Annotated in this window: 40 protein-coding genes (2 of these 40 only partly in view); 24 read left to right on the forward strand and 16 right to left on the reverse strand. The window is 70.1% G+C overall.

The annotated features are described in order from the left end of the window. The 3 genes from cysD to O7619_RS02725 form a co-directional block, all read left to right on the forward strand. A protein-coding gene (gene cysD / locus O7619_RS02715) for a sulfate adenylyltransferase subunit CysD (protein ID WP_282285456.1) crosses the window boundary here: on the forward strand, window positions 1-325 show its end. 647 nt of this gene lie to the left of the window's left edge; only the last 325 of its 972 coding nucleotides appear in the window; its start codon lies off the left edge, out of view; it ends in the stop codon at window positions 323-325. Next, window positions 325-1629, forward strand: coding sequence for a GTP-binding protein (locus O7619_RS02720; RefSeq protein WP_282285458.1), 1305 nt, complete (start codon window positions 325-327; stop codon window positions 1627-1629). Before cysD ends, O7619_RS02720 begins: the two co-directional genes overlap by 1 nt. A 410-nt stretch (window positions 1630-2039) precedes the next feature. Then, window positions 2040-2714 carry a response regulator transcription factor gene (locus O7619_RS02725; protein WP_282285460.1) on the forward strand — a complete coding sequence of 225 codons (675 nt, stop codon included), beginning with the start codon at window positions 2040-2042 and terminating at the stop codon, window positions 2712-2714. 1 nt (window position 2715) lies between these two features. On the opposite strand, the gene pabB is transcribed toward O7619_RS02725, so the two are convergent. Then, on the reverse strand, window positions 2716-4890 hold the full coding sequence (gene pabB / locus O7619_RS02730; RefSeq protein ID WP_282285462.1) for an aminodeoxychorismate synthase component I: 2175 nt from the start codon (window positions 4888-4890) through the stop codon (window positions 2716-2718). A gap of 2 nt (window positions 4891-4892) precedes the next feature. After that, window positions 4893-6443, reverse strand: a complete 1551-nt coding sequence (locus tag O7619_RS02735; protein WP_282285463.1) for an AMP-binding protein — start codon at window positions 6441-6443, stop codon at window positions 4893-4895. 440 nt (window positions 6444-6883) lie between these two features. Between O7619_RS02735 and O7619_RS02740 the strand changes: the two genes are divergently transcribed. From O7619_RS02740 to O7619_RS02780, 9 genes are all read left to right on the forward strand, one after another. Beyond that, a complete protein-coding gene (locus O7619_RS02740) occupies window positions 6884-13888 on the forward strand; it encodes a non-ribosomal peptide synthetase (protein ID WP_282285465.1) in 7005 nt (2334 codons plus the stop codon). Further along, entirely contained in the window at window positions 13885-19413 is a 5529-nt protein-coding gene (locus O7619_RS02745) for a non-ribosomal peptide synthetase (RefSeq protein WP_282285466.1), read from the forward strand. Before O7619_RS02740 ends, O7619_RS02745 begins: the two co-directional genes overlap by 4 nt. After that, the gene (locus O7619_RS02750) at window positions 19410-20495 is read left to right on the forward strand and encodes a saccharopine dehydrogenase NADP-binding domain-containing protein (RefSeq protein WP_282285467.1); all 1086 of its coding nucleotides are present in this window, start codon (window positions 19410-19412) and stop codon (window positions 20493-20495) included. Before O7619_RS02745 ends, O7619_RS02750 begins: the two co-directional genes overlap by 4 nt. Further along, on the forward strand, window positions 20492-21553 hold the full coding sequence (locus O7619_RS02755; protein ID WP_282285468.1) for a Gfo/Idh/MocA family oxidoreductase: 1062 nt from the start codon (window positions 20492-20494) through the stop codon (window positions 21551-21553). The genes O7619_RS02750 and O7619_RS02755 overlap by 4 nt, the downstream gene beginning before the upstream one ends. Beyond that, a complete protein-coding gene (locus O7619_RS02760; protein ID WP_282285469.1) occupies window positions 21553-22344 on the forward strand; it encodes an alpha/beta fold hydrolase in 792 nt (263 codons plus the stop codon). Before O7619_RS02755 ends, O7619_RS02760 begins: the two co-directional genes overlap by 1 nt. An 83-nt stretch (window positions 22345-22427) precedes the next feature. Further along, complete coding sequence (locus O7619_RS02765; protein ID WP_282285471.1) at window positions 22428-22814, forward strand: nuclear transport factor 2 family protein; 387 nt, start codon at window positions 22428-22430, stop codon at window positions 22812-22814. Between the two features lie 59 nt (window positions 22815-22873). Next, entirely contained in the window at window positions 22874-23830 is a 957-nt protein-coding gene (locus O7619_RS02770) for an ATP-binding cassette domain-containing protein (RefSeq protein WP_282285472.1), read from the forward strand. Beyond that, window positions 23827-24612 (forward strand): ABC transporter permease, encoded by a 786-nt coding sequence (locus O7619_RS02775; protein ID WP_282285473.1) that lies wholly within the window; start codon window positions 23827-23829, stop codon window positions 24610-24612. Before O7619_RS02770 ends, O7619_RS02775 begins: the two co-directional genes overlap by 4 nt. Then, the gene (locus O7619_RS02780) at window positions 24609-25361 is read left to right on the forward strand and encodes an ABC transporter permease (protein WP_282285474.1); all 753 of its coding nucleotides are present in this window, start codon (window positions 24609-24611) and stop codon (window positions 25359-25361) included. Before O7619_RS02775 ends, O7619_RS02780 begins: the two co-directional genes overlap by 4 nt. A gap of 53 nt (window positions 25362-25414) precedes the next feature. On the opposite strand, the gene O7619_RS02785 is transcribed toward O7619_RS02780, so the two are convergent. Continuing rightward, complete coding sequence (locus tag O7619_RS02785; RefSeq protein ID WP_282285475.1) at window positions 25415-26098, reverse strand: methyltransferase domain-containing protein; 684 nt, start codon at window positions 26096-26098, stop codon at window positions 25415-25417. 51 nt (window positions 26099-26149) lie between these two features. Here O7619_RS02785 and O7619_RS02790 point away from each other — a divergent pair, with 51 nt between their 5' ends. The 7 genes from O7619_RS02790 (at window position 26150) to O7619_RS02820 (ending at window position 34510) form a co-directional block, all read left to right on the forward strand. After that, on the forward strand, window positions 26150-26770 hold the full coding sequence (locus O7619_RS02790) for a pyridoxal 5'-phosphate synthase (RefSeq protein ID WP_282285476.1): 621 nt from the start codon (window positions 26150-26152) through the stop codon (window positions 26768-26770). Beyond that, a complete protein-coding gene (locus O7619_RS02795; protein WP_282285477.1) occupies window positions 26767-27954 on the forward strand; it encodes a 3-deoxy-7-phosphoheptulonate synthase in 1188 nt (395 codons plus the stop codon). The genes O7619_RS02790 and O7619_RS02795 overlap by 4 nt, the downstream gene beginning before the upstream one ends. 7 nt (window positions 27955-27961) lie before the next feature. Beyond that, a complete protein-coding gene (locus tag O7619_RS02800) occupies window positions 27962-28639 on the forward strand; it encodes a DUF2461 domain-containing protein (RefSeq protein ID WP_282285478.1) in 678 nt (225 codons plus the stop codon). A 2-nt stretch (window positions 28640-28641) separates the two neighbouring features. Further along, window positions 28642-30276, forward strand: coding sequence for an AMP-binding protein (locus tag O7619_RS02805; RefSeq protein WP_282285480.1), 1635 nt, complete (start codon window positions 28642-28644; stop codon window positions 30274-30276). After that, the gene (locus tag O7619_RS02810; protein ID WP_282285481.1) at window positions 30273-31442 is read left to right on the forward strand and encodes an FAD-dependent monooxygenase; all 1170 of its coding nucleotides are present in this window, start codon (window positions 30273-30275) and stop codon (window positions 31440-31442) included. The genes O7619_RS02805 and O7619_RS02810 overlap by 4 nt, the downstream gene beginning before the upstream one ends. 20 nt (window positions 31443-31462) lie before the next feature. Continuing rightward, window positions 31463-32284 carry an aminotransferase class IV gene (locus O7619_RS02815; protein WP_282285482.1) on the forward strand — a complete coding sequence of 274 codons (822 nt, stop codon included), beginning with the start codon at window positions 31463-31465 and terminating at the stop codon, window positions 32282-32284. A 267-nt stretch (window positions 32285-32551) separates the two neighbouring features. Continuing rightward, on the forward strand, window positions 32552-34510 hold the full coding sequence (locus O7619_RS02820; RefSeq protein ID WP_282285484.1) for a cellulose binding domain-containing protein: 1959 nt from the start codon (window positions 32552-32554) through the stop codon (window positions 34508-34510). Window positions 34511-34595: 85 nt separating this feature from the next. On the opposite strand, the gene O7619_RS02825 is transcribed toward O7619_RS02820, so the two are convergent. Next, window positions 34596-35660, reverse strand: coding sequence for a polysaccharide deacetylase family protein (locus O7619_RS02825; RefSeq protein ID WP_282285485.1), 1065 nt, complete (start codon window positions 35658-35660; stop codon window positions 34596-34598). 198 nt (window positions 35661-35858) lie between these two features. Between O7619_RS02825 and O7619_RS02830 the strand changes: the two genes are divergently transcribed. Further along, complete coding sequence (locus O7619_RS02830) at window positions 35859-36860, forward strand: hypothetical protein (RefSeq protein WP_282285486.1); 1002 nt, start codon at window positions 35859-35861, stop codon at window positions 36858-36860. A gap of 15 nt (window positions 36861-36875) precedes the next feature. Here O7619_RS02830 and O7619_RS02835 read toward each other — a convergent pair whose 3' ends face one another. The 8 genes from O7619_RS02835 to O7619_RS02870 form a co-directional block, all read right to left on the reverse strand. Continuing rightward, complete coding sequence (locus tag O7619_RS02835) at window positions 36876-38288, reverse strand: condensation domain-containing protein (protein ID WP_282285487.1); 1413 nt, start codon at window positions 38286-38288, stop codon at window positions 36876-36878. Further along, a complete protein-coding gene (locus O7619_RS02840) occupies window positions 38285-39652 on the reverse strand; it encodes an MATE family efflux transporter (RefSeq protein ID WP_282285488.1) in 1368 nt (455 codons plus the stop codon). The genes O7619_RS02835 and O7619_RS02840 overlap by 4 nt, the downstream gene beginning before the upstream one ends. A 23-nt stretch (window positions 39653-39675) precedes the next feature. Next, window positions 39676-43272 (reverse strand): type I polyketide synthase, encoded by a 3597-nt coding sequence (locus tag O7619_RS02845; RefSeq protein WP_282285489.1) that lies wholly within the window; start codon window positions 43270-43272, stop codon window positions 39676-39678. 14 nt (window positions 43273-43286) lie between these two features. Further along, complete coding sequence (locus O7619_RS02850; protein WP_282285490.1) at window positions 43287-44078, reverse strand: acyltransferase domain-containing protein; 792 nt, start codon at window positions 44076-44078, stop codon at window positions 43287-43289. After that, complete coding sequence (locus tag O7619_RS02855; protein WP_282285491.1) at window positions 44068-45237, reverse strand: hypothetical protein; 1170 nt, start codon at window positions 45235-45237, stop codon at window positions 44068-44070. Before O7619_RS02855 ends, O7619_RS02850 begins: the two co-directional genes overlap by 11 nt. Before the next feature lie 707 nt (window positions 45238-45944). Further along, window positions 45945-47120 carry a zinc-dependent alcohol dehydrogenase gene (locus O7619_RS02860; RefSeq protein ID WP_282285492.1) on the reverse strand — a complete coding sequence of 392 codons (1176 nt, stop codon included), beginning with the start codon at window positions 47118-47120 and terminating at the stop codon, window positions 45945-45947. After that, complete coding sequence (locus O7619_RS02865) at window positions 47117-48088, reverse strand: SRPBCC family protein (protein WP_282285494.1); 972 nt, start codon at window positions 48086-48088, stop codon at window positions 47117-47119. The genes O7619_RS02860 and O7619_RS02865 overlap by 4 nt, the downstream gene beginning before the upstream one ends. Window positions 48089-48334: 246 nt before the next feature. After that, entirely contained in the window at window positions 48335-48916 is a 582-nt protein-coding gene (locus O7619_RS02870) for a type 1 glutamine amidotransferase domain-containing protein (RefSeq protein WP_282285496.1), read from the reverse strand. A 212-nt stretch (window positions 48917-49128) separates the two neighbouring features. On the opposite strand from O7619_RS02870, the gene O7619_RS02875 reads away from it, so the two are divergent. After that, window positions 49129-49998, forward strand: a complete 870-nt coding sequence (locus tag O7619_RS02875) for an aldo/keto reductase (RefSeq protein WP_282288653.1) — start codon at window positions 49129-49131, stop codon at window positions 49996-49998. A 103-nt stretch (window positions 49999-50101) separates the two neighbouring features. Here the strand turns inward: O7619_RS02875 and O7619_RS02880 are convergent, their stop codons facing one another. After that, on the reverse strand, window positions 50102-50509 hold the full coding sequence (locus O7619_RS02880; RefSeq protein ID WP_282285498.1) for a DUF2267 domain-containing protein: 408 nt from the start codon (window positions 50507-50509) through the stop codon (window positions 50102-50104). A gap of 131 nt (window positions 50510-50640) precedes the next feature. Continuing rightward, complete coding sequence (locus O7619_RS02885; RefSeq protein ID WP_282285499.1) at window positions 50641-51324, reverse strand: TMEM175 family protein; 684 nt, start codon at window positions 51322-51324, stop codon at window positions 50641-50643. A 982-nt stretch (window positions 51325-52306) separates the two neighbouring features. Between O7619_RS02885 and O7619_RS02890 the strand changes: the two genes are divergently transcribed. The 3 genes from O7619_RS02890 to O7619_RS02900 all read left to right on the forward strand — a co-directional run bounded on the left by O7619_RS02890 (window position 52307) and on the right by O7619_RS02900 (window position 55433). Then, complete coding sequence (locus tag O7619_RS02890) at window positions 52307-53275, forward strand: HNH endonuclease (RefSeq protein WP_282285501.1); 969 nt, start codon at window positions 52307-52309, stop codon at window positions 53273-53275. 233 nt (window positions 53276-53508) lie between these two features. Beyond that, window positions 53509-54138 carry a DUF4365 domain-containing protein gene (locus O7619_RS02895; protein ID WP_282285502.1) on the forward strand — a complete coding sequence of 210 codons (630 nt, stop codon included), beginning with the start codon at window positions 53509-53511 and terminating at the stop codon, window positions 54136-54138. Between the two features lie 53 nt (window positions 54139-54191). Then, complete coding sequence (locus O7619_RS02900) at window positions 54192-55433, forward strand: hypothetical protein (protein ID WP_282285503.1); 1242 nt, start codon at window positions 54192-54194, stop codon at window positions 55431-55433. 1419 nt (window positions 55434-56852) lie between these two features. Here the strand turns inward: O7619_RS02900 and O7619_RS02905 are convergent. Continuing rightward, window positions 56853-57509: a 2'-5' RNA ligase family protein gene (locus O7619_RS02905; RefSeq protein WP_282285504.1), complete on the reverse strand. Its 657-nt coding sequence runs from the start codon at window positions 57507-57509 to the stop codon at window positions 56853-56855. 9 nt (window positions 57510-57518) lie between these two features. Beyond that, a protein-coding gene (locus tag O7619_RS02910) for a GntR family transcriptional regulator (protein WP_282285505.1) crosses the window boundary here: on the reverse strand, window positions 57519-57671 show its 3' end. It continues 633 nt past the right edge of the window; only the last 153 of its 786 coding nucleotides appear in the window; its start codon lies beyond the right edge, outside the window — the gene reads right to left on this strand; it ends in the stop codon at window positions 57519-57521.

Raw genomic sequence — 57671 nt, forward strand, 5'->3', positions numbered from 1 at the left:
GCACTACATCGCGCGGGAGCGGATTCCGTTGCCGTCGATCTACTTCGCGCACGAGCGGGAGGTGATCGAGCGCGATGGCATGTTCTACGCGGTGAACGAGTTTTTCCGGGCCCGCGCGGGTGAGGAGCCGTTCACGGCCCGGGTGCGGTATCGGACGGTGGGTGACGCCTCCTGCACCGCGGCGGTCCGCTCGGACGCGGACACGGTGGAGAAGGTGATCGAGGAGGTGGCCGCGACGCGGATCACCGAGCGGGGCGCGACCCGCGGTGACGATCGGGTCAGTGAGGCCGCGATGGAGGACCGTAAGCGAGAGGGCTACTTCTGATGAGCGTCGACATCCTGGCCCCGGCCGACGGTGAGACCGCCGCGCGGCCGATGGACCTGTTGCGGTTCGCGACCGCCGGTAGCGTCGACGACGGTAAGTCGACGTTGATCGGCCGGTTGTTGTATGACACGAAGTCGTTGTTCAGTGACCAGTTGGCCGCGGTGGAGGCGGTCAGCGCGGCGCGGGGCGACGAGTACACGAATTTGGCGTTGCTGACCGACGGATTGCGGGCGGAGCGGGAGCAGGGCATCACCATCGATGTGGCGTATCGGTACTTCGCCACGCCGCGGCGTAAGTTCATCATCGCCGACACGCCGGGGCACATCCAGTACACGCGGAACATGGTGACCGGGGCGTCGACGGCGGATCTGGCGTTGATCCTGGTGGACGCGCGTAAGGGTCTGGTGGAGCAGTCCCGCCGGCATGCGTTCCTGTGTTCGCTGTTGCGGGTGCCGCACCTGGTGTTGTGTGTCAACAAGATGGACCTGGTCGACTGGTCGCAGGAGGTGTTCGAGCGGATCGCCGACGAGTTCACCGCGTTCGCCGCGAAACTCGACGCCCCGGACCTGACCGTGGTGCCGGTCTCCGCGCTACGCGGAGACAACATCGTCTCCCGGTCGGAGAACATGCCCTGGTACGAAGGCCCGTCACTGCTGCACCACCTGGAACACGTCCACATCGCCTCCGACCGCAACCTCGTCGACGTCCGCTTCCCCGTGCAGTACGTCATCCGCCCACAGTCCACCACCGTCACCGACTACCGGGGCTACGCGGGCCAGGTGGCCTCGGGCGTGCTCAAGCCGGGTGACGAGGTGATGGTGCTGCCGTCGGGCTTCACCAGCCGCATCGCCGCGATCGAAACCGCCGACGGCTCCATCGACGAGGCGTTTCCCCCCATGTCGGTCACCGTCCGCCTCACCGACGACATCGACGTCTCCCGCGGCGACCTGATCTGCCGACCGAACAACGCCCCCACCGTCGCCCAGGACATCGACGCCATGATCTGCTGGATGGACGAGACCCGCCCACTCCACGTCGGCGGCCGATACACCATCAAACACACCACCCGCACCGCCCGGGCGGTCATCCGCGACCTGCACTACCGCCTCGACATCAACACCCTCCACCGCGACGACACCACAGACGAACTCAAACTCAACGAAATCGGCCGCATCCGACTCCGCACCACCATCCCCCTCCTCGCCGACGAATACCGCCGCAACCGCACCACCGGCGGCTTCATCGTCATCGACGAAACCACCCATCGCACCGTCGCCGCGGGCATGATCGTCGAAGGCACCTGACACCCCCCTCGACACACCAGGTCCACGGAAAGAGTGGCTGTCCGAGCTCGGATAGCCACTCTTTCCGTGAAACTGTGCCGCAAACCGGTCAAGCGAGACGGTGGGTGGCGGCGGCCCGCAACCCCGTCGAGCCCAAATAGGGCATAAGAGCTTGACCGGCACGAATACGATTCTCGGCATCCGCCCGGATTCTTTCATGGAGCGTGACGGCCATCAGTCGGAAATGATTTAACAATGCCGATCCGGGGTAGGGGCTTCACGCGTACATTCAGCCCGGCAGAGCTCGACGCGGCGACCGGAGGTGGACCCGAGGTCCGGAGATTGCGACGCGTTGCAAGGATGGGGGCCGATCCCGGTACGGAGGGGCCGGAGTACGGCCGCGCAGGGGGAGCAGCGGAGGAGGCAGCAGCATGGTGCAGGCCAACCGGCAAACCAGCACGTCACCCACCGGGTTACGGGTTCTCGTCACTCTCGGTCCGGAGGTGCTGCGCAAAGGGCTGGAGGCGCTCCTCGGCGAACTGCACGCGATCACCGGTGTCCGGGTCGCGTCGACGGCAAGTGAGGCGATGGTGCTGCTCCGGCGGCAACGGCCGGACCTGCTGATCGTGATTGTCGAGGATGACGTCCCGATCGACCGGTTGGTGACCGCCGCGCGGAGCGCCGGCGTGGCGACCCTGGCGGTCCTGAGCCGAGCCGGTGACGCACTCCGCGGCCGGACGGCACCGCTGGCGGCTGATGGTTTCATCCTGGCCGGGGAGCTCGATCGCCGGTCGCTGAACAACGCTCTGACCGAACTCTGGCGAGGTGAGATGCCGATGCCGCTCGCTCTCGGCCGGGTCGCGCTCTCGGCGCTGCGGGAGGACCAGCGTCCCGCCGACACCCCGACGCTGACCCCCCGCGAGGGCGAGGCGCTGAGACTGTTGGCCCGGGGGCTGAGCAACCGCCAGATCGCGGGCAAGATGGGGATCACCGAGCACGGGGCGAAGCGGCATGTCTGTCGCATCCTCGCGAAGTTGAACTGCACCAACCGAACGGAGGCGGTTACGGCGGCCTACCAGCTGGGCCTGCTGCCCGCCCGGCGCTGACTCACCGGACACCACTCCCCTCCGGGACGCTGTTCTCCTGCGCCGTCCAGTCGGGCAGCGGAGCGGTCAGCTTCAGCCGCATCTCGTCGTACTCGTCGTCCGGGTCGGATCCGAGCACGATGGCGCCGCCGGCGCCGACCTGGAGGATTCCCCGGTGCAGGACCGCGGTCCGGATGACGATGTTGAGATCCACCCCGCCGGTCAGGCCGAAGAAGCCCAACGCTCCGGAATAGACGCCGCGCGCCCGGTCCTCGATCTCACCGATCAGTCGCATCGTTCGCGGCTTCGGTGCTCCGGTCATCGAACCACCGGGGAAACAGGCCTGGACGATCCGGGTCGGTGAGACCGACCGGCGGCTGCGGCCACGCACCGTGGAGACCAGTTGGTGCACGGTCGCATACGACTCCACCTCCATGAACGACGGCACATGGACGCTGCCGATCTCGCAGACCTGCCCGAGGTCGTGCCGGAGCAGGTCGACGATCATCAGATTCTCCGCCCGGGTCTTCGGTGAGTCGCGGAGTTCGGCTTGCAGGGCCCGGTCCTGCTCGGGGTCGGAGGCCCGAGGGGCGGTTCCCTTGATCGGCTTGGCCTCGACCACCCCGCTCCGGTCGATCCGCAGGAAGCGCTCCGGCGAGGAGCAGAGAACCTGCGTCTCCCCCAGGCGCAGATAGGCGGCGTACGGCGCCGGATTGTGCCGGCGCTGCCGCAGGTAGAGCTCGACACCGCACCCGTCGTACGGGGCCCGGAGTTCGTTGGTCAGGCAGATCTCGTAGCTCTCGCCGGCCCGGAGCAGATCCAGGCAGGTGCGAATGTCCGCCAGGTAGCGCTCGCGTCCGCGGGACAGCCAGCGCTCCGGGTCGTACGTCCGTTCCGGCCCGGCCGGGTCCGCCAGCAGGCAGGCGTGCCGGTCACGGTCGTCGACCGGGTGGCCGACGGGTCCGGTGCGCAGCAGGGCGGCCGTGCTGTCCAGCCAGCCGTCCGCAGCCGCGATCTGGGCGTCGGTGGCGCGGCAGAGCGCCAGCAGCCACACCTCACCGGTCTGATGGTCCAGGGCCACCATCCGGGTCGCGGCCATCCAGACCGCGTCCGGGGTCTCGGCGACGTGCCGGTTCGGTGCGCCGCAGTCGGCCTTCACCTCGTAGCCGAAGTAGCCGACGTAGCCGCTCGGCAGGTCGAACGGAAACTCGCCGCGGTCCGCGATCCGGCGCTCGTCGAGGCGGCGCTGCAACACGGTGAAGATGTCCCCCGGCTCGACGCCGATCCGGACGCCGGTCGGGTCGAGCACCTCGACCGTGCCGGTGGCGCTGGCGTACCGGAGCACCTCCCCGTCCGGCCCGCCCGGGTGCCCCAGGAACGAGAACCGCGACAGGCCGGGTACGACCCGACTGCTGTCCAACCAGAAGGCGTACGGCCGGTCGCCGACGATCCGTCGGAAGACCCACTCGGGGTCGACCGTCCCGACCTGCCCCGGCGGCACCGCCTCCGGGGCGGAGATCCGTCGGTGGCGCAGCAGCCAACCGTCGGCCCGTCCGTTGGTGTCGCTCGATGCCGGGACCGGGTCGACGACGTCGCCGGCCGCCCGCGAACCGTTTGTCGCGCCCTCTCCCACCAGCCGGCGGAAGTTCAGCAGCAGCCGGCTGCCGTGCTCGGAGCTGACCGACTCCGGATGGAACTGCACCCCGAACCAGGGACGGAAGCGATGCCGCAGCCCCATCACCACCCCGTCCTCGGCCCAGGCGTCGGCGACCAGCTCATCCGGTAGCGGTTCGGCGACGCAGAGCGAGTGGTAGCGGACCGCCACGAAATTCTGCGGCAGACCGGCGAAGAGCCCGCCGTCGTGCCGTATCCGGCTCAGGTGGCCGTGGCGTGGCCGGGGCGCCGGCCCGACAGCGGCTCCGCAGAGGTAGCCCAGGGCCTGGTGGCCGAGGCACACGCCGAGCACCGGTCGGCCGCTGTCGCGGATGATGTCAAGACAGCGGCCGATGTCTTCCGGGACCTGCGGCCGGCCCGGACCCGGCGAGATGATCACCGCGTCGAACCGCCGCGCGAAGTCCGCGGTCAACCGCGGGCTGTCGTTTCGCAGCACCTGCGGCTCGACGCCGTAGGTCTGGCCGATCAACTGGTAGAGGTTGAACGTGTACGAGTCGTAGTTGTCGATCAGCAGCGTGCGCACCGTCACGCCACCCCCGAACGCCCGGCGGCGCCCACTTCCCGGGCGTCGGCGTCGGCTGCGGCGCCGGCACGCTCCCGCGCGGGTCCTCCCGGGCTGCCCTGCTCGCGCAGCGCGAAGCGGCGGAGCTTCCCCGTCGGCGTGCGGGGCAGGGCGGCGAGGCGGGTGACGCCACGGGGAACCTTGAACGGCGCCACCCGGCCGTCCAACCAGCGAGCGAGGTCGTCCACGGTGGGGGTGTCGGCGCCGGGCACCGGTACGACGAAGGCGTGCAGCCGGGTGGCGCCGGTCTCGTCCGGTCGGGCGGTGACCGCGGCCTCCGCGACCGTCGGGTGCTCCTCGATGAGGTGCTCCACCGGCTGAGGTGCCAGCGTGATCCCGCCGACCATCTCCAGGTCGTCCACCCGGCCGTGCAGGGCGTACGTCCCGTCGCCGTGCCGTACCGCCAGGTCCCGGGTGCGCAGCCAGCCGCCCACCAGGGTGCGGGCGGTCTCCTCCGGCCGGTTCAGGTACCCGGTCATGACCGTCTCCCCGGCGACCCAGAGTTCCCCCTCGACCCCGTCGGGCACCGCCACCCCGTCGCCGTCGAGCAGCCGGAGGCGATGGCCCGGGACCGGGCGTCCGACCGTCCCGTCTCGGTGCTCCGTCACGGTGTTCGCGCAGAAGGCGTGTCCCGCTTCGGTGGAGCCGACCTGATCGAGCAGCGGGACGCCGAGCAGTTCCCGGGCCCGCGCCGCGAGCTCCGGTCGCAGCGCCTCACCGGCGGAAACGGCGGCCCGGAGACTGCCGAAGGCGGCCCGGTCGCCGGCGGCGACGAGTTGTGCGTACGACGTCGGCACCCCGTAGAGCAGGGTGACCCGGTGCTCGGTGACGAGTTCCGCGACCGTCGCGGGCGCCGGTCGTTCGGGCAGCAGCACCGCCGACGATCCGGAGAAGAGGGGGAAGACGAAGGCGTTTCCGAACCCGTAGGCGAAGTGCAGCTTGGAGATCGAGAGGGTCACGTCGTCGGCGCTGCTGTTCAGCACACCGAGCCCGACGTACCGGTAGTACGCCTCCGGGTCGGCGTGCCGGTGGACAGCGCCTTTCGGATCACCTGTGGTGCCGGAGGTGTACTGCACGTACAGGGGATCGGTGCCGGCCACCGGAACCGCCGGGACAGGACTCGCCCGGCCGGCCCGGTCGAGCAGTTGGGTCGGGGAGAGCGTACGGACGTCGAACCGGTCCGTCAGTTCCTCGGGGCAGAGGACGAGACCCGGGGCGCAGTCGGCGACGAGCGCCGCGTGCTCCGGAGCGGCAAGCGCCGGGTTGGCCAGGACCGCGACCGCTCCGGCCCGAGCCACGGCCAGGAACGAGACCACCCAGGCGGCGCTGTCGGGCAGCGCCAGAAACACCCGGTCGCCCGGCCTGATCCCTTCGGCCGCCAGTATCCGGGCGGCCCTGCCGGCCAGATCGTGGATGGCTCCGTGGGACCAGGTCCGGCCCGGCTCGCGGACGGCTGGGCGCTGGCTCCAGCCGCGTTCCGCGCAGCGCCGTTCCAGCGTGGCCGCGAGATTCATGGCGAGAGCCCTTCTGCTGCTGGACGGGTACGGATGTTCCTGGCTGATACGGACTTTCCCGGGGAATTCGGCGGAGGCGGAAGTTCCGGTAAGAATGAGAGCCGATGTCGACCGTAGAGCGCCGCGGAGGCGGGCGGCAAGTATTCGATTCGACATCCGGACCGGCCCGGATAAATCTTTTTCTGCTTCCGGATGTGAGTGTCGGGAGAATGTGCTAGGACCGCCAGCGTTCCTGTTGGGGAACCGTTCCGGTGGGTTTCGGCGAGGCCGGTAAAGCTCATTACTTAGGTGATCCTAGGTACCCGTCCGGGTACCTTCCGCGGTAGCAGACAGGTGCCTTCGCGCACTTCACCGGTTTGAGCGGAGACCGATCCCGTGGCACCGTGAGTCGGGTGTCGTACAGATTCCGCGAGGTCGATTCCAGTGATTACGCAATCGAGATGCACGGTGTGCATTACGACGCGCGGGAGATCGAAGCTTCAGTGCGTGAGTGTGTCACCGCCGGGAACGTCTGCGCCATCCAGCCGGAGTACGGCGGGGAGCTGACGCTGATCCTGGAAACGGCTGACGCCGGCGGACCGGAGCTGGCGCGCCGGGTCATGGGTGCCGTGGTGGACCGGCATGGACTGGCCCCGGGCACCGTCTGCCTGGTCCCCGGTGGGGAGTTGGACGGTTCGGGCCAGCCGGACGGTGCGGGTGGACGCGCCGCCCCGTGGCGGCACGAGGTGCTGCGGCGGCTCCGGGCCGGCGAACTCACCGTGGCCTACCGGCACGAGGCCCGGCCCGGCGGCGGCCGACCCGCCCCGAGCGCCACCGGCGAGTCGCCGACCGCAGCGGCAGCCGACGGCGGACCAGGTCCGGACGCCTCCCCGACGCAGGCCGGTCCCGGACTGACCGCCGAGGCGATGCGCGCCGACGTGGCCCACCTGCTGGGGATCGAACCGACCGACATCGACCCGGACGTCGACCTGGTGGGGCTCGGCCTCGACTCGCTGCGCACGATGCAGTTGGTGAACCAGTGGCGGCGCAACGGCACCGACCTGACCTTCGCGGAGCTGGCCGAGGCGCCGGTACTCCACCGGTGGTGGGAACTGCTCGCGGCGGCCGGGAGCGGACCGGCCGAGCCGGCGGACGTCCACCCGGTCGACGAGACCGCGCCCTTCCCGTTGACCCCGGTGCAGCACGCCTACTGGATCGGCCGCCGGGACGACCAGGTCCTCGGCGGGGTCGGCTGCCACTTCTACGTCGAGTTCGACGGCGGTGGAGCGGGCGGCACCGCACCGGTCGACCCGGACCGGCTGGCGGAAGCGGTCCGTGCCCTGCTGCGCCGGCACGGCCTGCTGCGGGCCCGCTTCCTCGACGACGGCACCCAGCAGATCCAGCCCGAACCGACCTGGCCCGGTCTGAAGGTGCACGACCTGCGGGCCGGCGACGCGGCCGAGGTCGACGCGGAACTGGCCGCCGAGCGGGACAGGCTGGCGCACCGGCGACTGGCGGTCGAGCGGGGCGAGGTGTTCGACCTGCGCCTCAGCCTGCTGCCCGGGGGACGCCAGCGGCTGCACCTGAACTTCGACCTGCTCGTCGCCGACGTCCTGAGCATCCAGCTCATCCTGACCGACCTGACCCGCCTCTATGTCGACGGCCCGTCGGCGGATCTGCCGCCACTGCCGTACGGCTTCCCGACCTACCTGGCGCACCAGGAGAGCCGGCGGCGGCAGGCCCGTGAGCAGGACCGGGAGTACTGGCGGGAGCGCCTGCCCGACCTGCCGGACGGTCCGCAGCTACCGCTCGCCGTCGAGCCGGCGCTCATCGAGACGACCCGGTTCCAGCGGCGCGACCACCTGCTGGACCGGGCCGCGCGGGGGCGGCTGGAGCACCTGGCCCGGCAGCACGGGGTCACCCTGCCGATGGTTCTCGCCACCGCGTACGCCGAGGTGCTCGGCGCCTGGAGCGCCGAGCAACGGTTCCTGCTCAATCTGCCGCTCTTCGACCGGGAAATCGTCGACCCCCACGTGGCGCGGATCGTCGCCGACTTCACCAACCTGCTCCCGATGGATGTCGACCTCCGCGGGCCCGGCTCGTTCGGGCAGCGGGTGCACGGGCTCCAGGAGCAACTCCGAGCCGGCATCGGGCACAGCGCGTACACCGGGGTCGAGGTGCTCCGGGACCTCGCGCGCACCCGGCCGGACGACCGCATCCCGGCGCCTGTGGTCTTCACCAGCGCGATCGGCATGGGCGACCTGGTGGGCGAGGAGGTCCAGCGGACCTTCGGCCGGCTCGGGTGGATGCTGTCGCAGACTCCGCAGGCCTGGCTCGACCACCAGGTGACCGAGCGCGACGGTGGCCTGTATCTGGTGTGGGACGCGGTGGCGGAACTCTTCCCGCCCGGCGTGCTCGACGACATGTTCGCCGGCTACCTGCGGTTGCTGGACTGGCTGGCGCGAGGTGAGTGGGACGAGCCGTCCCCCGCCCTCCTGCCCGCGGCGCAGTCCGCCGTGCGGCGCACGGTGAACGCCACCGAGGGAACGGTGCCGGACCGCCCGATCCACGCCGACTTCTTCGACCGGGCGACGGCCGATCCGGGTCGGACCGCGCTGATCGCGGGAGACCGGGTGGTCAGCTACGGCGACCTGGCCGACCGCGCGTTGCGGATCGCCGCGGCCCTGCGCGAGCGGGGCATCGGGCGAGGCGACGTGGTCGGGGTGACCCTGCCGAAGGGCCCGGAGCAGATCGCGGCGGTGCTCGGGGTGCTGGCCGCCGGGGCGGCGTACCTGCCGGCCGGGCCGGATCAGCCGCCGGCCCGCCGGGCCCGGATGCTGCGGCGGGCGGCGGTACGGGTGGTGCTCGCCGATGGCGACGTCGCCGGCTGGCCGGACGGGGTCGAGCCGGTGCCGGTCGCGACGACGGCGACCCGGGAGCCGCTCGACGGCTGCGTCGCGGTGCCGATGACCGACCCGGCGTACGTGATCTTCACGTCCGGTTCGACCGGCGAGCCCAAGGGGGTGGAGATCGCCCACATCGCGGCCCGGAACACCATCGACGATGTCAACGAGCGGTTCGGCGTGGACGGGAACGACCGGGTGCTCGCCGTCTCGGCGCTCGACTTCGACCTGTCGGTGTACGACATCTTCGGACTGCTCTCGGTCGGCGGGGCGCTGGTGCTGGTGGAGGAGGACGAGCGGCGGGACGCGTACCGCTGGGTCGAGCTCTGCCGCGCCCACCACGTGACCGTCTGGAACACCGTCCCCGCGCTGTTGGACATGCTGCTGCTCGCCGCCGGCGACCCCGACCGGCCGGCCCGGGTGCTGCCGGAGCTGCGCCTGGTGCTGGTCTCGGGCGACTGGGTCGGCCTCGACCTGCCGGGACGCGCGGCCACCGCCACCGGTGGCTGCCGGTTCGTCGCCCTCGGCGGCGCCACCGAGGCGTCGATCTGGTCGAACCACGTCGAGGTGGCCGAGGTTCCCGCCCACTGGCCGAGCGTCCCGTACGGCCGTCCGCTGCGGAACCAGCAGTACCGGGTCGTCGACGACCAGGGTCGGGACCGCCCCGACTGGGTCCCCGGCGAGCTGTGGATCGGCGGTCTCGGCGTCGCCACCGGCTACCGGGGGGACCCGGAGGCGACCGAGGGCTCCTTCCTGACCGTCGCCGACGCCCGCTGGTACCGCACCGGTGACCTGGGCCGGTACTGGCCCGACGGCACCCTGGAGTTCCTCGGCCGCACCGACCACCAGGTGAAGGTCCGCGGCCACCGGATCGAGCTGGGCGAGGTCGAGGCCGCGCTGCTGGCCCACCCGGCGGTCGCCGCCGCCGTGGTGCTGGCGGTCGGCCAGCCCACCCGCCTGGCCGCGACGATCGTGCCGCGGCCGGAGGCCGCAGCGGACGACGCCGAGGGCGATCGGCCGTCCGTGGGCGGGGACGAACTGCTCGCCTTCCTCCGTGAGCGGCTCCCCGCCCACTCGGTCCCGACCAGCGTCACAAGCGTCACCGAGCTGCCACTGACAAGCAACGGCAAGGTGGACCGTCGGGCTCTCGCGGCCCGGGCCGAGGATGCCGCCGCGCCGGCCGCGGTGGAGCCACCGCGGGGCGACATCGAGGAGACGGTCGCCGAGGTCTGGGCGGAACTGCTCGGCACGACTGCCGTGGGCCGGTGGGACAACTTCTTCGCACTCGGCGGGGACAGCCTGCTCGCCACCCGGATGATCTCCCGGCTGAACGCCGCGGGCTTCGCCGGCGCCGACCTCGGCCGGCTCTTCCGCACGGCGGAGTTGGCCGGCTTCGCCGCCGACCTCCGGCACGGCGGCCCGGAACGGCCGACGCCGACGCTGCGGCCCGATCCGGAGCACCGCTACGACCCCTTCCCCCTCACCGACGTGCAGCGGGCCTACTGGATCGGCCGTACGGACACCTTCGCGTTGGGTGGTGTCGGCTGCCACTTCTACACCGAGTACGACGGCGCGGGGATCGACATGGACCGGCTCACCGACGCCTGGAACCGGGTCATCGAGCGGCACGAGATGCTCCGGGCGGTTTTCCTGCCCAGCGGCGAGCAACGGATTCTCCCCAGCGTGCCGCGGTTCGAGATCCCGGTCGTCGAGGTCGGAGCCGGTGCCGGTGCCGCCGAGGAGGCGCTCGCGCAGCAGCGGGACGCGATGTCGCACCAGGTCCTCGACGCCGGCCGTTGGCCGCTGTTCGATGTCCGCGCGGTGCGCTACGGCGACCGGACCCGGCTCGCGGTGAGCATCGACAGCATCCTCATCGACGCGCTCAGCGCGATGATCCTGATGCGCGAGGTGGACACGTTCTACCGCCGGCCCGACGCCGAACTGCCGCCGGTCGGCGTCTCGTTCCGGGACTATCTGCTCGGCGCGGGGCCGGACGAGAGCAGCCGGGCCGAGTCCGAGTCCTACTGGTCGGACCGGGTCGACAGTCTGCCCGAGGGGCCAGCCCTGCCGCTGGCCAAGGACCCCGCCACCGTGCAGCGGCCCCGGTTCCTCCGGCGGGAGCAGCAGCTTCCGGAGTCGCGGTGGCGCCGGCTGCGCGAGCTGGCCCAGCAGCACGGGCTGACCGGCTCGGCCCTTCTCGCCACGGCCTTCGCCGAGGTGCTCGGCGCCTGGAGCGCCCGGGCGGATCTCACCCTCAACGTGACCCTCTTCGACCGTCGGGACGTTCACCCGGACATCGATGCCGTTCTCGGTGACTTCACCTCGCTGCTGCTCGTGGGTTACCAGCCCGAGCCGGGCGAGAGCTGGCTCGACGCCGCCCGCCGGATGCAGCGGAGGATGGGCGAGGACCTGGCGCACAGCGATGTCTCGGCGGTGTGGGTGATGCGGGAGCTGGCCCGGCGCCGGGGCAGCCTCGACGTCAGCATGCCGGTGGTCTTCACAAGTACGCTCGGGGTCACCGACGACGTCGTCATCGAGCCCTCGTTCGCCGAACGGGTCTGGGGGATCTCCCAGACGCCCCAGGTCTGGCTCGACCACCAGGTCATGGAGCGGGCCGGCGGCCTGCTGCTGGTCTGGGACGCCGTCGAGGAACTGTTCCCCGCGGGCGTGCTGGACGCGATGTTCGCGGCGTACATGCGGCTGCTGGAGTGGCTCGCCGAGGGCACCTGGGCGGAACCGGTGCCGGCGCTGCTCCCGGCCGAGCAGCGGATCGTCCGGGCCGACGTGAACGCCACCGCCGGACCGGTACCCGACGGACTGCTGCACACCGGGTTCTTCCGGCGGGCCGCCGAGTCCCCGGAGCGGGTCGCGCTGCTCAGCGACGACGGCCAGCTCACCTACGGCGAGCTGGCCGGACAGGCGCTCCGGGTGGCCGGTGCGCTGCTCGGGCACGGCGTCCGCCCCGGTGACCTGGTCGGGATCACGCTGCCCAAGGGGCCGGAGCAGGTGGCCGCGGTCCTCGGCACGCTGGCCGCCGGGGCGGTGTACGTGCCCTGCGGGGTGGAGCAGCCGCCGCTGCGCCGGAATCGGATCTTCACCGGTGCCGGTGTGCGCCTGGTCCTCACCGACACCGCCTCCCGGGACTGGCCGGACACGGTGCGGGCGGTGCCGTTCACCGATGCGGTCCGGGCCACCGCGACCGCCGAGCCGGTGCCGCTGAGCCCGGACTCACCGGCGTATGTGATCTTCACCTCCGGCTCGACAGGCGAGCCGAAGGGCGTCGAGATCACCCACGCGGCGGCCGGGAACACCGTCGACGATGTCAACGAGCGGTTCGGGGTACGGGAGACGGATCGGGTCCTCGCCGTCTCGGCGCTCGACTTCGACCTGTCGGTGTACGACATCTTCGGGCCGCTCGCCGCCGGTGGGGCCCTGGTGCTCCCCGCCGAACACGAACGGCGGGAGCCCCAGTCCTGGCTGCGCCTGTGCCGCGAACACCAGGTGACCCTGTGGAACAGCGTCCCGGCGCTGCTGGACATGCTGCTGGTGGCGCTGTCCGGCGACGCGCCGGCCCCGGCCCCGGGGCTACGGCTGGTCCTCGTCTCCGGCGACTGGGTGGCAGTGGACCTGCCGGGCCGGGTGGCGGCGGCGTTCGACGGGTGCCGGTTCGTGGCGCTCGGCGGCGCCACCGAGGCCGCCATCTGGTCCAACGCGGTCGAGGTGACCGAGGTGCCGGAGTCATGGACCGCCGTACCGTACGGCCTGCCGCTGCGGAACCAGCGGTACCGGGTGGTGGACGACCGGGGCCGGGACTGCCCTGACTGGGTCGCCGGAGAGCTGTGGATCGGGGGCGCCGGAGTCGCCACCGGGTACCGCAACGACCCGGAACGCACCCGCGAACGTTTCGTCGACTATGCCGGGGAGCGCTGGTACCGCACCGGGGACCTGGGCCGCTACTGGCCCGACGGCACGCTGGAGTTCCTCGGCCGGACCGACCACCAGGTGAAGGTGCGAGGGCACCGGATCGAGCTGGGCGAGGTGACCGCGGCGCTGGCCGCCTACCCCGCGCTGAGCGCTGCCGCCGCCGTCGCGGTCGGCCGGCCGCCCCGGCTGGTCGCCTTCGGTGTGCCCGAAGTCGGCTGCGGCGACGAGGACCTCGCCGGACTGGAGGAGTTCGTCGCCGCTCGGCTGCCGGGCTACGCGGTGCCGGGTGTCTGCCTCGTCCTGGAGGAGCTGCCGCTGACGGCCAACGGCAAGGTCGACCGGTCCGCCCTGGAGAAGCTGGCCGATGAGGACGGTGGCCCGGCCGAGCCCGGCGAGCCGCCCCGGGGCGAGGTCGAGGAGGCGGTCGCCGCGATCTGGGCCCGGCTGCTGGACCTGCCCGGCGTGGGCCGGGAGGAGAACTTCATCGCCCTCGGCGGGGACAGTCAACTCGCCGCCCGGCTCGCCGCGGCGCTGCGGGAGCGGTTCGGGGTGGACATCTCGTTGCGGCAGCTCTTCGCCGCTCCCACCATCGCCGGGACAGCACGGCTGATCGACGGTTTTGAGGAAGGCGCGCTATGACCCGCTCGATGACCACGCCGACGCCCGCCGAGCTGATCGCCGATCTGCGCGATCTCGGCATGCAGCTCTGGGCGGACGACGGCCAGCTCCGGTTCCGGGCGCCCAAGGGGGTACTCACCCCGGAGCGTCGGGAACTGCTCACCGCCAACCGGGAGGCGGTGCTGGCGTGCCTGGACGCGGAGACCACCACCGTGACGCCCGATCCGGAGCACCAGCACGATCCGTTCCCGCTGACCGACGTGCAGTTGGCGTACCTGCTCGGCCGGCGGGACGCCTTCGACTACGGGGACGTGCCCTGCCAGGTCTACGCCGAGATGGAGTATCCGTCGCTCGACGCGGAGCGGCTGGAGGAGGCGTGGAACCTGCTGGTGCGCCGCCACGGCATGCTGCGCGCCAGCTTCGACCTCGACGGGCGCCAGCAGGTACGGCCGGAGGTGCCCCGCTACCGGATCGCGGTGGCCGACCTGCGGGGCGCCGCCGCCGAGGACGTGTGCTCCGCCCTCCGCGCCACCCGGGAGGAGTTGGATCACCGGGCGTACGACCCGCGGGAGTGGCCGCTGTTCGAGCTGCGGCTGACCCACACCGACGAGGGCACCATCCTGCACGTCTCGGTGGACTTCCTGATCGCCGACTACCTGAGCATCCAGGTGCTCCTCGACGAGCTGCACCAGGCGTACGACGGGGTGGAGCTGCCGGAGCTGGAGATCACCTTCCGGGACTACCTGCTCGCCGAGCGCGGCAGCCAGGAGGGGAGCCGGTACGAGCGGGACCGGGCCTACTGGCTGGACCGCCTGCCCGAGCTACCAGGCGCGCCGGAGCTGCCGGTCCGCCAGAACGGCGATGCCGATCAGGCCCGCCACCCGGATCGGGGGACATTGGGGCGCAGCCGGCCGGGCCGGTTCCGCCGGCTGTCCACCACGGTCCCGGCGGAGCGCTGGACGGCGCTCCAGCAGGCGGCCCGGGAGCAGCGGCTCACGCCCTCGACCGCGGTCCTCGCGGCGGTGGCCGAGGTGATCGGCCGGTGGAGCCGCAACCCCCGGTTCTGTCTCAACCTGACCCTGCTCAACCGGGAGCCGGTGCATCCGCAGATCGGGCGGTTGGTCGGTGACTTCACCACGGTCAGCCTGCTGGCCGTGGAGACCGCACCCGAACTCGGCTTCGCCGAGCGGGCCCGTGCGGTGCAGGACCGGCTCTGGGCGGACATGGACCACCGCCAGTTCAGTGGCGTGTCGGTGATGCGGGAACTGGCCCGCGAACGCGGCCGGTCGGCGGCGCTGATGCCGGTCGTCTTCACCAGCACCCTCGGGCTGGGCGAGGAGTCCGAGCCGGAGCCCGCGACCGGGTTGAGCGGCACCGTCGGCTACGGCCGCAGCCAGACTCCCCAGGTCTGGATCGACGCCCAGGCCATGGTCGAGCGGGGTGCGCTGACCGTCCGCTGGGATGTCCGGGAGGGGATCTTCCCCGATGGCATGGTCGACGACATGTTCGGCGAGCTGTCAACGTTGCTGCACCGGCTCGCCGCCGAACCGGCGGCCTGGCAGTCGCCATCCCCGATCGACCTGCCGCCCGCGCAGCATCGGGCCAGGGCCGCCGCCAACGACACCGCCGGGCCACTGCCCGAGGGGCTGCTGACCGACGACGTCATCGCGGCGGCCCTGCGACACCCGGACCGGGTCGCCGTGACCGGACCGGGCGGGAGCATGACCTACCGGGAGCTGCTCGGCCGGGCCTCGGGAGTGGCCGCCGCGCTCCGGTCCGACGGCTGCCAGCCGGGGGAGATCGTGGCCCTGGCGATGGAGAAGGGCTGGGAGCAGGTGGTCGGGGTGCTCGGCGTGCTCCTCGCCGGCGCCGCCTACCTGCCGCTGGACGCGAATCAACCGCCGGCCCGGCGGGACCGGATCCTCGCCGACGCCGGGGTCCGGCGGGTGCTGGGCCAGTCCTGGTCGTCGCTGCCGCCGCCTCCGGGCACGCTCTTCGTCGACACCCTGGACGACGCCGACGCCGACGGCGCCGGCCCGGCCGACGCACCGGATCCCGGCCGGCACCCGGACGACCTGGCCTACGTGATCTACACCTCGGGCTCCACCGGTACGCCGAAGGGCGTGATGATCTCGCACCGGGCGGCGTTGAACACCATCCAGGATGTCAACCGCCGCTTCGGCGTGACCGCCGACGACCGGGTGCTCGCCCTCGCGGGGCTCGGCTTCGACCTCTCGGTGTACGACCTGTTCGGGCTCCTCGGCCTCGGCGGACAGGTGGTGATGCCGGCGGCCGACCGCCGGGGCGACCCGGCGCACTGGGCGGAACTGCTCGCCGAACACCGGGTGACCGTCTGGAACTCGGTGCCCGCACAGATGCAGCTCCTCGCCGACTACCTGGCGGTGGAGCCCCGGGCGGATCTCGACGCGCTGCGGCTCGCCCTGCTCAGCGGAGACTGGATCCCGGTCGGCCTCCCCGACCGGGTCCGGGAACTGCTGCCCGGACTCCGCATGGTCAGCCTCGGTGGTGCGACCGAGGCGTCGATCTGGTCGATCTTCCACCCGATCGACGCCGTGGACCCCGGCTGGCGGAGCATCCCGTACGGCCGGCCCCTGACCAACCAGAGCTTCCATGTCCTGGACCGTTGGCAGCGTCCCAGCCCGGACCATGTCCCCGGTGAGCTGCACATCGGCGGGGCGGGACTGGCCCTGGGCTACCTCGGCGACCCGGAGCGGACCGCCGAGCGGTTCGTCGACCATCCGCAGCACGGCCGGCTCTACCGCACGGGAGATGTCGGGACGTACCACCCCGACGGGGCACTGGAGTTCCTCGGTCGGGAGGACCGCCAGGTCAAGATCCGGGGACACCGGATCGAGCTGGCCGAGGTCGAGGCGGCCCTGGCCACCGCCGAGGGGGTCGCGGCGGCGCATGTGCTGGTGGACGGGGCGGACGCGACGCGCCGGCGGCTCGTCGCGTTCGTACAGACCGCGGCCGGAGTCGCGGACCGCCCGGACGACGAGCGGCACCGGCTGCTCGCCGCCGCGACCACCGCCGGCGAGGCGACCACCGACGCCGTCGACGCGGCCGAGTTGGCCGAGTTCATGCGACGGCTGGACCGGGCCGGTCTGCTCGGGATGCTGCGTGCGCTCGGGGAGCAGGGCCTCTTCTCCTCGCCGGAGGAGACCCACGACACGGCGGAGATCCTCGACCGGTCCGGGACCGCTCCCCGGCACCACCGGCTGGTCCGGCGCTGGCTCAACGCCCTGGTCCGGGCCGGGCTGCTCACCGAACGCGACGGCCGGTACGCCGCGCCCCGCCGGATCGGCGCGGGCGATCTGGCGGACGCCTGGGCGGCCGTGGACGAGTTGCAGCGGGAGGACCAGTACCCGGCGAAGCTGATCGACTACTTCCGGACCAGCACCGAGTCGCTGCCGCGGCTGCTGCGCGACGAGTTGGACCCGCTGCCGCTGCTGTTCCCCGAGGGGCGGCTGGACATCTCCTACGCCGCCTACCGGGACAATGTGATCAGCCGGTACGTCAACCACGGGGTCGTGGGCCTGCTCCGCGAGCTGGCCGACACCCGGCCGGAGACGCTGCGGGTGCTGGAGGTCGGTGCCGGCGTCGGCGGCACCAGCACCGTGCTGATCCCGGCCCTCGCCGACGCCGACGTGGACTACCTCTTCACCGACGTGTCCCAGTTCTTCCTCACCGAGGCGCAGCAGCGCTTCGGCGACCGGGCGTCGTACGGGCTGCTCGACATCAACACCGACCCGAGGTCCCAGGGCTACCTGCCGAACAGCTTCGACGTCGTGCTCTGCGCCAACGTCCTGCACAACTCGCGGGACGCGGCGGTGGTCCTGGGTCGGCTCCGGGAGCTGCTCGCCCCCGGCGGGTGGCTGGTCTTCATCGAGACCACCCGGGAGAACGTCCAGATCATGACGTCGATGGAGTTCATGATGCCGGAGAAGGATCCGGCCAAGTGGGACTACGACGACCTGCGGCGCGGCCGGGACCAGACCTTCCTGGACGTGGCGCAGTGGCGGGGACTGCTCACCGACGCCGGCGCGGACGTGCTGCTCGACCTGCCCGGTGCCGGCGACGTGACCGAGCCGCTCGGCCAGCACGTCTTCGCCGCCCGGTTCAAGGCGGACCGGGCGGACGTCCGCCCGGCCGGCCTGCTGCGCCACTGCGCCCAGCGGGTGCCCGAATACATGCTCCCCGCCCAGGTGCAGGTCGTCGACGCGCTGCCGCTCACCGGCAACGGCAAGGTCGACCCGTCGGCGCTGGCCGGCTGGATCATCCGGGACGGCGCCGCCGCCCAGCCGGCGGACGCCGCTCCTGCCGACGAGTTGGAACAGCGGATCGCCGCGGTCTGGGCGGACCTGCTCCAGGTGCCCCGGGTCGGCCGGGAGCAGGACTTCTATCAGCTTGGCGGGGATTCCCTGCTGACCGCGCGGCTGGCCGGTCGGCTCCGGGAGGAGGTGACCGAGGCGGGCGAGGTGCCCTACGACACCCTGCTGCGGGTGGTCCTCAACCGGCCCACGGTGGCCGCTCTCGCCGAGCACCTGCGGGCCGGGCAGCACCGGGTCGACGATCCGAGCGCCCCGGCGGAGCCGAGTTCTCCCCTGCTGCCGCTCGTCGACGCCCCCGGTGACGCGGTGCGGGTGCTGGTGCACGACGGGGTCGGGACGCTTGCCGCGTACCGGAATCTGGTGCCCATGTTGGGCGACGCCGGCCCGGTGGTCGGTCTGGCGGTGACCGGCGACGACCCCTACCAGGACGAGGACCCGGCCGGGCTGGTCGAGCGCCGGGCCGGCGACTACACCCGCCGGCTGCTGGAGACCGGCGCCACCCGGTTCCACGTCGTCGGCTACTGCATGGGCGGCCTGCTCGCCCTGGAGGTCGCCCGGCAGCTCACCGAGTCCGGCGCGACGGTAGCCAGCCTCACCATCATCAGCAGCTACAGCCTGCCGCACACGATCGAGGACGAGTTGGTGCTGGAGTACGTCTTCGCCCGGCTGCTCCACCTGGACACCGAGGCGTTGGGCTACCCGGACGACGAAACGACCGCCCGGGCCTTCCAGGAGGTCCTGGCGCGTACCCCCGGCCGGGTTCCGGTCGGGGCGCTGGACGGCCTGGCCGACGACCCGGCGTTGGCCGGGGCCGCGGCACAGTTCGCGGCGCTGCGCCGGACCCCTCAGCCGAACCGGCTGGCCGCCGTGGAGAAGCTGTTGGCCGGTCAGTCCGAGGAGGCGGCGGTTCCGCTGGAGTTGGGCGGTCTCTACGACCTCTACCGGCACAGCATGCGCGCGGTGACCCGGCACGAGGCCACCCCGTACGCCGGGGACATCACGTTCCTGCGGGAGTTGGAGGACACCGGGTTCCTGCCCTGGCTGCGGCGGGACATGACCGACTACTGGCGGGACGTCTGTCTGGGCGATCTCTCCGTGGTGGATGTCCCCGGCGACCACTTCTCCTGCCTGCGACCGCCGCACGTCCGTCGGGTCGCCGACGTGCTGGCCGAGGTGCACCGGGGGGCGCGGTGACGGGTCCGGTCGTCGGGGTGCTCGGCTGCTACGGGGCGGTCGGGTCGGCGGTGGTCGAGCTGTTGGCGTCGGCGGATGTCCGGCTGCGGCTCGGCGGCCGACGGCCCGCGCCGCTGGCCGACGTCGCCCGGGGGGCCGGCGTGCCCCGGGAGGCCACCGCACTCGTGGACGCCGCCGACCGGCGCCGCCTCGCCGAGTTCGCCGCCGGCTGCGCGGTCGTCGTCGACTGCACCGGTCCGGCGTACCGGGCGGAGGCCGGCGTGGTGCGGGCGGCGGTCGCCGCCGGGGCCGACTACGTCGGGGCCGCCGGCGAGCACCGGTACGCCGACCTGCCCGCCGGCCGCCGGGTGGTGGTCGGCGCGGGGATGACGCCGGGCTTGACCTTCGTGTTGCCCCGGGCCCTGGCCGCCGAGGGGTTCGACCGGCTCGACCGGCTGACCGCCTACACCGGCGGGCGGGACCGCTTCACTCCCGGCGCCGCGCGGGACTACGTGGCGGGGATGGTCGAGGGGGCCGGTCGGTCGCTGGCCGCGTGGCTCGGCGGTCGCCGGGTGCCGGGCGCGTTGACCCCGCTGGACCGGGTCGAGCTGCCGTACTTCCCGGGCCGGGTCACCGCGCACCCGTTCCTCACCACCGAGGCCGAGCGGTTGGCGGCCACGCTCGGGCTCGCCGAGGTGCGCTGGTACCACGTCTTCGACGGGGAGCAGGCGCTGCGGGCGCTGAGCACGGTGGACCCCGGAGAGATCGACCCGGCGGCGGACCAGTTGGTGCGGGCGGCCGAGTTGGAGACCTTCGGCAGGTCGACGTACCAGCTCATCGTCCTGCAACTCGACGGCGCCGCGCAGGGCCGCCCGGTGACCCGGACCCTGGCGCTGCGGGCGGTGGACAGCTACCGGTTGACCGCTGAGGCGGCGGTGCTCGCCACCCGGGCGGTGCTCGCCGGTCAGGTGCCCCCGGGTTCGCACCACGCGGGCGAGGTGCTCGATCCGGCCCGGGTGACGGAGCGGTTGGTGGCCTCACCGAACGTCCGCCAGATGGAGTTCGTCGATCGGCCGGCAGCGGTTGAGGAGGGTGCGCTGTGACCGGGAACGTGGTGGTCTGCGGGACCGGCTTCGGCCGGGTCTATCTGCGGGCCCTGGAACGTGCCGAGCCGTCGCTGCGGCTGGCCGGGGTGCTGGCCCGTGGCAGCGCCCGCTCGGTGGCCTGCGCGGAGCGGGCCGGGGTGCCGCTCTACACCGATCCGGACGATCTCCCCCCGGAGATCGACCTCGCGGTGGTCGCGGTCTACGCCGGGGTGAACGGTGGTGCCGGCACCGAGCTCGCACAGCGGCTGATGGGGCGCGGCATCCATGTCCTTCAGGAGGGGCCGCTGCACCAGGACGAGCTGAGCGGCGCGCTGCGTGCCGCCCGGCGGGCGGGGGTGATGTACCAGGTCAGCACCCACTACGTGGAGGTGGAGCCGGTCCGGCGGTTCATCGCCGTGACCCGGGCGCTCGCCGCCCAGCAGCCGTTGCTCCATCTCGACGCGACCTGCGGGCTCCAGGTCTTCTATCACCTGTTCGACATCCTCCGGCTGGCGTTGGGCGGACTGCGTCCGTGGTCGTTCGCGGAGACGGTGCCGTCAGCCGGCGGGTTCGCCACCCTGGTCGGGGAGGTACGGGGGTTGCCGGTGACGCTGCGGGTGCAGAACCAACTGCACCTGACGGACCCGGACAACCACGCCCACCTGCTGCACCGGATCACCGTCGGCGCCTCGGGCGGGAACCTGACCCTGGTGAACACCCACGGCCCGCTCATCTGGAGCCCGCGTCCGCACTTTCCCGCGCAGGGGCAGACCGCCAGCCGGCTGGACGAGAGTCCGGGTGAGCACCTGGACTACCCCAGCGCCAGCCCGATCGGTCCGGCCGAGGCACCCAGCTACCGGAACATCGTGGGGGAGCTGTGGCCGGCAGCCGCCGGCCGGGCGTTGGCCGGTCTGCACCGGGCGGCCCGGGAAGGCGCCGACCCGCTCACGACCGGGCAGTCCCACCTCGCCGTCGCCGGAGTGTGGCGGGACGCGAGCCGCCGTCTCGGCCCGCCGGAGTCGCTCGACGGGCCGGCGCCCCGACCGCTGTCCGTGAAGGAGGTAGACGTTCTGTGATGATCACAAATGGTCAGCGCTGGCTGCGCCGACTCACCACGGCCGACGTACCGGGCGGGCGGCCACGGGTACGACTGGTGGCGCTTCCCCATGCCGGCGGGGCCGCGAGCTTCTACCATAAGTGGGCCCGGCTGTTGCCGAGGGATGTGGAGCTCATGGCGGTCCAGTATCCGGGCCGGCAGGACCGCGCGGACGAGCCGTGCGCGGTGACCATGCCGGAACTGGCTGACCCGATCGCGGCTGCCCTTGCTCCGATGGCCGGGCCGACGATGGCCGTCTTCGGACACAGCATGGGGGCGGCGGTCGCCGTCGAGGTCACGCGGCGGCTGGAGGAGCGGATCGGGCGGCCCCTGCTGCGGCTCTTCGTCTCCGGCCGTCCCGCTCCCCACCGGCAGCGTCCCACCGCCGTCCACGAGGGCGGCGACGACGCGCTCCTGGCGGACCTGCGCCGGCTCGGTGGGACCGACGAGTCCCTGCTCACCCAGCCCGGGCTGCGGGAGATGGTGTTGCCGAGCCTGCGCGCCGACTACCGGTTGATCGAGCGGTACCGGCCCGCCCCGGCGGCTCCGCTGCGGACCCCGATCACCGCGCTCTGCGGCGATCGGGATCCGGAGGTGAGCCCCGAGGAGGCGGCTGCCTGGCGGGAGCAGACAAGCGGCGGCTTCCACGCCCAGGTGATCGACGGTGATCATTTCTACGTCACCGACCGGCCGGTCGCGGCGGTCCGGGCGGTCCTGGCGGACGTACGGCCGCAGGTTCCGCTGGCGGCGGCGTGGCCGTCGACGCCGTAACCCGCCAGATCAAAACAGCCTTTAGGGTTTGAGCGATAGCTTTTGGTGAAACAAGACAGGAAAGACTACGGAAGGGATGAATCATGACGACGGTCAACCACGACCTGGAGAAGGAGCTCTTCGAGCTGGAGCAGGAGGGGTGGCGGGCGATCTCGTCGGCGAACGGCGACTTCTATCGCAAGCTGGTCACCCCGCAGACCCTCGTGGTGGAGCACGACGGGATCTCCACCGGTGACGACCTGGTCGCGGAGATCGACGGGAACACCTCCCCGTTCACCGGCTTCACCCTCGACGAGCAGCGGATCGTTCCGATCAGTGACGACACCGCCGTCATCACCTACCGGGCGGTCGCCGAGGTGAGCGGCCGAGGCACGTTCCGGCTCTACATGTCCAGCGTCTGGCAGCGTCAGGCGGACGGCTGGAAGCTGCTGTTCCACCAGCAGACGCCGATGTCCAACCAGGAGAGCTGAGATCGACAGGGGCGCCGGCCCACGCGCTGGTCGGCGCCCACCCCGGAGAGGACGAAGCGGTGACACAACCAGGCATCGAGGTCGAACACCTCCGCAAGGAGTTCGGCGACAAGGTTGCGGTGGCGGACATCTCCTTCACAGTGGCCAGCGGAACCCTGCTCGGCCTGCTCGGCTCGAACGGCGCCGGTAAGACCACCATCATCAACTGCCTCACCACCCTGGTACGGCCGGACGGCGGCCGGGCCGCCGTCGCCGGCCACGACGTCGTGTCGCAGCCCACGGAGGTCCGGGCGTCGATCGCCCTGACCGGCCAGTTCGCCGCCCTCGACGAGGTGCTCACCGGGCGGGAGAACCTCGTCCTGTTCGGCCGCCTGCTCCGGCTGGGCCGAACCCAGGCCCGGCAGCGCGCCGAGGAACTCCTCGACCGGTTTCGCCTCACCGAGGCAGCCGACAAGCCGGTCAAGAGCTACTCCGGAGGCATGCGCCGCCGCCTCGACCTGGCCGCCAGCCTGGTGGTCGAGCGGCCGGTGCTCTTCCTCGACGAGCCCACCACCGGGCTCGACCCGCGCAGCCGGGAGGAGATGTGGCAGCTCATCCGCCAGCTCCGCGACGACGGCAGCACGGTCCTGCTGACCAGTCAGTACCTCGAAGAGGTCGACCGCCTGGCCGATCGGGTCGTGGTGCTGGACGACGGACGGGTGATCGCCGAGGGGACCCCCGACGAACTCAAGGAGCGGGTCGGCGGCCAGGTGTGCGAGATCGAGGTGCCCGCCGCCCGGAGGGAGGAGGCCGCCGCCGCGCTCCGTTCCGAGATGGACGAGGTCACCGAGCGGGACGGCGCACTCGTCGTGCCGGCGCCTCGGGCCCGGATGCTGGCCGACGTGGTCCGGCTGCTCGAGGAGGCGGGTATCGAGGCCGAGAACGTGGCCCTGCGCAAACCCACGATGGACGAGGTGTTCTTCGCCTTCACCTCGGACGGGACGCAGCGCCCGAGCGCGGAGAGGTCCCGGGCATGACGGCGGCGATCGGCACCGAGCACGGGATCGGAAACCTGGTCACCCAGGGCTCCGTACTCGCCGGCCGGAACCTGAGGCAGCGGGCCAACGCCGAGATGCTCGTCGTGTTCGGCGTGTTCCCGGTGATCTTCGTCTTCGGGTTCCTGTTGCTCTTCGGCCGGCTCTTCTCCGAGCGCGGGCTGGACTACGCCCAGTTCCTGCCGCCGGCGATCGTCGCGCAGTGGATGTTCACGGTGGCGAACACGTCGGGCGCCGCCTCCGCCGCCGACCGGGCCTCGGGGATGCTCACCCGCTGCCTGTCGATGCCGGTCAACCGGGCGGCGGTGGTGGCCGGACGGCTCGCCTCGGACGCCGTCTGGGCGGTGCTCGCGGTGGTGGTGATCAGTGCCACCGGGTACCTCGCGGGGTTCCGGTTCCACGGTGGAGTTCCGGCCGCACTCGGGTTCGTGCTGCTCGCGCTGGCGTTCGCGCTGACCTTGACGGCGGCGACGACAGCGGTGGGCCTCTCCTCGACCGATCCGGAGGCGGTGGCGGCGACGCTCAACCTGCCGTACCTGGCCCTGATCATGCTCTCCAGCGCGTTCGTGCCGGCCGAGGCCTTCCCCGGTTGGCTGGAACCGGTGATCCGGTTCTCCCCGGTCTCGGTGGTCATCGAGGCCCTGCGGTCGCTCGCCTCGGCGACGCCGTCCTGGGGGCAGGTCTGGCCGGCGGTCGCCTGGCTGGCCGGGCTGCTGGTGATCTTCTCGTGGGCCGCCACGCGCGCATTCAGGAGGGCTCGATGAGTGTCGGGCACGAAGCGTCGATCCTGGCCGGCCGGAACCTGCGCCGGTTCGTGCGCAGCCCACGGCTGCTCGGTGACGCCGTCACCTTTCCGCTGGTCCTGCTGCTGTTGCTGCTGGTGATGTTCGGCGAGGTGGTCGGCGGGGCCACCGACGAGCCGTACATCGCCCGGCTGGCCCCGGGGATCGTGCTGTTCAGCGTCGCCTACAGCTGCGTGGGCACGGCTGTCGGGTTCCACGCGGACGTGCACGGCGGGTTCCAAGGGCGGCTGCGGACCATGCCGATCGCCCGGATGTCCCCGCTGCTCGGCCGGATCGCCGGCGACGTGGTCAAGTTCGTGCTGGTCACCGTGGTGACCGTCGCGGTGGGCTACCTCCTCGGATTCCGGTTCGAGCAGGGCTTCCCGGCGGCCGTCGGTTTCCTGCTGGTGGTGCTGCTGTTCGCGCTGATCTTCCTCTGGTCGGCCCTGGTGGTGGCCCTGACCGCCCGCAGCGCCGAGGCGGCGGCCAGCTCCCTCAACGCGCCGGTCACGTTGCTCCTGCTGGTTTCCACCTGCCTGGTGCCGCTGTCGGCGTTCCCGGGGTGGGCCCAGCCGGCGATCCGGGCCAATCCGCTGAGCTGCGCGCACGCCGCGCTGGTCGGCCTCTCCTCCGGAGGGCCGGTCCTGGTGCCGGTACTACAAACCCTGGCCTGGGTGCTCGGTGCCACGCTGCTGCTGGGTCCGCTGGCGCTGCGGCTCGCTCGGCGATGACCGCCGACCGGGTTGAGCCACCCGCGCGGACGGGTGGCTCAACCCCGGCGGTCTCACGAGCGGAGCAGCTCGATCAGCTCGTACCGCAGCTCGCCGTCGGGGTACTCGCCGACAGCACACCGGCGGGTCACCGGCCGCCACCCGTGTTCGGCGGCGATCCGGCCGAGCATCGCCGGGTCGCCCAGATCGGTGAAGCCGAGCATCACCCGCCCGCCGGGGGCCAGGTGCCGCCCGACGGTGCCCAGAAACGCCGCGTGGGCCACGTACCCCGGGTCGAAGAAGGCCCGGTCCAGCAGCTCGTCCGGCGACTCCCCGGGGGAGGCGCCGACGAAGTTGGAGTTCCAGAAGATCAGGTCGAACCGTTCGTCCCCGGTCAGCGGCTGGAACATGTCCCCGCACCGCGCGGTCACCCGGTCGGCGACGCCGTGCCGCTCGGCGTTGCGCCGGGTGTTCTCCACCGCCGCGGCACTGATGTCGAGCGCGGTGACCGCCACGCAGCCGCGCTGCGCGGCGATGACGGAGAGATAGCCGGTGCCGCAGCCCATTTCACAGAACGATCCGCCGGTGGGGTACGCGAGCCACTCGGCGTAGAGGGCGGCGGACGGGGTCAGGTGCGGCGCGTAGACGCCGGGAAGGAGATCCCATTCCTGCCCCAGCAGTTCGAAGGTTCGGGGTTCGACGATGTCCTGGTGCCGGCTCCGCAGGCGCAGAGCCAGGTCTCGATCTCGGGAATCCATATATCTGCCCCCTTTCCTGTACCGGGAGCATAAACACAGGAGGACGGTACGTTGCGAGTCGAACGGCGAGCACCCAGGCAACAGGCGGAGGGTCCGCGGCGGATCGGAACCGACCCGCTGCGGCAGTTCCAGGAGTGGCGCGCGGAATGGGTCGCCCGGTCCCCCGCCGACCCGGCAGCCGCGGTGCTGGCCACGGTCGGCCCGGACGGGCGCCCCTCGGCGCGGTACGTCGACCTGGCCCGGGTCGACACCGGCTTCGTCTTCTTCACCGGGTACCGCAGCCGCAAGGCGACCGATCTCGCCGTCTCCCCGTACGCCGAACTCTGTTTCGGCTGGCTGGAGACATCCCGGCAGGTCCGGGTCGCCGGCCCGGTGGAGCGACTGGACCCGCTGTCGAGCGACGAATACTACAGCCGGCTCCCCCGGCCGGTGCAGCTCCTGGCCTGGTCGACCGACCAGCGGTCGGTGCTCGACGAGCCGCTGACCGGCCGGATCGCGGCCACCGAGCGGCGCTTCGCGGGACAGGAGATTCCTCGGCCCACGCAGTGGGGCGGGCTACGGCTGTTGCCGGAGTCGATCGAATTCTGGCAGGGCGGTCCCGCCGACGTGCCGGAGCGGCTGCGGTACCGGCGCACCGAAGACGGCTGGACCGGCGAACGGATCGCGCCGTGACCAGGCCCGTCGCCGAGCGGGAGGCGCTCCAACAGCCGGAGTGGCCGGACCCGGCGGCCGTGGCGGGCGTACGGGAGACGCTCGCCGGCCGGTCCGGCCTGGTCTCCGAAGCGGAGTGCGCCGTCCTCACCGGGCAGCTCGACCGGGCCGCCCGGGGCGAGGCGGTGGTGTTGCAGGCCGGCGACTGCGCGGAGCGGTTCACCGAGGCCGCCCCGGAGCCGATCGCCGCCCGGCTGGCCCAGTTGACCGGCCTCGCCGCGCGGCTGCGCCGAGACTCCGGGCTGCCGGTGGTACCGATCGGGCGGATCGCCGGTCAGTACGCGAAGCCGCGCTCGTCGGCGTGGGAGCGGCTGCCCGACGGCACGGTGCTCCCCGCATACCGGGGGGACCTGGTCAACCGACCGGAGGCGGACCCCGTTTCCCGTACCCCGGATCCACACCGGATGCTGACCGGGTACGACTGCGCCGCCTTCGTCCTGCGCCAGCTCCGGCGACGGTCCGGGACCGACCCGGCCGGCGTGCCGGTCTTCGCCTCGCACGAGGCGCTGCTGTGCGACTACGAGACCGCCCTGGAGCGGCCCGGAACGTCCGGTCGGTACGCCTCCTCCGGACATCTCGTGTGGATCGGCGACCGGACCCGGGCGTCGGACGGCTGGCACGTGCGGTGGGCGGCGGAGCTGAGCAACCCGGTCGGGGTCAAGATCGGACCGTCCATCACCGCCGCCGAGGCGGTCCGGCTGAGCCGGGTGCTCAACCCGCAGGGCCGGCCCGGCAAGGTGTCGTTCATCGTCCGGCTCGGCTCGCAGCGGATCCGGCGCATCCTGCCGGAGCTGGCCCTCGCGATCCGCCGGCACGGGGCACCGGTGCTGTGGCTGTGCGACCCGATGCACGGCAACACGTACCGGCTGCGCTCCGGCACGAAGACCCGGCTGGTGGAGGCGATCCACGACGAGGCGACCGCGTTCGTCCGGATCCTCGCCGCCCATCGGCTGCACCCGGCCGGGCTGCATCTGGAGGTGACTCCGGAAGACGTGACCGAGTGCATCGCCGCCCCGGTCGACACGCCGGTCTCCCCGGCGCGGGTCGCGCAGCCCCGGTACACCAGCGCCTGTGACCCGCGGCTGAACCGGGAACAGGCGGACGAACTCGTGGCCCATTTCGCGGGCCTGACCCGACGGAGGTGAACCAGCGATGAGCAAAGGACAGCAGGGCGGCGCGGACGCCAAGACGTTCGGCGGCTTCCCGGCCGAGGCGTTCCGCTTCTATCAGAACCTGGAGAAGCACAACACCCGCGACGAGTGGCACCGGCACAAGGACACGTACGACTCGTGCGTCCGCGAGCCGATGGAGGCGCTCGCCGCCGAACTCGGGGACAAGTACGGCGCGGTCAAGGTGTGGCGACCGCAGCGGGACGTCCGGTTCGCGAAGGACAAGTCGCCGTACAAGACGTACCAGGGGCTGACCGCCGGCTCGGCCGACAGCGTCGGCTACTACCTGCAGCTCGACGCCGAAGGGCTGCGCCTGGGCGGCGGCTACCACGGCCTCTCCTCCAAGCAGGTCGAGCGCTACCGCGAGGCGGTCGACGACGGTCGCTCCGGCGGCGCACTGCAACGGATCGTCGACGAACTCAGCGCCGACGACTGGCACCTGATCGGGGAACGGCTCAAGACCAAGCCGAAGGGCTGCCCGGCGGACCACCCCCGGGTGGAGCTGCTGCGGTACCGGTCGCTGGCCGCCGACCGGGTGCACCGGGTGTCGGACGGGATCGACGGCGAGGCGGCGTTGCGCCTGGTCCGGGACGGCTGGGACGCGCTGGCTCCGCTTGTCGACTGGCTGGACCGGCACGTCTCCACCACCGGAGGGAGCTGACCATGCTGGCGGGGTGTGTACCGTGGCCGCCGGAGTTCGCCCGGCGGTACACCGAGCGGGGCTACTGGCGGCCGGAGCCGCTCGGCGATCGGCTGCGGGCTCTGGCCAGCGCCGACGCCGACCGGATCGCACTTGTCGAGCCGGCCCGCCGGATGACCTACGGGGAGCTGGACCGGCGTGCCGACCGGCTGGCCGCGGGTCTGCGCCGGGCCGGCCTGTCCCCCGGCGACCGGGTCGTGATCCAGCTTCCCAACGTGATCGAGTTCGTGACGCTGTGCCACGCCCTGTTCCGGCTCGGCGCACTTCCGGTCTTCGCGCTGCCCGCCCACCGGGAGAGCGAGCTCGCCCACCTCTGCGCCGTGAGCGAGGCGACCGCGCTGGTGATCCCGGACAGCTACCTCGGCTTCGACCACCGCGAACTCGCTCGTCGGGTGACCGGGCCGGAGCACGTCTTCGTCGTGGGTGAGCCGGCGGAGTTCGTCGCCCTCGACGCGGTGGACGCCGAGCCGGAGCCGCTGCCCGCCCCGGACCCGGCGGACGTGGCGCTCTTCCTGCTCTCCGGCGGGACGACCGGACTGCCGAAGCTGATCCCCCGAACTCACCAGGACTACGGCTACAACCTTCGGCTCAGCGCCGAGAACGCCGGCCTGACCTCGGCCGACAGCTATCTGGCGGTGCTGCCGGTCGGGCACAACTATGCGTTGGCCTGCCCGGGCATCCTCGGTACCCTGCACGTCGGCGGTCGGGTCGTGCTCGCGCCGACGCCGAGCGCCGAGGATGTCTTCCCGCTGATCGAGCGGGAACGGGTGACGGTGACCGGGCTGGTCCCGCCGCTGGCCCTGCTCTGGCTGGAGATGGCCGGGGTCGCCGGCTCGGATCTGTCCAGCCTGCGGCTGGTCCAGGTGGGCGGCGCGAAGTTCGGGGCCGAGGCCGCCCGACGATTCGGCCGGGCCCTCGGGTGCGCGGTGCAGCAGTCGTTCGGGATGGCCGAGGGGCTGCTCTGCCAGAGCGCTCCGGACGACCCACCGGAGACCGTGGCCACCACTCAGGGCCGGCCGCTGTCCCCCGACGACGAGATCAGGGTGGTCGACGCCACCGGTGCTCCGGTGCCCGACGGTGAGGTGGGTGAGCTGCTCACCCGGGGGCCGTACACCCTGCGCGGCTACTACCGGGCGGAGGAGCACAACGCCACCGCCTTCACCTCGGACGGGTTCTTCCGCACCGGCGACCTGGTCCGGATGCTGCCCAGCGGGCACCTCGTGGTGGAGGGCCGGGTGAAGGACCAGATCAACCGGGGTGGGGACAAGCTGGCCGCCGACGAGTTGGAGGACCATCTGCTGGCCCACCCGGCCGTACGGGAGTGCGCCGTGGTCGCCATGCCGGACCCGCTGCTCGGCGAGCGGACCTGCGCCTTCGTGGTGCCACGACCACGGGGTACGACCCCGCGGCTGACCGAGGTGGTGGCGTTCCTGCGGGAGCGTGGGCTGGCGGCGTACAAGCTGCCGGACCGGTTGGAGCTGGTCGAGTCGTTCCCGCGTACCGCGGTGGGGAAGGTGGACAAGGGCCGGCTGCGGGAGCGGATCCGCGAACTCACCGGCGCGGCGCCCGGCTCCACCGGCACGGAGCGCGGCCGATGATCGTGGTGGGCGCCGGTCCGACCGGTCTCACGGCCGCCCTGGCGCTGCGGTCGGCGGGTCTGCCGGCCACGGTGCTGGAAGCGGAGCCGGCGGACCGTAGCCGACCGGGCAGCCGGGCCCTGTTCGTGCACGGCCGGACGTTGCGGCTGCTTGCCGGGCTCAGCCCGGAACTCGCCGAGGAGATCGCCCGCCGGTCCGTGGTCTGGCCGACCCGCGAGACGTACTACCGAGGGCGGTTGGTCTTCTCCCGCAGCTATCCGTCGCACTCCCACGGGCTGCCCCCGTTCGCCAGCCTGCGCCAGGTGGAGACGGAACGCCTGCTGCTGGCGGCCTGCGAGCGGGCCGGGGTCCGGTTCGAGTGGGGCACCGCGGTAGACACGGTCACCACCGGGCCGGAGGCGGTCACGCTGGAGACCGGGGACGGCCGGCGGTGGAGCAGCGAGTACGTCGTCGCCGCCGACGGCGCCCGCTCGGCGGTGCGCCGGTCGCTCGGGGTGGGACTGCACGGTCCCCGGCCGCACGGCTTCCACGTCGTCGTCGACCTGGCCGAGGATCCGAACCAGCCGATGCCGTCGCGCCGGACCTTCCACTACGAACATCCGGCCCTCGGCGGTCGGACCGTGCTCCTGGTGCCCTTCGCCGGCGGCTGGCAGGTCGACCTCCAGTGCCGCGAAACCGACGCTCCGGCGACCTTCGACAGTGTCGAGGCGGCGCGGCGCTGGCTGCCCGCGGTGGTGCCGGAGCGCTACCGGGATCGGATCCTGTGGGTCGCCCGGTACAACTTTCACCAGGTGGTGGCGGACCGGCTCACCGACGGGCATCATCGGGTGCTGCTCGCGGGGGAGGCGGCGCACCTGTTCCCGCCGTTCGGCGCGCGCGGGATGAACAGCGGGATGGCCGACGCCGTCGCCGCCGCGGAGGCGATCGCGGCGGCGGACGCCGATCCGGCGGCGGTGCCGGGGTACGCCGCGCGGCGGCACGCGGCGGCACGCTACAACCGGGACGCGGCCGGGGCCGCGCTGCGCCACCTGCGGCCGGGGCCGGCGATGCGGATCCGGCAGCGGTGCTTCGCCACGCTGGCGCCGGTGGTCCCCGCGCTCGGCCGGTGGCTCGAGACGGCGCCCTACGGGCCCCGTCAGGGCCCGTCCGCGCAGAGCAAGTACTGACCGAGCGGCAGGAGGAGCGAGTGGAGCTGGACGGCGCCCCGGTCAGCCCGGCCGACCTGAGCGTGTTGGCGCTTGTCAACTACGGGCACTTCACCACGATGCGGGTCGCCGGGGGCCGGGTGCGCGGCCTCGCCCACCACCTGGAGCGGCTACGCCGGGACTCCCGGGCCCTCTTCGGAGCGGAACTCGATCCGGAACGGGTGCGGTTCCTGGCCCGGAGAATGATCACCGGTCCGGCCGGCGTGGACGGTGCCGCGAGCGGGGAGGGCGGCGGCGCGGTCGCCGTCCGGGTCACCGCCTTCGACTCCCGGCCCGGGTTGGACCGCCCGCCCGCTCCGGCCGCCCCCCGGCTGCTGGTCACGGTCCGGCCCGCCCCGGCCGGGCCGCTCCCACCGCTTGCGCTGCGGTCGGTGCGGTATGTCCGGGAGCTGCCGGAGGTCAAGCACACCGGGCTCTGTGCGACGGTTCATCACCGCCGGGCGGCGCAGGCCGCCGGCTTCGACGACGCGCTCTTCGTCGCCGAGGACGGCCGGGTCGTCGAAGGGAGCACCTGGAACCTGGCGGTCGTCCGGGGGGAGACGGTCATCTGGCCGGACGCCGCCTGCCTGCCGGGGGTGACGACGCGGCTGCTGGGAGACGTGCTGGACCGGCTCGGGATCGCCCACCGGACCGGCAGGGTCGAGCTGACCGAGTTGACCGGGGAGACCGCCGTCTTCACGACCAACGCCACCGCAGGGTTACGCCCGGTCGCCGCGGTCGACGGCGTTCCGCTCGCCCGAGCCGACCAGTTGATCGCGGCGATACGCCGGGAGTACGACGCGATCGCCGGCGATCCGTTGTAGACGCGGCCCGCGACCTCCGAGTCGGCGCTGCCATCGTCACGCCCCCAAAAGTTTCGTTGCTTGCCCCGACACTTTCTGTTTCCACCAGGTAGCCATTTCATTGACGGACGTCGACGTCAGGGCGTAGCGTCCGGCAGTGGAAGCTTCTCACCGAAGCCGCTCCCCCGGCTCCGCCTGGCCCCACGGCAAGGAAACAGAGCAATGGACACAGCGAAACAGAAAGGCCGGCTTCAGACCGCCGGGGGCCGGCCCCCGGGAAAGGTACCGATGAAGAACAAACGTCTCGCGATCTGGACAGCAGTCGCTCTCCTCATCCTCGGTGGTGTCGGGACGGGCACTCTGGTGGCGCCGGTCTACGGTGCGACCGCCGCGGCTGGGACCGACTGCATCGCCGATCCCGCCCTGCGCGGCGCGACGAGGAGTCCGCTCTACACCGTCACGACCGCCGGCACCCCGCTGTTCGTCGAGAAGATGACGAAGTACGCCCCGGAGATGCAGGTGCACTATGCGCACTGCTCGATGGCGGGAACGGGCACGGCCGAGTTCTCGGTCACTGTCGCCGAGGGCTTCAGCTCGTACACCGTCAGCCCCAAGAGCCGGAAACTCGCCGTCGCCCGCAGCGGCAACACCATCACCTTCACCAGCGGTCCGAACTACCTGATCGTCCAGTTCGACTCCAAGGAGCTGCTGTTCATCCTGATCGACGCGCCCGAGACGGACGCGCCCCAGTTGGGCGACGCCAACGTCAAGAACCTCGCCGACTACGGCGTCGACAACACCGGCGCGACCCTGGTCACGTCAAAGATCCAGAGCGCCATCAACGCCGCATCCGGGGCGACCCGCAACGTCCTGTACGTGCCTCCGGGCCGCTACCAGGTCGGCGAACTGTGGATGAAGAGCAACATGACCCTCTACCTGGCCACCGGCGCGGTCCTCTACGGCTCGAACCAGAAGGCGGACTTCAACACCGGTAGCGGTGGGGTGAACATCGAGGGCATGCAGCACGCCTCCCTCCGGATGTACCGGGTGAGCAACGCCAAGCTGCTGGGCCGCGGTGTCATCGACGGGAACGGGAAGTACCTGCGGGCCCAGGGCATGAACCTGGCCGTGCTGAAGATCGAGGAGAGTTCCGACATCCTGGTCGACGGCGTGACCGTACGCGACTCCAGCTACTGGAACACGCTCGTCTACCGCAGCGACAGGGTCACCATCAAGAACTACAAACTGATCAACTGCCGGCCCACGACGGGGTACAACAACACCGACGGCGTGGACTTCGACGAGTCGACCAACAGCCTGCTGTCGAACGCGTTCCTCTACACCGGTGACGACAACATGGCGACCAAGAACGAGTCCGCCAGCGGCACGGTCAACACCAGGAACGTCATCCACGAACACGTCGTCTGCTACAGCAACTCCGCCTGCGCGAAGATCGGCACCAAGACCGAGGGCACGTCCATGGACGGCATCGTCTTCCGCGACATCGACGTGGTGAAGGCGGGCCGCTCGATGGTGATCGACGCGGTCGACACCGCCGTCGTTTCGAACACCCGATGGGAAGACGTCAGGGTGGAACAGACCGACAGTCTGATCGACCTGGAGGAGGATCGCCCGCCGTCCTGGCGCACCGTGAAGAACACCTCGACGATCCGGAACGCCTACTTCACGAACGTCTCCTCAGACGTGAAGAAGGTCGTCAACCTGCACGGACGGTCATCGACGATCAACATCAGCGGCGTGCACTTCGAGAACTTCACCGTCCAGGGCAGACCGGTCACCAGCCAGACCGACCCGGACGCGAGCTGGAACATCAACTCCTACGTCTCGAACATCACCTTCTCCACGTCGCCCCCGACCACCCCGCCGCCCACCACCCCGCCGCCGACCACCCCGCCGCCGAGCCAGTCCAGCGCCTGCGAGGTGGGCTACACGATGAACTCGTGGAACAGCGGCTTCACCGCCAACATCCGCATCACCAATCGGGGCACATCGACGATCAACGGTTGGACCCTGACGTTCACCCTGCCCAGCGGACAGACCGTGACCGGCGGCTGGAACGCCACCTACACGGGCTCCAGCGGTCAGATCTCCGCACACAACGTCTCGTACAACGGGACGCTGGCAGCAGGCGGATCCACCGAAATCGGCTTCCAAGCCACCCACACCGGCAATACCGGCGAGCCTGGCTCCTTCGCCCTCAACGGCGTCAACTGCGCCCTCTCCTGATGGACACATCGACGCGGCCGGTGGAACCGCGCCCGGAACGGGGCCCGGTTCCACCGGCCTTTCACGCAAGCCCAGGCCAGCGGGGTCAGCCCGTGGTGCAGGACTGGATCTGGGGTCTGGCCCAGCTGTTGCCGTTCATCATCGTGGTGAAGCCGAAGGTGTTGCCGCTGCCGTTGGACCGCATCGTCATCACGTACCCGGTGCTGTCCCAACTGGGTGAGCCGTTCCAGGTGGTGGCGACCCGCTGCGGCGCGGTCAACGCCACGACCACGGTCCAGTTGCTGGCCCCCTGAACGGTCACCGAGGTGTTGTACCGGTCGCCCCAGACGTTGGGGGTCGTCGCCGTCGCCGTGCACCCGCCGGTGGGCGGTGGAGTGGTGGGCGTGCCGGTCGGCGGCGCACTTGTCGGCGGCGTGGTGGTCGGCGGCGTACCGTCCGGGGCAACCGCTCGGCCGGTGCTCGGCGAAATCATGCCCGGGCAGAGGTTGCGGCTGCTCAGGTTGGCCACGATCTGCGGAATCGCGTCGCGGGTGTTCTGAATGCCGTCGTGCATCAGGATCACCTGGCCGGCCTGGAGGCGGCTGGCGTTGGAGACGATCTGGCTGACGCTGGCGCCGTTCCAGTCCTGGGAGTCGACGTCCCAGATCACCTGGCGCAGGCCGAGCGACGACGCGACCGACTGGAGGGTCGAGTTGGTCTCCCCGTAGGGCGGGCGGAACAACTGCGGCCGGACGCCGGTCGCCGACTGGATCGCCGAGTTGGTCTGGGAGAGGTCCGACTGCATCTGGCTCTGACTCATCGAGGTCATGTGCGCGTGGTTCCAACTGTGGTTGCCCACCCACATGCCGGCGTCGACCTGGGCCCGTGCGGCGGACTGGTTGCCCTGCGCGTTCTGCCCGATGTTGAACATGGTCGCCCGTACGTTGTTCGCGCGCAGCACGGACAGCAGGGCGCCGGTGTTGCCGGTCGGCCCGTCGTCGAAGGTGAGGCCCACGTACCCGTTGCAGGTGGCGGCGCTGGACGGAGTGGCGGCAACCGCGAAACCGGCGGCACTGAGCGCCACGGTCGAGGCGAGCACGGCCAACCGGAAGGTAAGACGCGATTTTCGGGCGGTGGACGGGCGGCGGGAGCCGCCGACGCTGGCGTACATGCGCAGGTCCTCCTTGGTTTTAATTGACAGAGGTTGATGCCACTGTGATCGGAGTATTGCAGCGGCGTTTCGAACACGTCAATCATTTTCCGGAAGTTTTCCGGAACACATCGGTTGGTCCGCAACCACACCAAGTGCCACCGACTCCTGACTTTCCGTAGGACCCCACGGGCTTCAGGTGAGCCCGATGATGGAGGGATGCTGGAGCAGATCGCGGTCAGCGGCGCCGGCCCGCCGGCGCGGCTCGCCGCCCGAGTTCTCTGTAGACGACTGAGGCGCCCGTCTGCCGGCAACGTCGCCGCGGTGATCCGGTTGATGACGGGTGCGCGGGACGAGCGGGTCGCGGCGATGGCCGAGGAGGCCCTGGCCCTGGCCTGGGGCAGCGACCAGGAGGTGACCAACCGCGTCTGGGACGGCCTGACCGCCACGCCGGGCCGGGCGTGGCGGTTCCTGCTCGCGCCCGCGCCGGACTGCCCGCACGAACCACGGGTACGACTGGTCACCGCACCACCGAACGGCAGACGGGTGCTCGCGGCTGCCCTCAAGTCGGCCGATCCCGAGTTGCGCGGGACGATGGCCGACCTCCTGCGCGTCACCAACCACCCGGTCCTCCTCGGTGACTTCGAGTACGCGCTGAGAAGCTGGCCGATGCCACGCAGTCCCGGGGACGAGAAGCTGGAGACCCGCGCGGTGCTCGACCTCGCGCTTACCAACACCCATCTGTGCCAGCCCGCGCCGGTCGGCAGAAAGCGCACGGGGCTCGCCGTCGTGGCGGTCCTGAAGAGGCGGTTCGACCTGCTCGACAGCTATGACCCCGCATCCATGGCGTCTGAGTTGGTGCGCCTCGACGCCGGGGAGTTCCCGGCACCAGCGACCGAGGGGTACCGCCGGTGGCTACGTGCCCTGGGCCCCGGCCCCGGCCGCGAGCAACTGTGCAAGCTCGTCATCGATGGCCACTCCGAGGCGCTGGCTGCCGTCGCGGACAGCGGCCAGGAGCCGGACTCGCCGGACCTGTTGCCGGCGTTTCTCTTCTGCACCGAGCAGTGGGAGCGATACGACGCCCTGGACCCCGACGGCACCCTGATCGAGAACTACCTCATCGAGGAGAACGACGACGTGGGAAGTCACATGTGGACGGTCGCAAAACGCAACGGACGCGAACTGCCACCCCCGCCAGGTTTCTCCGACCCCGGGTTCTGACCCGGCGGTTGCAGATCAGGACCGGTCGATCTCGGCGTACCTGGTGCGGCTCTCGGCGAACCAGTCGGCGATCAGCTCCAGCGCGAGATCCTCGTATGCGAGGGTCACGGCCACCCGCTCGAACGTGTCGAGGAACGCCCTGATGTCGCCGGGCGGCAGCAGGGCCGTGTCGGCGAACAGCGAGAGGTGGATCCGCTCGGCCGTGCCCCGGATCCCCATGAAGAGATCCTTGTTCTTCATGGGCACCCGCTCGGGCCAGGAGAACGTGGTGGACCGGGTCGCCGCGGCCAGTTCGTCGAGGGTGGCGGGGGGCCTGGCCGGCCGGCCGGGCAGCGCCGACCAGATGTCGTTGAACTGGCAACCCCGCCGCGCCCCCGCCGAACTGATCATGTCGAGGGTGCTGCGCTGGCGATGCCGGCCGTACCGTCTCGCCTCCGCCAGCACAGCCGAGCAGTGACGGACCAGAGCGGCGAAGGAATCCGCGGTCAGCTCGATCACGGTCAGGATCCCCTGGCTGAGGTTGCTGACCGTGCCGGCCAGCTCCGGTGTCGTGCGGTTGCCCTGCATGATGTCGATCGGATAGTTGGGCCCCGGGCAGACGCACCGGATCAGTGCCGAGGTGATGGAGAGCAGGATCGCGGAGGGGGTCGTCCGGTGGCGGCGGGCCGCCGGGCCGATCGCGACGGCCACCGCGTCGGACTCCAGTTGCCCACGGAAGAACCGTGGTGTGACCGGAGTGGCCCGTGCCGGCAGCATCTCCGGGCGGGTTCGTTCGAGCTGGCGCCGGATGAACTGCGCAGCCTGGATGTTCAGTAGCTGTCCCTGCGGCCCGTTCTCCATCCGCGCGAGGTCCGCCGGTTGTGGTGCGGGCCGGGCGGGTGGCGGTGGCGCGCCGGCCGCGCGGGCTCCCAGCAGGGCGGTGAGGTCGGTGACCAGCAGTTCAGCGCTGGCGAAGTCGGCGGACAGATGCGACACGGCCACCGTGAGCAGGATCGGGATGCCGTTCTGAAGGATCACCGAGAAACGGATCGGAAGTTCCTTGTCATGGTCGAAGCCGAGTTCCGCGGCGCGCTCCAGACAGTCGGTGACGATGCTGCCGTAGTCCTTCGGGTCGTCGACCGAGCGGTCGACCAGCTCGACCGGCAGCGACCCCGAGCCGAGGACCTCCTGGATCGCGTCGCCCTTGGCGGTGGGGCGGTACATGGTGCGCAGCGCCTCGTGGCGTCGGATCAGCTCAGCCAGGCTCTCCAGCACGTCCCCGACGCTCAACAGCAGCGGGATGTGCAGCCACTTGGTGAGCACGGCGTACGACCGGGTGTTCTCCCAGTCGCGGATCAGGTCCCAGATGACCTCCTGGCCCCAGGCCAGCGGGGCCGTTCGCGAACGTCCGCCATGGAACTCCAGGTTGGCCGAACGGATAGTGATCATGGGGAGCTTGGCACCTCCACGACGGTGGACAGGTTGCCCGGTGCCGGGTCCGCCGGCGATCTGAGTACCTGTCGCAGGCAGAAGGTCGAGTACGACAGACCGACGGTCCAGCTCGCTACCACGGCCCACATGATGGCGTGGATGCCGAACGGGCGGCTGAGCAGGTACGCGAACGGGATCTGAACCATGACGAAGGCGACGATGGTGCAGATCAGTGGCGCCGTGGTGCGGCGGGCACCGTTGAGGTAGCCGTGCAGGACCACCATCAGGGTGTAGAGCGGCAGGAAGGGAAAAATGATCGTCAGGTACTCGCCGGTGACCCGCCGGGTGGTCGGGTCCTCGGTGAACAGCGCGGCGATCGGGGCGCGTGCCAGCAGGACCACGGCGGAGAACACCAGCGTCAGCACGAATGTCAATCCCAGGGTCCGCAACAGGGCGTGCCTGGCCCGTTCGTGGTGGCCGGCGCCGAGGTTCTGCGCCGCGAACGTGGTGACCGCCCCGGAGAAGGACAGGAACAGGATGGCACTGAACGCCTCGACCCGCGAGACGACGGTGAAGGCCGCCATCACCACCTCGCCGTACGGCTCGATGATCCAGACCAGCACCATGATCCCGACGGCGAGGATGATGTGCTGCGTGGCCAGCGGCAGACCGAGCCGGGTGGCGTCGACGAGTTCGCCGCGTACGGCCTCGCGCGTGGGCCGGCCGGGTGGCAGGGGATAGATCCGGCCCGACGCGACGACTCCGATGACCGCGGCGGCGCTGCTGGCCACCGCCGTGGCCAACGCGGCACCGGCGATCCCGAGGCCCAGTCCACCCACGAAGAGCAGGGCCAGCCCGATGTTCAGCAGGTTTCCGGCGGCCTGCACCCACATCGCCGCCCGCGAGTTGCCGAGGCCGCGTAGGTAGGCGCTGACCGCGGCGGATCCGAAGATGCCGGGGAAGCCGAGGGAGAGCACCTGGATGAAGCGGGCGCACTGCTCGGCCAACTCACCCGTGATGCCCATCAGCGCCAGCACCGGCTCGGCCAACACGGTGACCAGCAGCACGCAGCCCACGATCCAGCCGACCGTGACCAGGGCCAGGGACACCACGACGTCACGCCGCTGCCGGTCCTGCCCGGCGCCGCGCAGGTGCGCAAGGCGGATGGTGAACGCGGTACCGAGCCCGATGAACATCGCGTTCAGCAGATAGAACAGCGGCCCACTCGCCCCGACCGCGGCCAGCCCCTCGACGCCGACGTAGCGCCCGACGACGATGCCATCGACGAGGAGGTACACCTGCTGGAACAGGCTGGCCGCGGTCAGCGGCAGGGCGAAGCCGACGATCTGCCGGAGCGGCGGCCCCTGTGTCATGTCGGTCATGACGTCCCCGATCCGGTCGTCGCTCAGTTACCGCTCGCGCCGAACTCTCGCAGTTCGTCGACGTGGTACGCGATCTCGGCGACGGTGCGGTCGGCGAGCAGGTCCGCGACGTCGTACGACACACCGTGGTAGACCGCGATGTTGTTGGCCACCGTGGTCGCCATGATCGAGTCGCCGCCCAGGTCGAAGAAGTCCGCCTCCACGTCGAGCCGGTCGTAGCCGAAGGCGAGTGCCAGACACTGCGCGACCGACCGTTCGGTGTCGGAGTAGTCGCCACCGGCGCGGCCGTCGAGTTCGACCGACACCGCCGCGACAGTCGTCTGGATCCTGTCGGTGGCCTTCGCCAGCCGGGCCTCCAGCGCGTGCATGTGCCGTTCCACCGTCGCCTCGATGTCGGCGGAGAGCCCGACGTCGTAGGAACGCAGCAGGTGGATGAGTTCGCCACCGTAGTTGAGTTCGCCGGCGAACAGCCGGGACCGGCGGGAGCGCAGGCCGGCGTCGAGGACGGCCAGGCCCACCGCGGTCGGGATGGCCTTGAACATGGTGTCGCCGTTGGTGCCGAAGTCGACCGCCATGCCGATCTCCTTCCAGGCCACCCAGTCCAGCGCGATGACGTGGCACCGCCCGCCGGCCCGGGACCTGGCCAGGTTGTCCAGGTAGTAGTTGGCGGCGGCGTAGTCGGCCTGACCCGGGGCCGGAAAGACCGAGGCGACCGAGGAGAAGTGCGCGACGAAGTCCGGCGGGTCGTCCCGGGTCGCCTCGTCGAGGACGAAGGCGGCGTGCAGTTTCGCCCGTACGACGGCGTCGAAGTCGTCGAGGTGGCGGAACATGACCGTGCTTCCGCCGGGCAGACCGGCGGCGTGCACGATGCCGTCGATCCGGCCGTGGCGAAGGCGGATCTGGGCGACCGCCTCGGCCAGTGCCTTGCTGTCGCCCGCGTCGGCCGCCACCGCGTCCACCGTGGCGCCCAGTGCCTCCATCTCCCGCACCACCCGGATCCGGCCCGCCTGCGGCCCGTCCGCAGCGGGCCCGGTCAGCTCGTCCCACCGGTCGCGGGGCGGCAGTCCGGATCGGCTGAGCAGGATCACCGTGATGTCGTGCTGGGCGACGGCGAAGTCGCGGGCGACGGCGAGGCCGAGCGCGCCGGTACCGCCGGTGATCAGGTAGGTGCCACCCGGCGTGAGATACGGCCGCGGCCCCTCGGCCTCGACGCTGAGGTCGATCTCGGGGACCTCGACGAAGACCTCGCGCAGCCGCTGCTCGCCCCGGAGGACCGACAGGCCGTGCTCGTCGGCGAGGATCTCCGCGCGCAGCGCGGCCGGGGACACGGCCAGGTCGACGTCGATGTGCCTGACCTTGACGTACGGGTACTCCCGCGCGATCACCTTGCCGAAGCCGACAAGCGCGGCGTTCTCGGTGACCGCCGTCGTCTCGCCCTGGTGGGCGCTGACCGCGGTCCGGGTCAGTACCACCAGGTCGAGCTTCGCGCCGGCAGCCATCAACGCCTTGGTCAGGTGGAACAGGCCGTACAGGTTCTTGGTGGACCGACGTTCGACCTCCTCGATGTCGGTCGCCGGGAGTTCCTCGAACGCCAGGGCGTAGACGAGGTGGGTGACGTCGTGTTCGTCGACGAGCCGCACGATGCGTTCGATCGACGCCACGCTGTCGGCGGTGAACGCCTCTTCGCCCGGTTCGACCGGCTCACCGAGGCGGACGATCCGGCTCGCCGCGGGCAGGGCGGCGGCCAGCAACCCGCCGGCCTCGGTCGCCGGATCGACAAGCGCCAGTACGGTTCCCGCCGGGGTCGCCTCCGGTGTCGGTGCCGGCGTGGGCCGGAGTTCGACGTCGTGCGTCACCGGATGGTGCTCGGTGGCGCGCTCCAGTGACAACGTCTGCCGCCAGTCGTCCGGGAAGCTCAGCCAGGCGGTGCTCTCGTCGAAGACGTAGCGGGGCAGCCGGACGACCCGACGCGCCTGGCCGGCGGCGAGTGCCCGCCAGTCGACCGGCGCGCCCCGCAGGTATTCGGTCGCCGCCTCGGCGAGCCGGCCGACGACGGGTTGCGGGATGTCGGCGAGGACCCCTTCCAGCCCTCGGCGGAGATCGTCGGGGCCGGTCACCAGCAGGGCGATCCGATAGCGGTGTGCCGAACGCGAGACCTGGGTGGTGTAGCAGACGTCGGCGATGTCGAGGTCGTCCAGCCCGCCGCCGTCGATGAACGCCAGATAGCTGCGGACCAGCCCGGTCAGTGAGCGGGGCGTGGCCGCGCTCAGCGTGAACAGGTGCTCACCGGCGGCGGAGAGCGGGCGGGGCTCCGCGACGTACTCCTCGACCACGACGTGGGCGTTCGTGCCGCCCAGGCCGAACGCGCTCACCCCGCAGCGACGCGGTCCCTCCGGCGACTCCCACGGGACCAGTTCGGTGGGGACGAAGAGCGGTCCGGAGGCGAAGTCGAGTTTGGGGTTGGGCGTGACGAAGTTGGCCTGTGGCGGGAGCATCCGATGCCGCAGTACGGCCACCGCCTTGAGCAGGCCGATCACCCCGGAGCCCTCGAACAGATGGCCCACGTTCGCCTTGACCGTGCCCACCGCGCAGAAGTTCCGCTCCGCCGTGTGCTGGGCGAAGGCCATCTTCATGCCCTCGTGCTCGATCGGGTCGCCCACCCGGGTGGCCGTGCCGTGGGCCTCGAAGTAGCCGAGCGTGCGTGGGTCGATGCCGGCGTTCTGCCACGCCGCGAGCAGCAGGTCTGCCTGCGCCTGGGAGTTGGGGCTGGTGATGCCGTCGGTGTGGCCGTCGTGGTTGACCGCGCTGCCCTTCAGGATCGCGTAGATCTGGTCACCGTCGGCGATGGCCTGCTCGGTCCGTTTGAGCACGACGGCGCCGGAGCCCTCACCGAAGCCGGTGCCGTCGGCGGCCTCGTCGAACGTCCGGGTGACACCGTCGGACGATTCGATGCCGATCGCCGAGTGGGGATGCTTGACTGGCGCGAAGACGATCCGGGCGCCGCCCACCACCGCCATCTCGCAGTCTCCCGCCAGCAGGGCGTTCTTGGCCTGGTGCACCGCGACCAGGGTGGCCGAGCAGGCGGTGTCGACGACGATGCTCGGCCCCCGCAGGTCGAGCAGGTGAGAGAGGCGGTTGGCGAGCATGGCCGGGATGTTGCCGGTGATCGCCTGCTGGCTGGCCGAGGGCTCGATCCGGGAGAGGTAGTCCATGTAGGTCGCGCCCGGGTTGGTCGCGAAGCCGACGAAGACCCCGGTCCGGCTGCCACGGAGCCGGTCGGCAGAGTATCCGGCGTCCTCCAGGGCGAGGAACATGGCGCGCAGCGCCATGCGGTGGTGCGGATCGGTCAGCGTGGCCTGCCGGGGGGTCATCCCGAACACGGTGTAGTCGAACGTGTCGACGGTGTCGAGGAAGCAGCCGTTGTGGAAGTCCAGGTCATCATCCTCCACCGGCTCGACGGTGGTGGCCCGTAGGTAGTGGATGTACTCGGCCAGGGTGTCCCGGCGGTGCGGCGGGAACGGCCGGGTGAGGCTGGTGCCCGTACTGATCACCCGCCAGAGGTCGTCCAGGCCGTTCACCCCGGGCAGCTCCACCGAGGTGCCGACGATCGCGATGCTCATGCTCCGTTGTCCCTTCAGTGGATCCTGCTCACCAGCGCGGTCAGGGTGCTGCCGTGGACCTCGTCGAACCGGGTCACTCCCGCCGTCCGCAACGTGGTGACCGCGCGCACCCACTGCACCGGCGCGGACACCTGGCGGGCCAGCAGCTCGGCGCCCTCGTCGGGGCGGAAGACCGCACCGGTAACGCTGGACACCACGGTGCCGTGGCCGTCGGCGAACTCGCAGGCTCGCAGCAGTTCGCGCAGTGCGGGCTCGACCGGCGCCATCAGGGGGGTGTGGAACGGCCCGCTGACGTTGAGCGGAACGACTCGGGCGCCGGGCAGGGCGCCGATCGCCTTGGCCGCGACGGCGACCTCGACCCGGTCGCCGGCTATCGCGGTCTGCGTGTCGGCGTTCAGGTTCGCCACGTGGACGCTGGACAGACCGGTTTCCCGCAGGACGCGCTGGACGAAGGCGGCCGGCACCCCCTGCACCGCCGACATGGCTCCGCCTGTGACACCGGCCATCAGCTCCCCTCGGCGTCGTACCAGCCGCAGCGCGGTACCGAAATCGAGTACGCCCGCCGCGACCAGTGCGTTGTACTCGCCCAGACTGTGTCCGGCGAAGAACCGGTAGGCGTCCGGCTGTTCGTTGGCCCGCTGCATTCCCAACAATGCGTTGACCACAAAAACGGCGGGCTGGGCGAATTGGGTGTCCCGCAGCCTTCGGTGCGGATCCCGGGTGCACAGCTCCTCGATGGAGTAACCCAGAATCCCGTCCGCCAGCGCGGTCACCTCCGGAAACTGGACGAAGAGGTCAGCGCCCATTCCTTTGCGCTGCACGCCCTGGCCGGGAAAGAGCAGACACTGCATGCTGGCCTCCTGTCGCCTGGGCAGCGGAAAACTGTTGAATCGGCTCGAACACCAGACGTCGTGCGCTGCCCCGCAGGCACTCCCTGGTAAACCGCCGTGCGGCCGGCCCCGGCCCGCAGTCCACGATGTGGTCGACGGCCGCGTCGTCGATTGCGTGTCGGGTCACGAGTTCCCATTCGATGGGGCGGAGCAGTACCTGGTTGAGGAACTCCTCCACCAGATCCGACGACCCCTGGAGATTGCGTGGGCCGTCGGTGGCGTACACCGGCAGCCGCAGTCTGTCGCCGCCCGGCAGGTCGCCGATGAAGTGCAGGTCGCCGCCGACCCGCTCCGCCGCCGGCGCGAGGTGCGCGCTGTGGAACGGGATGGTGGTGGTCAGAAACGCCCAGCTCACGCCGGTCCGCTCGAACAGCGCCTCGTGGTCGAAGTAGAGGTCGAGCAACTCCCCCGCCGCGCCGCTGAGCACGTAGGTGTCCGGTGAGTTGGCCAGGCTCACCGAAAGGGACCCCCCGCCGGTGTTGAACGCCGCGACGATGCCTCGCAGATCGTCCCGGGGCAGGCCGGAGAGGGAGGCCATCGGGCCAGGTGGGGCACCCCGACGGGCGTTGGCCAGATAGCGGTCGACGGCGTCGGCGTCGGGTGTGGCGGCGGTGGTGAGCTGGTGTCCCCGGACCAGGGTTAGCGCTAACAACCGCAGGCACACGGCGGCCACGTCCAGGAACTCGTCCATCCGCCGCAGTCGCATCCCGGCGATCATGGCGGCCAGCAGACCGATGCTGTGGCCCAACGACCCGACGACGCCCTCCGCGCGGCGCCGAGCCGGTTGCAGGTGGCAGACCTGGAGGATGTGCACGCAGAGCCCGGCGGAAACCGAGTTGTGCAGGACCTCGTCCGAGGCGCCGGTCGCCGGGCCCAGCCATTGCCGCAGCGGAAGATCCGCCGGCCCGCTCCGTGCCGGTGCCGGCGGGTCGAGATAGGCCGCCACCTGGTCGAGGGTTTCCCTCACGACCTGGCAGTAAGCCGCATTTTCGGGAGTGGCGAAAAGACCGCGGAGTGCCGGTAGGAGATTGTCGTTGGTGCCGCCAAGGCCGTCGAAGAGCAGCAGCGTACGCACAGCCGACCTCCACTTTCGGGCCACTGGGTGATCGATATCAGGTCGGGGTGACGTGCGGCTAAAGAATGCCTGCCCGCATGGCTTGTGGCTTTTCGTATCGGGGACACTAGCAAATGATATGGCTCAATGTAAACAAGGTCGTTGGCGAGCAGTGGCGGATCGTCGATCCGCCGAGTGGGGCGGATCCTGCGCTTCGTCACGGGCGGTGACGTTGCCCACCGTGGACTTCACACGGATGTCAATTGTGGTTAACCGAAATGACACGGCCAATGTGAGGTCGGAGGACTTTCCGGTCCAATAGTGCGGTGGGCCGGAGGTTCGCTGTCGGCTGTTTCCGGGCTCGGCCACCCGGTGAGCGATTGTGCGGAGAGCGCACCGGCAGTCGGCCGGCGAGCTTCCGGTGGGCCCACCGGGCGCGGTACCGGAGCCGGCCAGCCCGGGTCGGCCAGCGGGGTGTTACTGAGAGTTGTGACATGGAACGGTAAACGTCCCCACCGAAACAGCGGAGCATCAGACGAGCACCGGGCGTCCTCATGGCGGACGATCAAGGCCGCGTTCGAGGAGAACATCAGCCCCGTTGGCGACCGGACGGTCACCGCGGAGGACTGGCAACAGTCCGCAGAGCCTTCGCCGACCCTGCGGTGATGGAGGCCGCGTGGTCCGCAACCCCGTTAGTAGTCCAACGGCACGGCGGTCGTCGCCGATGGTCAAGGTTTGAGGACGACCTTCTCGCAGTTGTCCTGCTTGTTCTTGAAGATCTCGAAGCCGCGTTCCGCCTCGTCGAGCGGCAGGGTGTGGGTGATGACCCGGGTCGGATCGATCTCGCCACGTTCGATGCGCCGCAGCAGCGGCTTCATGTAGCGCTGCACGTGGCATTGACCGGTACGCAGGGTCAGCGCCCGGTTCATCCAGGCGCCGGCGGGGAACTTGTCGAGGAAGCCGCCGTACACGCCGATCACCGACACGATGCCACCGCTGCGGCATGACGTGATCGCCTGGCGCAGCGCGTGCGGGCGATCGGTCTCGGAGCGGACCGCCTGCTTGACCCGGTCGTAGGCGTGGATGTGCGCGGCACCGTGGCTGGCTTCCATGCCGACCGCGTCGATGCACTTGTCCGGTCCCCGCCCGCCGGTCAACTCCAGCAGCCGGGACCGCACGTCCACCTCCTCGAAATTGATCGTCGTGTGGCCGGCCCGTTCCGCCATCTGCAGCCGGTACGGCTCCTTGTCGATGGCGATGACCTTCGCGGCGCCGAGCACCCGGGCGCTGTCCATGGCGAACTGGCCGACCGGGCCGGCACCCCACACCGCCACCACGTCGGTGGACTGGATGTCACACAACTCGGCACCCATGTAACCGGTCGGCAGGATGTCCGAGAGGAAAAGCACCTGTTCGTCGGTCAGCTCGGGCTCGATCTTGAGCGGACCGACGTCGGCGAACGGCACCCGGGCGTACTGTGCCTGACCACCGGCGAAGCCGCCGGTCAGATGCGAATAGCCGAAGATCCCGGCGACCGGGTGGCCGAACATCTTCTCCGCGATCCCGGCGTTGGGGTTGGAGTTTTCGCAGCAGGAGTAGAGCTCGGCGGCGCAGGCGCCGCACGCGCCGCAGGCGATCGGGAACGGCACGACAACGCGGTCTCCGACCCGTAGCTTGTCGGCCGGTACTCCCGATCCGACCTCGATCACCTCGCCCATGAACTCGTGACCCATGACGTCACCGTCCTGCATCGTGGGCACGTACCCATCGACCAGATGCAGGTCCGAGCCACAGATCGCGGTGGAGGTGATCTTCACGATCGCGTCGCGGTCGTTCAGGATCTTCGGGTCCGGTACGTCACGGACCTTGACCTTGTTGCGGCCCGCCCAGGTGTTCGCCCTCACGCGTCCGCTCCCTTCGCGAACTCGGAATCCGACAGCGGTTGCGCCGGACGCTGCGGGAACTCCTTACGGGCCCGTTTGCCCCACGGGGCACCCTCGGATCGCACCACCTGGCCGGTCTCCAGCACCTGCTTGAGTCGGCGCAGATCGTCGTCGAGCTGCTGGTGTGGCTCCTCACCGAAGTACTTGGCCACCGCCTTGCCGACCGCGCCGCCCGGGATGTCGTACGACATGACGACGTGCACCTCGGTGCTGACACCGTCCGGGGCGGGCACGAATTGGACGGTGCCGGAGTTCGGCACGTCGGCGTCGCCGGTCGACCGCCACGCGATCCTCTCGCCGGTCACCTCGTCGACGATCTCCGCGTCCCACTCGACGTGCCTGCCGAACGGAGCGCCGGCGGACCAACGGCTCGTACGGTCGCCGGTGGTGCGGATCTCCTTCAGGTGCGCCATGAACGTCGGAAGGTTGTCGAGGTCGCGCCAGAACGCGTAGACCTGCGATGGGGGTTTGCGGATGGTCGTGGTAGCTGTCAGCTCCATGAATCCTCCTCTGCGCGCGCCACGTGCCGCCCGCGCCGAACCGACTTCCTTCGACCGGGTTGCCTGCGCGGCCGTCAGCAGGTCGACCACCGTGATTCCGATGATGGCGCCCGTGACACCGACGAGGCGTCGCCGGCGGCGTCCGCTGCGGTGGGCGATGGCAATCCCGAGCGCGGCCAGGTCCATCGCGTCGCCCAAGACCCGGGTCCACGCCCAGATGCCCTTTCGCCGGCTCGTCAGGAGCCCGGCCGCGTGTACCAGCTCCCGCGCCCCGACCAACTGCACCACCGCCCGGGACGTCGCGAAGTCGTCCACGCCGCTGATCCGGCGCACCGTGTCCGGTGCCGCCAGCTGTGTCACGCCCAGACCGAGGCTCATCCAGCCCAGCCCGCGCCCCCGCCGCTGCACCTCGTCCTGCCTGGCCTTCACCGGCTCTCGGGCCGCTAGTCGAGTCACGGGTAGCCTCCGTATCCGGTCGCACCCTCCGCTTCACGACGCGGGGCGCGACCCGTAGGGGCCGGGAATACCCCTTTCAAACCACCCCAACCCGCTCACCGATGCTCGGGTGGATGGGTCTCCCTGTCCCGGTGCCCGCACCGTGGCCCTGCGGCCGGCGAGACGGCCGCCGCAGGGCTCAGGCCCGGCCCAGCTTCCTCGACCCTGAGCCCCACCGGGTCACGCCGTCGCCATTTGGCGAACGTCTTCGCCCTGGGCGAACTCCTCGACCATCTTGGCGCAGAAGGCCGGAAGGTCGCTGGGGTTGCGGCTGGTGACCAGTCCGTTGTCGACCTGTACCTGCTGGTCGACCCAGGTTCCGCCGGCGTTGACGATGTCGGTGCGCAGGCTGGGGAACGAGGTGACGGTCCGGCCGTTGACGACTCCAGTCTCGACCAACGACCAGGGTCCGTGGCAGATCGCTGCCACCGGCTTCTGTTGCTCGAAGAACGCCCGGACGAAGTTCATCGCCTGTGGGTTCATTCGGAGCCGGTCGGGGTTGACCGTCCCGCCCGGCAGCAACAGGGCGTCGTAGTCGGCCGGATCGGCCTGGTCCACCGTCCGGTCCACCCGATAGCGGTTGGCTGGATTGATGTCCTGGTTCATCGACTGGATCTCACCGGACTCCAACGAGATCAGGTGGACCTCGGCCCCCGCCTGCTCCGCGGCGGCCCGGGACTGGGTGTACTCCACATCCTCCACCCCGTCGGCGGCGAGGCAAGCGACTCGCTTGCCGGTCAGTGGCTGCTGGCTCCGCGCCATCTCTGCGACCTTCCCTTCGCGGCACCGCCCCGTAGGCGGCCCATCGCTCGAGCGCGGCTGCCTTCCCGGTGCGGGCACGGGCAAACAGACAAGCGAACGTCACTCAAGGGCGCGCAAGCGACCACCACCCCTCTGCACGGCGATGGCCGGCCCGGAGAAGATCCCTACCAGGTGTGCTGCCCCTCGCAGCGGGTAACGCAGGCAACCCATTGGTGCTGAAGCTCCGGAAAGGCCACGACATGACCCTCGCTGCCGAAGCGATCGAGCTACCGTCCGGCCAGACCATGCCCGTGCTCGGCCAGGGAACCTGGTACCTGGGCGAGCGCCCCGAGAGGCGGCAGGACGAGATCGCCGCCCTGCGCACCGGGCTCGACCTGGGCACGACCATGATCGACACTGCGGAGATGTACGGTGACGGCGCCTCCGAGGAACTCGTCGGCGAGGCGATCACCGGACGACGCTCCGACGTCTTTCTGGTCGACAAGGTGCTCCCGTCCAACGCCAGCCGACGGGGTACCGTGCAGGCCTGCCGCCGCAGCCTGCGACGACTCGGCGTCGACCACATCGACCTCTACCTGCTGCACTGGCGTGGCTCGCATCCGCTAGCGGAGACGATCGAGGCGTTCGCCGAACTCGTCGACGCGGGCGACATCGGGCAGTGGGGCGTGAGCAACTTCGATCTTTCCGACATGACGGACCTGTTCGAGGCGGGCGGCACCGCCTGCGCGACCAACCAGATCCTGTACAACCTCACCCGCCGCGGTCCCGAGTACGACCTGCTGCCGTGGCTACGCGAGCACGGAATCCCGGTGATGGCGTACTCGCCGATCGAGCAGGGCCGGCTGCTCGGCCACCCCCAAGTCGCTGAGACCGCCGCCCGGCACGAGGTCACGCCCGCTCAGGTGGCGCTGGCCTGGCTGTTGCGGCAGGACAGGATTGCGGCCATCCCCCGGTCGTCCAACCCCGAACACACCAGGGAGAACGCGGAAGCGCGCGACCTGCAACTGAGCGAGGAGGACGTGGCGGCACTCGACACCGCGTTCCCGCCGCCGACCGGCCCGCAACCGCTGGAGATGTTGTAGCGCCGCCCATCCCTCACCGCCGATCTCAGCGACCGGTGACGGCGCATCGGGACCCCCCTACCGCCCAAGCCTCTGGCGGGGTCCGCAGGCGCCCTCGCCACTGCTAGGTGCCAACCCGACGGGTCTGGAGCCGCTCCGCACTCGGCCCGGTCAACTGCCAGAACTCCTGCGGCAACTGCTCGACTACGTCCCCGTACTCCTTCGCTCTGACCGACTCACGAAGGGTGTCCAGCACCGCCCGTGCTCCGTCGGTGGCCACCTGGCGATCCACCCCGGCCCGTGACTGCACCCGTTCGAAGAACTCGGCCAGCCCGAACCGTTCCGGATCTTCGGTAGGCCTGGCCACCAGCCCTCGTAGTTCCTGAGGGAGTTGGAAGGCGAGGTCCCTCGCCTGACCCCCGGTGATCCTTTCTGCCAAGGTCTCAAGCGTGGCGCGGGTGATCGATTCCGCCTGACCCGGTGGAACCTTCGGTCGTCCTGCCACGGACTGGATGAACTCGGTGTAGTTCACCTGGGAACCCCTCTCGGACGGATTACGGCGGTTACCCGCACCCGCCGGGGTGAAACGGCGCTTCGACGGCCCGCAGCCCGGTGGTGGCGGAGGGCGATCCCGACGACGGCTCGGAGCCGGTCGTCTGACCGTCAGCTCCCCGATGCCGGGGGGCGACGCACGATCCGGCGGATGAGAGGTGCCTGGTTCAGACCGGCGCTGGTGACGGCGTAGAACACCGGCAGCACGACGAAGATCGCCAGGCCGGCGAGCGGTACGACCAGGTAACCGATGAGCCCTGCGGCGACGTAGAGGATGACCCCGACGAGTGCCCGCACCCGCTCGGCGGGGAAGTGCCCTTCACTGACCCCTTCCCTGAGTAGATCTTTGCGCCGGGCCAGATAGTGGAAGAACGTCAGCCAGCTCACGCACAGCAGCGCGCCGATCAGCGCGTAGAAGGCGACGGCCACCCGTTGGTCCTGCTGGTCGTGCTCCTGAAACGCGTGCGAGACGACGGCGGTCGGGAACGGCAGCAGCGCGGTGGTGAACAGGACGAAGAGGTTCACCCAGTGCAGGCCCCGATCGCTCTCCTTGATGCGGTTGAACGCGCCCTTGTGGTTCAGCCAGACGACGGCCACGTAGGCGTATGAGGCAAGGTAGGCGGCGTAGCCCGGCCACTGCTCCAGCAGCCCGAACAGCAGGCGACCGGGCGGTACGTCCGGCACCCGGAGATCCACCACCAGCAGCGTGATGATGATGGCCAGGACGGCGTCGCTGAACGCTATGGCACGGCTGGTGTCCGACCGGGTGCCGAGGTCGTCGGTTGACCTGTTCACGGCCGGTGGCTACCCACCCGCCCCGACGATAACCGGGCTCCTCGCCACCGGACCGATAGCACGAACACGAGCCAGATCAAGCGAACGGCGGCGAGTAGCAACTCGGAACTGTTGCGCGGCAACAGCTGGGCGTCGGGATGCGCGGTACAGCGGCGCGAGCAGCCAACGGTCGCTACGACCACCGGCTCGACGCTGTACCAGCAACGCTCCCACCGGCCGCCAGCCCGCCATGGAGCGCCGATGAGAATTCCGGGGGCACTTGCCGCTCGCGGCGTACATCCGCCGGAGGCTGCCGGTGGTCCCCACCGATGAGCGCGCAGAGAGAGGCTCACCGCGGGTCAGGCCGTACCCTGGCGGTTGGCCCTGCCCTCTCGGGCCGCCTTCGACCGGCCATGGTCGCGCTCGGTACCCGCAGAACCGGTCGCGGTGCGCTCGTGTCGCTGGTCCGGCGAGTGCTCCACGGTGGCCCCCTGCCGGCCCCGCGCTCCGCTGCCCGGGTGCCGGCTGCCCCGCGCCGACTCGCCGCCGCTGTCATGCTTGTTGCGCTTGTGGCTACCCATGCCCGGCGGGTACCCGGCGCCGGGGCACCCATGCTCTATCTTCGCGAGGTAGGCCAGCACGAACTGCCACCGAAACAGACGAGCACCAATGAAGCACCGACGTCCCGCCATACGGGGGACCGACGACCAGAAGGCCGGGAAAGAAGAAGGCCGTGACCCTCATTGCTGCAGGTCACGACCTTGATCGTTTGTGCGCCCGAAGGGACTCGAACCCCTAACCTTCTGATCCGTAGCTCCGGGCGACCCGGTCTCATGCGTCCGCCTGCGTTGTCACACCGCCGACGGCGGGCGGGCTCCGGCTACTACAGGCTGATGCGTTGCTGTACTCCACTGCTGTACCGCTGCCGCTGGGAACGGCGCCGGAGCCCTAGCCACTCCTCGCGCGAGGTGCTCCTGTCGCACTGACGTCTTAGCCTCAGCCCGTGACGCTCGCCGATGTAACCCGTGACGGTGTACTCGCCGCGGTACAAGAGTTCGACAGGCTCGGCCGTGCCGCCTTCCTCAAGTCCACCGGCTTTGGCCGGTCACGGGCCTACTACCTCGAACACCAGGGCAACCTTTACGACTCGAAACCGATCGTCGGCTATGCGCACGGCGTCAGCACAGGAACAGCATGGGGCCCCTCGAACTTCAGCGGCGGCGACAAGACCGTCGCCCAACGGCTGGAACGACTCGCTTTCACGGTTGCTTTCCTGCCGAACCCGGACTGGACGCGAGACGAAATCATCCTCGCTTGCGACCTCGTCCAGTCCAACGGCTGGCACCAACTCGACGCCAACGACGAACGGGTGCGCTCCCTCTCTGACCTGCTCCAGAGCCGCGCCATCCACCGCGGCCGCCGCAATCCAGACTTCCGCAACCCTGCCGGCGTCGCTCTCAAGACCTACAACATCGTCACCGAACGCAGCAACGGCAACCGACTGGACAAGCTGGTACGCCAGGAGTTCCAAGCTCACCCAGCTGAGATGCGGGCGCTAGCTGACCGCATCCGCGAGCTGCTCCATGAGGGCCTCGGCGTAGAGCCTGTGATCGACGATCCCGACGTCGACGAGATCTCGATGCGCGAAGGCGGCGTCACCTTGCGGGAGCACCTTCGCCGAGAGCGCAGCCCCAAGCTCCGTCGTCGGAAACTGGCCGAGGCGAAGCGGCGAGGTGTCGCCATCGCTTGCGAGGTGTGCGGATTCGACTTCCAACGTGTCTACGGCGACAGGGGACGTGACTACATCGAGTGCCACCACCGGACCCCACTGCACGTCTCCAGCGAGACCGATACCCGACTCAGCGACCTTGCCCTGATCTGCTCGAACTGCCATCGGATGGCGCACCGCGGCAGCCCTTGGCTGACGGTTGAGCAGCTCAGGGCGCTCGTGACGGCGTCATCAATCGCCTAGCAACTGTCCGACGACCGACACCACCGCAAGCGAGGGCTGGGTTCGTCGGCGAGAGCCAAGGGCGATTCCGTGTAGATATCTACCGATATACCTCAGCGCCGGCACCCATCAACCGGGCAGCGCCGGCACCTCCCCCAGACGACACGACGATGCCTGCTCACTGACGGCTATGGACTGAGCACAGCATCGCTTACTGTGGAGCGGAAGCTAGCTAGCGTCTGAGTCGACGGTGGGTGATCGAAGCCTTGCAAGAGCCGGGGATACCAGGGCCGCGCGTCGTCGCAGACGCGATTACCTCAGCTCGCGAGCAGGTCACGGTCCGGACTCGGCAGAGCCGCATCGAACCGGTTGATGCCCGCACCTACACCGCACTGCTTGAGCAACTTCAAGAGGGATTTGTCGCGACGGTCGCAGCCACGGCCGGTTGCATCGTGGAGTCCGTCAAACGGGACGTCTACGGCTTCGACGGCTGGCTGGTCCGTCCTCCTGTCAGTATCGGCGCGGGCGAGGAAACCATGGTCGCAGTGCAGCTGAAGAACACCACCACTGTCAGACCAGATCCAGCAAAAGGGTGGTTCAGCTACCAGTTCAAGGACCGGCGTTCGTTCGAGGTCCTTGCCCGGCCGCGACGCATGAAGGCGATCCTCCTCGTCATGGCGACACCGCCCCGGCAAGCAAGCTGGACAACCTCCGACCACGACTCGTTACGCGTCGAGCACTGTTGCTACTGGGCGAACCTCGAAGGCCAGGAAGCTGCCCCAGGCGTGAAGTCCCCAACCGTCCGGGTCCCGACCGCCAACATCTTTGATGCAAGATCCCTGACCGCTATGATGGATAGATTAGAGCGAGGGGAGGCGTTGTGATTAACCCTGACACTCTCCCCCCTCCTGACCGAATCGATCCAAACCGCCTCACAGTGCTGCTCGAAGAGCTGGGATGGCGCCTAGTTGGAGGACGTCAAGGTCTTTACAACCGCCTAGCTCCGCCTAATCTTGCAGATGAAACAGGCTTGCGCGGGTCGCTCGTAATTCCCCTTGACAGGGAAGCGCCTGAGTTTGCGGAATTGCTCTCAGCGGCTGTACTTGAAGTTAGCTCATCTGCAACTCAGGAACTATGGCAGCGCCTGATCGAGCCTCGTATAATCGCCGACCCAGCGGACCAATTCCAGTTCCGCAAAGAAACATCTGCCCCTGCGGGCCTCATTCCATGGAAGCTTGGAGAAGACTTAATCAAGTCCGCGAGAGCTACCCTCGCGGCAGGCGCAAAGACCTATGTTCAAAAGATGCGCAGGTACAGCAATCGCCTAGGCCAGTTCTCAGGCCGCTTCCTAGATACGGTAATGATGGGGCAAACCGCTGCTGGTAGCTATATCGTTACAGCCTACGCACCCACGGATGCCTCTATACCCGTCTTCAGCACCACCCCGCCAGGGGCAGGAGCTTACGGAGGACGAGTTGCGCGAGGCCGCGAGGTCACCTCAGCCGTCGCAGGCGCCCTAGGAGCGACAGCGGAAGCGCTCGATCATTACCGGAGAACAGCCTCGCTAAGCGGGTTTGAATTCGGCATACGAAGTGGAATCTCTTTTGAACTCTCCGCCGCACTGTATGAGCTTGCTCGGGACTCCGATGGCGGAGACATCCAAATTTCCTGGGAAGAGTCGGTTGACCTCCTTGAAGCCCCGTTCATAACATCATTTGAATTTTCGGGATCTGATGCACCGATCCTTCAGAGGGCTGCGACTTTCCTCAGTGGAGACGCCGAGGAGGTAACGCGACGCCGAACTCTTGTCGGGCGCGTTCACCTCTTGACCAAAAAACAAATGGGCGGGCCAGGCTTATTCGGTATCGAAACCTTGTCTGGCCTACCCCGCAAGGTGCGGGTGCGCCTTCGCGATATGGAGGACTACCACCGCGCTGTGCGTGCTCATGACGAGGATCTAGTACTCGCCGTTGAGGGCGAACTTGAACGCGATGGAAGCATGAATTGGCTCTACAATGCCGAGATACTCGCTGAGATTGGCCAAGCAAACGAAATTAGTACCCGCCTGGCCGCGATGCCCCGGATGGAGCAGATTTCAGTCGATGACTTCTTCGATCTAGATGATGCGGAAGACCAGGGTCTAGACGGTGAGGCACAGCAGGGCCCATCAGTGAGCTGATTCAGCCATCCCGTCTGCCGCCGACCCACACACCGTGGAGCGGGCCAGGGTCAGGGCGACAAGGTGGAGCGCCCTACCGGACGTACGACCTTGTCGCCCTGACCCTGGTCTGCTCGGCTTGCCTGGGTCGGTGGCTGGCGGGATGGCATCCCACCTCAACCACTCTCCTACCGGAACTTTCGGCAACTCCATCTCGGAGTCGTCTGGCCCCCGCCGGAGGCACAGCTCTAACCCGGCCCTCTTACTCACCCACCACCCCCACACCCACCTCTATCCCTTCCCCACCTGGGGCCAGGCCGACCGTGCGGAACCGTTCGGCAACTTCGTCCGCCGCGGTTGGTCTGCCGGATCTCGTGCTGCTTCGGGATCGTCGGCATCGGGTGGAAGCGTGTACGCCTGGCCTTGGTCGTCCTTCGGGACTCGTCACCGGGTCACCTCACTGACCCAGGTGTGACGCGCGGGGCGGGGCGTGGGGTTCGGGCCGGCTGATTTTCCGCCCCGGCACCGTAGGTGCCGGGGCGGCGGCTCCGCAGGAGCCGTTTGCCGCGCCCCGGCCCGCGCCGCGCGGAACGCGCTTGATCTAGTACAGGCCAATTCGGCAACAGATCACGGACAGCGCGCCGATTCGACTCGGCCGGCACCAATACAGCCTCTCCCGAGCCGCCGTGGTCTGGTTGCTGCCTCGGAGAGCCGCTGAAGCGCCATCGTTGTAGGACGCAGCGCCATGCTGGCTCGCCCTTCCTCGGTCGCCTTGCACTCAAGCTTCTCTACCCTCGGTCGTCCCTCACGACTTGGCTCTCGCCGGTCCCTCCGTCCCTCCCCGTCACAACTCCGCCGAGTCACCCAAGGGGCTGGCATTACACACAAATAACCCAGAACGGTTTAAAAACCTAGATCATCTTTGCAGTCTGCAATTTGCATGTGCAAAAGGTTTTGACCAGTTAAGACATGCAATATCTCTATAAATTGTCCTGTCACAGACCTTCGGCGTCGCACAAATTCTTGGGATACTCCACGAACGGAGGTCACTTTCGACCATCCAAGTCGTTTTGAGGAGAGAGCGGGCAGAGCGCCTGCTTGGGATGGGGCGGCACGGCGACTTCCTAGGGCACCAGTGCCGCCCCGCACCTGCAACTTCGACTACGCAAAGGCGCAGGTTCGATGAGCGTAACGAATGGCCGACGCAAAAAGTCTCGGCAGAAGCGGAAGTATGTCCGTAGAAAGACCTGGTCAGCGGCGGAGTGGGTAGCCGTACTCGGTGCTCTGACCGCCTTGTTGGCTGGACTTGCTGCCCTCATGGCTGAAGCCGCAAAGATCATTCTCTGACTGCTAGGCCGGAGAGGCTGCTGGCCGCCTCTCCGGCCTAGCGCTGGAGTAGGCGCAGAGCGATCGGCCTACTCACGGCATCCGTCCGCCTGCTCAGGTTCTCCTAGCTAGAGGAAGCCTCTCGATCGTCTGCCACTCGTACATCTGGCGATCACGGTGCATCTCGATGAGGTCGACGTGGGTGATGGTCAGGCGGGCCTTCTCGGCCTCGGTCTGGTTGACCATCTTGACGTAGGGCGCCGAGGATCCGTCCGCGGTGAGGTAGGCGACGCTGACGTGAGGCCGGAATCTGTCGGCGTTCTCGGGCACCTGCTCTTCACCAAACACGCGGCCAATCGCAGTGCGCGTCAGGCGCCGCAACTCCTGCACTGGATGCGGAGGCTCGGCGGGCATGACGATCGCTTCGTCCGCGACGATCACGGGACCGAACTCCACCTCAAACGCCGGAACAGCGGCCAGCAGATTTCGGGCCTCCTCCACGAGCTGACTGAGGACAGCCGGTTGGATCCCATCGGTGAAGCCAACGCCCTGCATGGTGAGGTGTAGCCACTGGTCCGGTATCAGGGTCAAGCTGGGCATCTCTGCGAGAGCGGTCCGGTACGTGGCGGCCAGGTCGTGAAGGGCTGGCTGGTTGTCGAAGGTGATGTGGAAGGCGAAGAAACGGCGCCCGACGTGCCAGCCAGGGCGCCACCACCAGTGGTTGCGTACCTGCTCGGCGTTCTGGCCGGGCGGAAGGTCAGCAAGGGACACCTAGCCTCCTCAGATCTCGGACGGGGCGTCGGGCTCGGCTGGTTCCGGCTCCACCTCGTACTCGTCGATCACGACAATGCGATCCGCTGGCCACACAGACTCCGAGACTTCCAGCAGGGAGCCGTCGTCTGCTCGGGCGACGTGGATCACCTGCATGACCGG

It is taken from the genome of Micromonospora sp. WMMD998, assembly GCF_029581235.1.
Taxonomy (GTDB): Bacteria; Actinomycetota; Actinomycetes; order Mycobacteriales; family Micromonosporaceae; genus Micromonospora.

Coding starts and splice junctions, on each gene's coding strand:
- O7619_RS02720 (WP_282285458.1), top strand. CDS start 325: ATGAGCGTCGACATCCTGGCCCCGGCCGACGGTGAGACCGCCGCGCGG.
- O7619_RS02725 (WP_282285460.1), top strand. CDS start 2,040: ATGGTGCAGGCCAACCGGCAAACCAGCACGTCACCCACCGGGTTACGG.
- O7619_RS02735 (WP_282285463.1), bottom strand. CDS start 6,443: ATGAATCTCGCGGCCACGCTGGAACGGCGCTGCGCGGAACGCGGCTGG.
- O7619_RS02740 (WP_282285465.1), top strand. CDS start 6,884: ATGCACGGTGTGCATTACGACGCGCGGGAGATCGAAGCTTCAGTGCGT.
- O7619_RS02745 (WP_282285466.1), top strand. CDS start 13,885: ATGACCCGCTCGATGACCACGCCGACGCCCGCCGAGCTGATCGCCGAT.
- O7619_RS02760 (WP_282285469.1), top strand. CDS start 21,553: ATGATCACAAATGGTCAGCGCTGGCTGCGCCGACTCACCACGGCCGAC.
- O7619_RS02765 (WP_282285471.1), top strand. CDS start 22,428: ATGACGACGGTCAACCACGACCTGGAGAAGGAGCTCTTCGAGCTGGAG.
- O7619_RS02775 (WP_282285473.1), top strand. CDS start 23,827: ATGACGGCGGCGATCGGCACCGAGCACGGGATCGGAAACCTGGTCACC.
- O7619_RS02780 (WP_282285474.1), top strand. CDS start 24,609: ATGAGTGTCGGGCACGAAGCGTCGATCCTGGCCGGCCGGAACCTGCGC.
- O7619_RS02785 (WP_282285475.1), bottom strand. CDS start 26,098: ATGGATTCCCGAGATCGAGACCTGGCTCTGCGCCTGCGGAGCCGGCAC.
- O7619_RS02800 (WP_282285478.1), top strand. CDS start 27,962: ATGAGCAAAGGACAGCAGGGCGGCGCGGACGCCAAGACGTTCGGCGGC.
- O7619_RS02805 (WP_282285480.1), top strand. CDS start 28,642: ATGCTGGCGGGGTGTGTACCGTGGCCGCCGGAGTTCGCCCGGCGGTAC.
- O7619_RS02810 (WP_282285481.1), top strand. CDS start 30,273: ATGATCGTGGTGGGCGCCGGTCCGACCGGTCTCACGGCCGCCCTGGCG.
- O7619_RS02820 (WP_282285484.1), top strand. CDS start 32,552: ATGAAGAACAAACGTCTCGCGATCTGGACAGCAGTCGCTCTCCTCATC.
- O7619_RS02825 (WP_282285485.1), bottom strand. CDS start 35,660: ATGTACGCCAGCGTCGGCGGCTCCCGCCGCCCGTCCACCGCCCGAAAA.
- O7619_RS02830 (WP_282285486.1), top strand. CDS start 35,859: ATGCTGGAGCAGATCGCGGTCAGCGGCGCCGGCCCGCCGGCGCGGCTC.
- O7619_RS02835 (WP_282285487.1), bottom strand. CDS start 38,288: ATGATCACTATCCGTTCGGCCAACCTGGAGTTCCATGGCGGACGTTCG.
- O7619_RS02840 (WP_282285488.1), bottom strand. CDS start 39,652: ATGACCGACATGACACAGGGGCCGCCGCTCCGGCAGATCGTCGGCTTC.
- O7619_RS02845 (WP_282285489.1), bottom strand. CDS start 43,272: ATGAGCATCGCGATCGTCGGCACCTCGGTGGAGCTGCCCGGGGTGAAC.
- O7619_RS02850 (WP_282285490.1), bottom strand. CDS start 44,078: ATGGGCGCTGACCTCTTCGTCCAGTTTCCGGAGGTGACCGCGCTGGCG.
- O7619_RS02870 (WP_282285496.1), bottom strand. CDS start 48,916: ATGGCGCGGAGCCAGCAGCCACTGACCGGCAAGCGAGTCGCTTGCCTC.